This window comes from Streptomyces sp. RG80, from assembly GCF_040446465.1.
Classification (GTDB): domain Bacteria; phylum Actinomycetota; class Actinomycetes; order Streptomycetales; family Streptomycetaceae; genus Streptomyces.
Window position 1 is genome coordinate 222,782 of sequence record NZ_JBEAAJ010000002.1, and the last position, 54,612, is coordinate 277,393.

General features: G+C 71.2%; 60 protein-coding genes (2 of these 60 only partly in view). 28 read left to right on the top strand and 32 right to left on the bottom strand.

Features of this window, described 5'->3' with window-relative positions; genetic code table 11:
* The 4 genes in view from ABKA17_RS06960 to ABKA17_RS06975 are tightly spaced (at most 37 nt apart) and all read right to left on the bottom strand, a layout consistent with a single transcriptional unit that may run on beyond the window.
* On the bottom strand, nt 1–338 hold the start of the coding sequence (locus tag ABKA17_RS06960; protein WP_353690985.1) for a cytochrome P450. Its footprint begins 1,075 nt before the window's first position; 338 of the gene's 1,413 nt are visible here — the first part of the coding sequence; it begins with the start codon at nt 336–338; its stop codon lies beyond the left edge, outside the window.
* Between the two features lie 12 nt (nt 339–350).
* Complete coding sequence (locus ABKA17_RS06965; RefSeq protein WP_353690986.1) at nt 351–542, bottom strand: ferredoxin; 192 nt, start codon at nt 540–542, stop codon at nt 351–353.
* Between the two features lie 37 nt (nt 543–579).
* Nucleotides 580–1,440, bottom strand: a complete 861-nt coding sequence (locus ABKA17_RS06970) for a mycofactocin-coupled SDR family oxidoreductase (RefSeq protein ID WP_353690987.1) — start codon at nt 1,438–1,440, stop codon at nt 580–582.
* Between the two features lie 33 nt (nt 1,441–1,473).
* Nucleotides 1,474–2,292 carry an NAD(P)-dependent oxidoreductase gene (locus ABKA17_RS06975; RefSeq protein WP_353690988.1) on the bottom strand — a complete coding sequence of 273 codons (819 nt, stop codon included), beginning with the start codon at nt 2,290–2,292 and terminating at the stop codon, nt 1,474–1,476.
* Nucleotides 2,293–2,507: 215 nt separating this feature from the next.
* Between ABKA17_RS06975 and ABKA17_RS06980 the strand changes: the two genes are divergently transcribed.
* From ABKA17_RS06980 to ABKA17_RS06995, 4 genes are read left to right on the top strand one after another with little or no spacing between them, the layout of a single operon-like run.
* Nucleotides 2,508–3,956, top strand: coding sequence for an aldehyde dehydrogenase family protein (locus ABKA17_RS06980; protein WP_353690989.1), 1,449 nt, complete (start codon nt 2,508–2,510; stop codon nt 3,954–3,956).
* The gene (locus ABKA17_RS06985; protein ID WP_353690990.1) at nt 3,953–5,167 is read left to right on the top strand and encodes a CaiB/BaiF CoA transferase family protein; all 1,215 of its coding nucleotides are present in this window, start codon (nt 3,953–3,955) and stop codon (nt 5,165–5,167) included. Before ABKA17_RS06980 ends, ABKA17_RS06985 begins: the two co-directional genes overlap by 4 nt.
* Nucleotides 5,168–5,193: 26 nt before the next feature.
* Nucleotides 5,194–6,030, top strand: a complete 837-nt coding sequence (locus ABKA17_RS06990; RefSeq protein WP_353690991.1) for a TauD/TfdA dioxygenase family protein — start codon at nt 5,194–5,196, stop codon at nt 6,028–6,030.
* Nucleotides 6,027–6,788 (top strand): SDR family NAD(P)-dependent oxidoreductase, encoded by a 762-nt coding sequence (locus tag ABKA17_RS06995; RefSeq protein WP_353690992.1) that lies wholly within the window; start codon nt 6,027–6,029, stop codon nt 6,786–6,788. The genes ABKA17_RS06990 and ABKA17_RS06995 overlap by 4 nt, the downstream gene beginning before the upstream one ends.
* A gap of 36 nt (nt 6,789–6,824) precedes the next feature.
* On the opposite strand, the gene ABKA17_RS07000 is transcribed toward ABKA17_RS06995, so the two are convergent.
* Entirely contained in the window at nt 6,825–7,544 is a 720-nt protein-coding gene (locus ABKA17_RS07000) for an enoyl-CoA hydratase/isomerase family protein (protein WP_353690993.1), read from the bottom strand.
* 97 nt (nt 7,545–7,641) lie between these two features.
* Between ABKA17_RS07000 and ABKA17_RS07005 the strand changes: the two genes are divergently transcribed.
* The 8 genes from ABKA17_RS07005 to ABKA17_RS07040 all read left to right on the top strand — a co-directional run bounded on the left by ABKA17_RS07005 (nt 7,642) and on the right by ABKA17_RS07040 (nt 16,038).
* The gene (locus tag ABKA17_RS07005; RefSeq protein ID WP_353690994.1) at nt 7,642–9,204 is read left to right on the top strand and encodes an AMP-binding protein; all 1,563 of its coding nucleotides are present in this window, start codon (nt 7,642–7,644) and stop codon (nt 9,202–9,204) included.
* A 38-nt stretch (nt 9,205–9,242) separates the two neighbouring features.
* Entirely contained in the window at nt 9,243–10,421 is a 1,179-nt protein-coding gene (locus ABKA17_RS07010; protein ID WP_353690995.1) for an amidohydrolase family protein, read from the top strand.
* A gap of 16 nt (nt 10,422–10,437) precedes the next feature.
* The gene (locus ABKA17_RS07015) at nt 10,438–11,871 is read left to right on the top strand and encodes a FadD3 family acyl-CoA ligase (protein ID WP_353690996.1); all 1,434 of its coding nucleotides are present in this window, start codon (nt 10,438–10,440) and stop codon (nt 11,869–11,871) included.
* A 38-nt stretch (nt 11,872–11,909) separates the two neighbouring features.
* Nucleotides 11,910–12,176, top strand: a complete 267-nt coding sequence (locus ABKA17_RS07020; RefSeq protein WP_353690997.1) for a hypothetical protein — start codon at nt 11,910–11,912, stop codon at nt 12,174–12,176.
* A 126-nt stretch (nt 12,177–12,302) separates the two neighbouring features.
* Complete coding sequence (locus ABKA17_RS07025; RefSeq protein WP_353690998.1) at nt 12,303–13,493, top strand: CaiB/BaiF CoA transferase family protein; 1,191 nt, start codon at nt 12,303–12,305, stop codon at nt 13,491–13,493.
* A 16-nt stretch (nt 13,494–13,509) separates the two neighbouring features.
* Complete coding sequence (locus ABKA17_RS07030; protein WP_353690999.1) at nt 13,510–14,256, top strand: GntR family transcriptional regulator; 747 nt, start codon at nt 13,510–13,512, stop codon at nt 14,254–14,256.
* Between the two features lie 12 nt (nt 14,257–14,268).
* Nucleotides 14,269–15,054 (top strand): electron transfer flavoprotein subunit beta/FixA family protein, encoded by a 786-nt coding sequence (locus ABKA17_RS07035; RefSeq protein ID WP_353691000.1) that lies wholly within the window; start codon nt 14,269–14,271, stop codon nt 15,052–15,054.
* Between the two features lie 21 nt (nt 15,055–15,075).
* Nucleotides 15,076–16,038, top strand: coding sequence for an electron transfer flavoprotein subunit alpha/FixB family protein (locus ABKA17_RS07040; RefSeq protein WP_353691001.1), 963 nt, complete (start codon nt 15,076–15,078; stop codon nt 16,036–16,038).
* Nucleotides 16,039–16,071: 33 nt separating this feature from the next.
* Here the strand turns inward: ABKA17_RS07040 and ABKA17_RS07045 are convergent, their stop codons facing one another.
* A complete protein-coding gene (locus tag ABKA17_RS07045) occupies nt 16,072–17,238 on the bottom strand; it encodes an acyl-CoA dehydrogenase family protein (protein ID WP_353691002.1) in 1,167 nt (388 codons plus the stop codon).
* A 73-nt stretch (nt 17,239–17,311) separates the two neighbouring features.
* Between ABKA17_RS07045 and ABKA17_RS07050 the strand changes: the two genes are divergently transcribed.
* Both ABKA17_RS07050 and ABKA17_RS07055 read left to right on the top strand, forming a co-directional pair.
* Nucleotides 17,312–18,787 (top strand): class I adenylate-forming enzyme family protein, encoded by a 1,476-nt coding sequence (locus tag ABKA17_RS07050; RefSeq protein WP_353691003.1) that lies wholly within the window; start codon nt 17,312–17,314, stop codon nt 18,785–18,787.
* Complete coding sequence (locus ABKA17_RS07055) at nt 18,784–19,548, top strand: SDR family NAD(P)-dependent oxidoreductase (RefSeq protein WP_353691004.1); 765 nt, start codon at nt 18,784–18,786, stop codon at nt 19,546–19,548. Before ABKA17_RS07050 ends, ABKA17_RS07055 begins: the two co-directional genes overlap by 4 nt.
* On the opposite strand, the gene ABKA17_RS07060 is transcribed toward ABKA17_RS07055, so the two are convergent.
* The 6 genes from ABKA17_RS07060 to ABKA17_RS07085 all read right to left on the bottom strand — a co-directional run bounded on the left by ABKA17_RS07060 (nt 19,532) and on the right by ABKA17_RS07085 (nt 24,178).
* Entirely contained in the window at nt 19,532–19,939 is a 408-nt protein-coding gene (locus ABKA17_RS07060; protein ID WP_353691005.1) for an Imm7 family immunity protein, read from the bottom strand. The two genes, ABKA17_RS07055 and ABKA17_RS07060, sit on opposite strands and share 17 nt — an antisense overlap.
* 35 nt (nt 19,940–19,974) lie before the next feature.
* Nucleotides 19,975–21,234: a metal-dependent hydrolase family protein gene (locus ABKA17_RS07065; protein ID WP_353691006.1), complete on the bottom strand. Its 1,260-nt coding sequence runs from the start codon at nt 21,232–21,234 to the stop codon at nt 19,975–19,977.
* The gene (locus ABKA17_RS07070) at nt 21,234–21,587 is read right to left on the bottom strand and encodes a hypothetical protein (protein ID WP_353691007.1); all 354 of its coding nucleotides are present in this window, start codon (nt 21,585–21,587) and stop codon (nt 21,234–21,236) included. The genes ABKA17_RS07065 and ABKA17_RS07070 overlap by 1 nt, the downstream gene beginning before the upstream one ends.
* Nucleotides 21,588–21,599: 12 nt before the next feature.
* Complete coding sequence (locus tag ABKA17_RS07075; protein ID WP_353691008.1) at nt 21,600–22,871, bottom strand: aromatic ring-hydroxylating oxygenase subunit alpha; 1,272 nt, start codon at nt 22,869–22,871, stop codon at nt 21,600–21,602.
* Between the two features lie 87 nt (nt 22,872–22,958).
* Entirely contained in the window at nt 22,959–23,810 is an 852-nt protein-coding gene (locus tag ABKA17_RS07080) for an NAD(P)-dependent oxidoreductase (protein WP_353691009.1), read from the bottom strand.
* Nucleotides 23,807–24,178, bottom strand: a complete 372-nt coding sequence (locus ABKA17_RS07085) for a carboxymuconolactone decarboxylase family protein (protein ID WP_353691010.1) — start codon at nt 24,176–24,178, stop codon at nt 23,807–23,809. Before ABKA17_RS07085 ends, ABKA17_RS07080 begins: the two co-directional genes overlap by 4 nt.
* Nucleotides 24,179–24,304: 126 nt before the next feature.
* Here ABKA17_RS07085 and ABKA17_RS07090 point away from each other — a divergent pair, with 126 nt between their 5' ends.
* Genes ABKA17_RS07090 through ABKA17_RS07100 form a run of 3 tightly spaced genes read left to right on the top strand, consistent with a single transcriptional unit; the run spans nt 24,305 to nt 26,106 of the window.
* A complete protein-coding gene (locus ABKA17_RS07090; protein ID WP_353691011.1) occupies nt 24,305–25,585 on the top strand; it encodes a cytochrome P450 in 1,281 nt (426 codons plus the stop codon).
* Nucleotides 25,582–25,770: a ferredoxin gene (locus ABKA17_RS07095; protein ID WP_353691012.1), complete on the top strand. Its 189-nt coding sequence runs from the start codon at nt 25,582–25,584 to the stop codon at nt 25,768–25,770. The genes ABKA17_RS07090 and ABKA17_RS07095 overlap by 4 nt, the downstream gene beginning before the upstream one ends.
* Before the next feature lie 30 nt (nt 25,771–25,800).
* Nucleotides 25,801–26,106 (top strand): DUF1330 domain-containing protein, encoded by a 306-nt coding sequence (locus ABKA17_RS07100; RefSeq protein WP_353691013.1) that lies wholly within the window; start codon nt 25,801–25,803, stop codon nt 26,104–26,106.
* On the opposite strand, the gene ABKA17_RS07105 is transcribed toward ABKA17_RS07100, so the two are convergent.
* The 3 genes from ABKA17_RS07105 to ABKA17_RS07115 are packed head-to-tail and all read right to left on the bottom strand — an operon-like array spanning nt 26,090 to nt 28,013.
* Nucleotides 26,090–26,914 carry an SDR family oxidoreductase gene (locus ABKA17_RS07105; protein ID WP_353691014.1) on the bottom strand — a complete coding sequence of 275 codons (825 nt, stop codon included), beginning with the start codon at nt 26,912–26,914 and terminating at the stop codon, nt 26,090–26,092. The genes ABKA17_RS07100 and ABKA17_RS07105 overlap by 17 nt on opposite strands.
* Before the next feature lie 20 nt (nt 26,915–26,934).
* Nucleotides 26,935–27,363 (bottom strand): VOC family protein, encoded by a 429-nt coding sequence (locus ABKA17_RS07110; RefSeq protein ID WP_353691015.1) that lies wholly within the window; start codon nt 27,361–27,363, stop codon nt 26,935–26,937.
* A complete protein-coding gene (locus tag ABKA17_RS07115; protein WP_353691016.1) occupies nt 27,360–28,013 on the bottom strand; it encodes a TetR/AcrR family transcriptional regulator in 654 nt (217 codons plus the stop codon). Before ABKA17_RS07115 ends, ABKA17_RS07110 begins: the two co-directional genes overlap by 4 nt.
* 37 nt (nt 28,014–28,050) lie before the next feature.
* Here ABKA17_RS07115 and ABKA17_RS07120 point away from each other — a divergent pair, with 37 nt between their 5' ends.
* Entirely contained in the window at nt 28,051–29,337 is a 1,287-nt protein-coding gene (locus ABKA17_RS07120; protein WP_353691017.1) for an acyl-CoA dehydrogenase family protein, read from the top strand.
* Nucleotides 29,337–30,359, top strand: a complete 1,023-nt coding sequence (locus ABKA17_RS07125; protein ID WP_353691018.1) for a phosphotransferase family protein — start codon at nt 29,337–29,339, stop codon at nt 30,357–30,359. The genes ABKA17_RS07120 and ABKA17_RS07125 overlap by 1 nt, the downstream gene beginning before the upstream one ends.
* A gap of 292 nt (nt 30,360–30,651) precedes the next feature.
* Here the strand turns inward: ABKA17_RS07125 and ABKA17_RS07130 are convergent, their stop codons facing one another.
* Genes ABKA17_RS07130 through ABKA17_RS07190 form a run of 13 tightly spaced genes read right to left on the bottom strand, consistent with a single transcriptional unit; the run spans nt 30,652 to nt 44,034 of the window.
* Nucleotides 30,652–31,800, bottom strand: a complete 1,149-nt coding sequence (locus ABKA17_RS07130) for an acyl-CoA dehydrogenase family protein (RefSeq protein ID WP_353691019.1) — start codon at nt 31,798–31,800, stop codon at nt 30,652–30,654.
* Nucleotides 31,801–31,816: 16 nt separating this feature from the next.
* Nucleotides 31,817–32,950: a thiolase family protein gene (locus tag ABKA17_RS07135; protein WP_353691020.1), complete on the bottom strand. Its 1,134-nt coding sequence runs from the start codon at nt 32,948–32,950 to the stop codon at nt 31,817–31,819.
* Nucleotides 32,935–33,735, bottom strand: coding sequence for an enoyl-CoA hydratase/isomerase family protein (locus ABKA17_RS07140; RefSeq protein ID WP_353691021.1), 801 nt, complete (start codon nt 33,733–33,735; stop codon nt 32,935–32,937). Before ABKA17_RS07140 ends, ABKA17_RS07135 begins: the two co-directional genes overlap by 16 nt.
* Nucleotides 33,732–34,910 carry a CaiB/BaiF CoA transferase family protein gene (locus ABKA17_RS07145; RefSeq protein ID WP_353691022.1) on the bottom strand — a complete coding sequence of 393 codons (1,179 nt, stop codon included), beginning with the start codon at nt 34,908–34,910 and terminating at the stop codon, nt 33,732–33,734. The genes ABKA17_RS07140 and ABKA17_RS07145 overlap by 4 nt, the downstream gene beginning before the upstream one ends.
* Complete coding sequence (locus tag ABKA17_RS07150; RefSeq protein WP_353691023.1) at nt 34,910–35,668, bottom strand: SDR family NAD(P)-dependent oxidoreductase; 759 nt, start codon at nt 35,666–35,668, stop codon at nt 34,910–34,912. Before ABKA17_RS07150 ends, ABKA17_RS07145 begins: the two co-directional genes overlap by 1 nt.
* Nucleotides 35,665–36,963: an amidohydrolase family protein gene (locus ABKA17_RS07155; RefSeq protein WP_353691024.1), complete on the bottom strand. Its 1,299-nt coding sequence runs from the start codon at nt 36,961–36,963 to the stop codon at nt 35,665–35,667. Before ABKA17_RS07155 ends, ABKA17_RS07150 begins: the two co-directional genes overlap by 4 nt.
* An 11-nt stretch (nt 36,964–36,974) precedes the next feature.
* Nucleotides 36,975–37,292, bottom strand: a complete 318-nt coding sequence (locus tag ABKA17_RS07160) for a hypothetical protein (protein ID WP_353691025.1) — start codon at nt 37,290–37,292, stop codon at nt 36,975–36,977.
* Nucleotides 37,258–37,653, bottom strand: coding sequence for a hypothetical protein (locus ABKA17_RS07165; protein WP_353691026.1), 396 nt, complete (start codon nt 37,651–37,653; stop codon nt 37,258–37,260). The genes ABKA17_RS07160 and ABKA17_RS07165 overlap by 35 nt, the downstream gene beginning before the upstream one ends.
* Entirely contained in the window at nt 37,650–38,357 is a 708-nt protein-coding gene (locus ABKA17_RS07170; protein ID WP_353691027.1) for an ABC transporter ATP-binding protein, read from the bottom strand. The genes ABKA17_RS07165 and ABKA17_RS07170 overlap by 4 nt, the downstream gene beginning before the upstream one ends.
* Nucleotides 38,354–39,040 (bottom strand): ABC transporter ATP-binding protein, encoded by a 687-nt coding sequence (locus tag ABKA17_RS07175; protein ID WP_353691028.1) that lies wholly within the window; start codon nt 39,038–39,040, stop codon nt 38,354–38,356. Before ABKA17_RS07175 ends, ABKA17_RS07170 begins: the two co-directional genes overlap by 4 nt.
* A gap of 4 nt (nt 39,041–39,044) precedes the next feature.
* A complete protein-coding gene (locus ABKA17_RS07180) occupies nt 39,045–41,156 on the bottom strand; it encodes a branched-chain amino acid ABC transporter permease (RefSeq protein WP_353691029.1) in 2,112 nt (703 codons plus the stop codon).
* 9 nt (nt 41,157–41,165) lie between these two features.
* Nucleotides 41,166–42,551 carry an ABC transporter substrate-binding protein gene (locus ABKA17_RS07185; RefSeq protein ID WP_353691030.1) on the bottom strand — a complete coding sequence of 462 codons (1,386 nt, stop codon included), beginning with the start codon at nt 42,549–42,551 and terminating at the stop codon, nt 41,166–41,168.
* Nucleotides 42,552–42,579: 28 nt separating this feature from the next.
* On the bottom strand, nt 42,580–44,034 hold the full coding sequence (locus ABKA17_RS07190) for an aldehyde dehydrogenase family protein (RefSeq protein WP_353691031.1): 1,455 nt from the start codon (nt 44,032–44,034) through the stop codon (nt 42,580–42,582).
* A 169-nt stretch (nt 44,035–44,203) separates the two neighbouring features.
* On the opposite strand from ABKA17_RS07190, the gene ABKA17_RS07195 reads away from it, so the two are divergent.
* From ABKA17_RS07195 to ABKA17_RS07220, 6 genes are all read left to right on the top strand, one after another.
* Nucleotides 44,204–44,635 (top strand): pyridoxamine 5'-phosphate oxidase family protein, encoded by a 432-nt coding sequence (locus ABKA17_RS07195; RefSeq protein ID WP_353691032.1) that lies wholly within the window; start codon nt 44,204–44,206, stop codon nt 44,633–44,635.
* Nucleotides 44,636–44,719: 84 nt separating this feature from the next.
* Nucleotides 44,720–45,265 carry a carboxymuconolactone decarboxylase family protein gene (locus tag ABKA17_RS07200; RefSeq protein ID WP_353691033.1) on the top strand — a complete coding sequence of 182 codons (546 nt, stop codon included), beginning with the start codon at nt 44,720–44,722 and terminating at the stop codon, nt 45,263–45,265.
* A complete protein-coding gene (locus ABKA17_RS07205) occupies nt 45,255–45,671 on the top strand; it encodes a nuclear transport factor 2 family protein (protein WP_353691034.1) in 417 nt (138 codons plus the stop codon). The genes ABKA17_RS07200 and ABKA17_RS07205 overlap by 11 nt, the downstream gene beginning before the upstream one ends.
* Nucleotides 45,668–46,762 carry an acyl-CoA dehydrogenase family protein gene (locus ABKA17_RS07210; protein WP_353691035.1) on the top strand — a complete coding sequence of 365 codons (1,095 nt, stop codon included), beginning with the start codon at nt 45,668–45,670 and terminating at the stop codon, nt 46,760–46,762. Before ABKA17_RS07205 ends, ABKA17_RS07210 begins: the two co-directional genes overlap by 4 nt.
* A 3-nt stretch (nt 46,763–46,765) precedes the next feature.
* The gene (locus ABKA17_RS07215; protein ID WP_353691036.1) at nt 46,766–47,527 is read left to right on the top strand and encodes an acyl-CoA dehydrogenase family protein; all 762 of its coding nucleotides are present in this window, start codon (nt 46,766–46,768) and stop codon (nt 47,525–47,527) included.
* 17 nt (nt 47,528–47,544) lie between these two features.
* Nucleotides 47,545–47,850, top strand: coding sequence for a hypothetical protein (locus ABKA17_RS07220; protein WP_353691037.1), 306 nt, complete (start codon nt 47,545–47,547; stop codon nt 47,848–47,850).
* A 61-nt stretch (nt 47,851–47,911) separates the two neighbouring features.
* On the opposite strand, the gene ABKA17_RS07225 is transcribed toward ABKA17_RS07220, so the two are convergent.
* Genes ABKA17_RS07225 through ABKA17_RS07235 form a run of 3 tightly spaced genes read right to left on the bottom strand, consistent with a single transcriptional unit; the run spans nt 47,912 to nt 50,862 of the window.
* Complete coding sequence (locus ABKA17_RS07225; RefSeq protein WP_353691038.1) at nt 47,912–48,694, bottom strand: enoyl-CoA hydratase; 783 nt, start codon at nt 48,692–48,694, stop codon at nt 47,912–47,914.
* 10 nt (nt 48,695–48,704) lie between these two features.
* Nucleotides 48,705–49,880: an acyl-CoA dehydrogenase family protein gene (locus ABKA17_RS07230; RefSeq protein ID WP_353691039.1), complete on the bottom strand. Its 1,176-nt coding sequence runs from the start codon at nt 49,878–49,880 to the stop codon at nt 48,705–48,707.
* Nucleotides 49,864–50,862 carry an acyl-CoA dehydrogenase family protein gene (locus ABKA17_RS07235; RefSeq protein ID WP_353691040.1) on the bottom strand — a complete coding sequence of 333 codons (999 nt, stop codon included), beginning with the start codon at nt 50,860–50,862 and terminating at the stop codon, nt 49,864–49,866. The genes ABKA17_RS07230 and ABKA17_RS07235 overlap by 17 nt, the downstream gene beginning before the upstream one ends.
* 143 nt (nt 50,863–51,005) lie before the next feature.
* On the opposite strand from ABKA17_RS07235, the gene ABKA17_RS07240 reads away from it, so the two are divergent.
* Genes ABKA17_RS07240 through ABKA17_RS07250 form a run of 3 tightly spaced genes read left to right on the top strand, consistent with a single transcriptional unit; the run spans nt 51,006 to nt 53,579 of the window.
* On the top strand, nt 51,006–51,674 hold the full coding sequence (locus ABKA17_RS07240; RefSeq protein ID WP_353691041.1) for a TetR/AcrR family transcriptional regulator: 669 nt from the start codon (nt 51,006–51,008) through the stop codon (nt 51,672–51,674).
* 49 nt (nt 51,675–51,723) lie between these two features.
* A complete protein-coding gene (locus ABKA17_RS07245) occupies nt 51,724–52,548 on the top strand; it encodes an acyl-CoA thioesterase (protein ID WP_353691042.1) in 825 nt (274 codons plus the stop codon).
* On the top strand, nt 52,545–53,579 hold the full coding sequence (locus ABKA17_RS07250; RefSeq protein WP_353691043.1) for an NAD(P)H-dependent amine dehydrogenase family protein: 1,035 nt from the start codon (nt 52,545–52,547) through the stop codon (nt 53,577–53,579). Before ABKA17_RS07245 ends, ABKA17_RS07250 begins: the two co-directional genes overlap by 4 nt.
* Here ABKA17_RS07250 and ABKA17_RS07255 read toward each other — a convergent pair.
* Nucleotides 53,572–54,612, bottom strand: partial view of a thiolase family protein gene (locus tag ABKA17_RS07255; RefSeq protein ID WP_353691044.1) — the 3' portion only. It continues 108 nt past the right edge of the window; only the last 1,041 of its 1,149 coding nucleotides appear in the window; its start codon lies beyond the right edge, outside the window; the stop codon is at nt 53,572–53,574. The genes ABKA17_RS07250 and ABKA17_RS07255 overlap by 8 nt on opposite strands.

Here is a 54,612-nt window from a genome sequence, read left to right on the forward strand (position 1 = left end):
TGGACTTCGGCGGCGCGGGGTGGCGGCGGGATGGAGATGCCGTGGTAGCCGCGCCGTTCGCCCCTGACGTCGTGGTCGTTGGAGAGGAACTCCGCGGACCTGGCCAGCTCGAACACCTCGCTGTTGCCGCTGGCGACCCAGTGGCCGCCGTAGGTGTCCGTCCAGGCGATGGGGCACTTGGCGTGCAGTTCGTGGGTGATCTCCTCGAAACGGTGGCGGTACTCGGGGGTGTGCCGGTCGAAGTGCACCCGGTGCTTCTTGCGGTCGTCGACGCGCTCGTCACCACGCTCGTCGGCGCTGTCCTCGACGCAGGCGTCGACGCTGTCGGCCTCGCTCATGGGGCCTTCCCTTCAGAAGATCTGGATGGCCCGTTCCGGGCACGAGTGCGCGGCTTCCCGCACGTCCTCTTCCTGATCGGCCGGTACGTCCTCGCTGACGGCCGAGGAGTGGCCGTCGACCTCGTCCAGCTCGAACGCCTTCGGAGCGGTCATCCAGCAGAGCGTGTGGCCCTGGCAGCGCTCCGGATCGACTCGGACCTTCACGGCTTGCCTCCTTGTCGCTTCTGTCGTCCCCGGCGCTTCAGCGGCGCCAGTCGTACCACTTGAGGTAGCCGCCGGCGTCGACGCGGAGTTGGGTGCCGGTGATGTAGCGGGACTCGTCGGAGGCCAGGAACAGGACGGCGTTGCTGATGTCGACCGGCTCGACGTACGGGATCGGCATGGCCTGCTGTACGGCGAAGACGGGCTCGGCGTCCTGGCGGGTGGGCTGTTCGAGGTCGGGGCGGAACGACTTGTACATCGGCTCGCTCTGGAGCATCCGGGTGTCCACGTTGGTGGGGTGGATGACGTTGGCCCGCTGCATCAACGGGGCGAGGTTGCGGGCGAGTTCGTGGACGTACTCCGACAGGGCGCGCTTGGCGTAGGCGTAGCCGGCGCCGCCGGGGTTGGAGCCCGGGGTGTCGACGATGCCGTGCTCCATGAGGGCGGCGGTGGAGCCGGTGGCGATGACGGAGGCGCCCTCGCGCAGGTGCGGCAGGGAGACCTGGATGGCGTTGATGCTGCCGATGAGGTCGACGTCGATCGCGTCGCACCAGGCCTGGAGCTTGGGTTCGCCGCGCAACGGGGCGATGCCCGCCTGCGCCACCACGATGTCCAGGCCGCCGAGTTCGGCGAGCCCGGCCTCCAGCGCCTCCTTCAGCCGGCCGACGTCCCGTACGTCGGCCTGGCGGGCGACGATACGGCGGCCCTGCTCCTCGACCAGGCGGACCGTCTCCTTGAGGTCCTCGGGGGTGGCCATCGGATAGCCGACGGTCTCGTAGTCACGGCACAGGTCGACCGCGATGATGTCGGCGCCCTCCTCCGCGAGCCGTACCGCGTGGCTGCGGCCCTGACCGCGGGCGGCGCCGGTGATGAACGCGACCTTGCCCTCAACTCGTCCCATGGGTGGTGTCCTCACGTTGTCGTTCGGTGGGTTTCAGGGGGTGCCCGCGGCGGTGGTGGGGGCGCCCGCGGGGGTCGCCGCGTCGAGCATCCGGGCCAGCGCGCCGAGGTCCGCTCCGAGTTCGGCGGCGACCGCGCGGACCACGTCGAGGTCCTTGCCGAGGAACTCGGCCGTGGCCCGGGCGAATTCGGCGACCGAGCCGCGGCGTACGGCTCCGGCGAGCGCGCGGCTCGACGCGCTGCCGTGGGTGAGGGCGTCCAGCAAAGGCCGTTCGTCCAGGCCGAGTTGTGCGCCGAGCCGGGTCGCGTGGGCGAGCAGTCCGAGCTGGGCGGCGAAGACGGTGTTGTTGACGAGCTTCACGCGCTGTCCCGCGCCCAGCGGGCCGACGTGCAGCACCGGGTCGCCGTAACCGCGCAGGACGGGGCGGACGCGGGCGACGGTGTCGTCGGCGCCGCCCACGAAGAGGGTGAGGTGACCGGCGGCGACATCGGGCGGGCCGCCGCTGACCGGGGCGTCGACCACCTGGACGCCGCGAGCCGCGATCGCCTCGACGGTGTGCGGGCTGCCGGTGGTGTGCACGACGAGGACGGCGCCGTTCGGCAGGGCGTCCAACAGCGCGCTGTCGAGGCAGACCTGGCGTACCTGCTCGTCGGTGTGGACACAGACGAGCACGACGTCGGCACCCTCGCCGACCTCGGCGAGCCGCCCGACCACCCGTGCGGGCTCCTGGGCGAGCGCGGTACGGGCCTCGGCCGAGCGGGCCAGTACCCGTACCCCGTGCCCCGCCTCGGCGAGCCTGCGCACCATCGGTCGGCCCATGCGCCCGGCCCCTACGAGGCCGACGCGTGTCACGTTCCGTCCCGGGTCACAAGAATCTCCCTTCCGAATGCGAGAACCATACTTTCAACCTTCGCCTCCCGGAAGGTCCGCGTGGCGACTTTGTGTCTGCGCGTGACAAGCGCGACCGATCCGGACCGAGGTCGTGACGTGGAAGTTGCGCCGCTGTACTGTTCTCCCAATTCGAGAACGCCATTTCCGAACGTCATTTCCAACGGGAAGGGGACGGGATGCCACCCCCGGACAGGCGGTTGCTCATCGACGGGCGACTCGTCGGGGCCGACCGGACGTTCGCCACGCTCGACCCGGCCACCGGCGACGTTCTGGGCCACGCCCCCGACGCCACGACCGACCAGGCCGAGGCCGCCGTCGCGGCCGCCCGTCGCGCCTTCGACACCACGAGCTGGTCCACCGACCCGGAGTTCCGCGTCCACTGCCTCGACCGGCTCCACACCGCGCTCACCGAACACCTCGAAGAGCTGCGGGAGTTGACGATCGCCGAGGTCGGCGCGCCCCGGATGCTCACCCACGGCCAGCAGCTCGACGAGCCGGTGGACCTGGTCCGCTACTACGCCGACCTGCTCAAAACCCATCCGCTGACCGAGGACCTGGGCGAGGTCGAGTACCTGGGCCGGCGGCACCGCCGCTGGGTGGAGAAGGAGGCCGGCGGCGTCCTCGCCGCGATCGTCCCCTACAACTACCCGACCCAACTAGCCCTGGCGAAGCTGGCTCCGGCCCTCGCCGCGGGCTGCACGGTCGTCCTCAAGGGCGCCCCCGACACCCCGCTGGTCACCCTCGCCCTGGGCGAACTGATCGCCGAGCACACGGACATCCCGCCCGGCGTGGTCAACGTACTGACCTCCTCGGACGCGGCCATCGGCGAACTGCTCACCACCCACCGCGACATCGACATGGTCAGCTTCACCGGCTCCACCGCGACCGGCCGCCGCATCATGGCCGCCGCGAGCGGCACGGTGAAACGCGTCTTCCTCGAACTCGGCGGCAAGTCCGCCCTGATCGTCCTCGACGACGCCGACTTCGCGGCGGCGGCACGGTACGCGGCGTACATGATCTGCCTGCACGCGGGCCAGAGTTGTGCGATCACCTCCCGGATGCTGGTGCCGCGCGCCCACCACGACACGATCGCCGAGCAGGTCGCGGCCGCGCTGGAGCGGGTGCGATACGGCGACCCCGGCCACCCGAGGACGTACATGGGCCCGCTGATCAGCGAGCGGCAGCGCGACAAGGTCGACGGCATGGTCCGGCGCGCGGTCGAGGCGGGCGCGACCCTGCTGACCGGCGGCAAGCGGGTGGACCCGGGCTTCTTCTACACACCGACGCTGCTCGGCGGCGTGGACCCGGGAAGCGAGCTGGCCCAGGAGGAGGTCTTCGGGCCGGTCCTCGCCCTCATCCCCTACGACGACGAGGACCACGCGGTCCGGATCGCCAACGACTCGGTGTACGGCCTGTCCGGCGCGGTGCACAGCGCCGACGAGGAGCGGGCGATCGCCCTGGCCCGGCGGATCCGCACGGGCACGTTCAGCATCAACGGCGGCAACTACTTCTTCTCCGACACCCCCTTCGGCGGCTACAAGCAGTCGGGGATCGGCCGGGAGAAGGGCGTGGACGGTCTGGAGGAGTTCATGGAGCGCAAGACCTTCGGGGCGGTGGTCGTATGAGCACGGGGCCGCTGGCCGGGATACGGGTGCTCGAGGTCGCGATGTACGGTTTCGTGCCGTCCGCCGGTGCCGTGCTCGCCGACTGGGGCGCGGACGTCGTCAAGGTGGAGCACGCGGTCAACGGCGATCCGCAGCGCGGTCTGCGGCAGACCGGCACGTTCAGGGTCGAGGGCGATCCCAACCCCAACGTCGAGCACGCCAACCGGGGCAAGCGCAGCATCGGCCTCGACATGGCACGACCCGAGGGCCGGGAGGTGCTGTACGACCTGGCCCGGCGCTCGGACGTGTTCCTGACGAGCTTCCTGCCGTCGGCCCGGCGGAAGTTCGGGATCGACGTGGACGACATCCGTGAGGTGAACCCGCGGATCGTGTACGCCCGGGGCAGCGCGCTCGGTCCGCGCGGCAGGGAGGCGGAGAAGGGCGGCTACGACATGACCGCCTTCTGGGCCCGGGCGGGCACGGCCGCGAGCCTCACCCCGCCCGGCGTCGAGGGCATGATCCCGCCGCCGGGACCGGCCTACGGCGACACCATCTCCGGTACCAACCTCGCCGGGGGCATCGCGGCGGCCCTGCTCCAGCGCGAGCGGACGGGGCAGGCGCCGGTCGTGGACGTCTCCCTGCTGGGCAGCGGGGTCTGGGCGATGGGCCACGGGATCGCCCTCTCCCTGCATCTGGAGCGGCCCATGGTCGCGCCGCCCGCGGGCGGACACGGCTCCCCCACCAACCCGCTGTCCGGGCTGTACCGCACGTCCGACGACCGCTATCTGGCGTTCGTGATGATGCAGCCCGGCAAGTTCTGGGCGGATGTGTGCCGGCACGTCGAGCGGCCCGAACTGGCCGAGGACCCGCGCTTCTCGACCGCCGCCGACCTCGCCGCGCACACCGAGGAGGCGGTCAAGATCCTGCGCGAGGTGATCGCCGGCCGCACCCTCGCCGACTGGACCGAACGCTTCGCCACGCTGGCCGGGCCGTGGGCGCCGGTGCAGGACTCGTTGCAGGTGGGCGGTGACGCGCAGGTGCGGGCCAACGAGTACGTGGTGCGGGCCGGGGAGCTCGAACTCGCCGCGAGCCCGGTGCAGTTCGACGTCGAGGCGCGCCGTCCCGGCGGTCCGGCACCGGAGTTCGCCGCGCAGACCGAGGAGATCCTGCTGGAGCTGGGCCTGGACTGGGACCGCATCCTCGCGCTCAAGGCCGCGGGCGCGGTGACCTGAGTCCTCGCTTACGGAAAGGGACAGCCATGACAGTCACCGTCACCGAGATCACCCCGACCACCGGTGTCGAGATAGCGGGCCTGAGCGGCAGCCGCCTGGTCGACCGCGCGGTCGCCGAGGAGTGCCGGACCGCCCTGGAGCGGCGCGGCGTGGTGATCTACCGCGAGGCCCATCTCGACGACGACGATCTGGTCGCCTTCAGCCGGATGCTCGGCGAGATCGTCCCGCTGCCGATGGGCGGCCACCCGACCCACCAGGAGATCCAGCGGATCACCCGCGACCCGTCGAAGAGCCCGCTGGCCGCCTACCGGGAGGGGACGTTCCACTGGCACATCGACGGGACGACCGACGAGATCCCCAACAAGGCCACGCTTCTGACGGCACGCCAGATCTCGGACGACGGGGGCGGCGACACCGAGTTCGCCAACACCTTCGCCGCGTACGAGGCGCTCTCGGAGGCGGAGAAGAAGGAGCTGGACGGGCTGCGCGTGGTGCACAGCTTCGCCGCCTCGCAGCTCCTGGTGACCCCGGACCCGTCGCCGAAGGAGCGCGCGGCCTGGGACCGCAACCCGTCCCGCGAGCAGCCGCTCGTCTGGACCCGGTCCGGCGGCCGCAGGTCGCTCCTCATCGGCGCCACCGCCGGCGAGATCGTCGGCCGCCCCGCCGACGAGGGCCGGGCGCTCCTCGACGGGCTCCTGGAGCGGGCGACGCGGCCTGAGTCCGTGGTCCGCCACCGGTGGCGCCAGGGGGACCTCGTCATCTGGGACAACACCGGCATGCTGCACCGGGCGCTGCCCTACGGCGAGGCCTCCTCCCGCCTGATGCACCGCACCTCCCTCGCGGGCGAGGAGCTCGTCGCATGACCGGCGAACGGCGTACCGCCCTGGTCACGGGCGGCGGTTCGGGCATCGGGCGGGCCATCGCGCTGCGGCTCGCGGAGGACGGCTTCGCCACGGCCGTCCTCGACCTGAACACCGAGGCGGCCGAAGGGGTGGCCGAGGAGGCACGGCGCAAGGGGTACGAGGCGCTCGCCTTCGGCGGTGTCGACGTATCGGACCGTGCACAGGTGGACGACGCCGTACGACGGGTGCGGGACTCTCTCGGCGGGCCGGTGCTCGTGCTGGTCAACAACGCCGGGGTGTCCGCGACCCAGGGGTTCCTGAAGATCACCGACGAGACGTGGAACCGGATCATGGCCGTGAACCTCAACGGCCCGTTCTACTTCTGCCAGGCCGTGGTCCCCGACATGCGGGACGCGGGCTGGGGCCGGATAGTCAACATCTCCTCCTCCAGCGCCCAGTCGGGCCAGCAGTACATGACCCATTACGTCGCCTCGAAGGCCGGCCTCATCGGCCTCACCAAGTCGCTGGCCCTGGAGCTCGGCCCCGCGGGCATCACGGTCAACACGATCCCCCCGGGGTTCGTGGACACCCCCATGCTGCGGGACTCCGAGGAGCGCGGCCTGCTCGGCGGCTCGGTGGACCACCACGCCGAACGCACCCCGGTACGCCGCGCCGGCCGCCCGGAGGACATCGCGGCCGCGTGCGCCTTCCTGGTGTCCGAGGAGGCCGGCTACGTCACCGGGCAGGTGATCGGGGTGAACGGGGGGCGCAACACCTGAACGGCACGACCGGCGACCCGACGGGCACGCATCACGTCACTTCCCGCGGGCCAGCACCCGGTCCGCCGCCTCCCAGTGCGCGTCGGCCACCCACAGCCGGGCGAAGGCCTGGACCGCCTCCTCGGGTGAAGTGCCGCCGGACACCACGCGCTTGACCTCGCCGGCCGGGACGGTGGCGAGCGAGCGGGCCAGCGCGCGCCAGCCCTCCTCGAAGGACGCGCGCGGCAGCACCTGGTCGACGAGCCCGACGCGGTGCGCCTCCGCCGCGTCGAGCACCGCGCCCGTGCCCGCGAGCAGCAGCGCCCTGCCCCGTCCCACCAGCGCCGCGAGGCGTTCCGCGCCGCCCCACGCGGGCATGATCGCCAGGGTCACCTGGTTGAAGCCGATCCTGATGTCGTCCGCGGCCACCCTGATGTCGGCGGCGACGGCGACCTCCGCCCCGCCGCCCAGGGCATGACCGTTGAGCGCGGCGACGACAGGCCCCGGAAAGGCGGCGATCCGGTCGCAGATGCCCCGCATCCGCCGGGCCATCGCCGCCGCCGCGTCCTCGGTACGGATCGCGGCGAGTTCCTTGAGGTCTCCCCCGGAGACGAAGGCCCGCTCCCCAGCCCCTCTGATCACCAGGGCCCGCGCGCCCTCCGCCGCGTCGAGCGCCTTCGCCAGCTCGTCCATGGTGTCGAGCGAGATGGCGTTACGGGCGTGCGGGCGGTCGATCGTGAGGACGGCCAGACCGCCGTCCAGTTCGAGGTCGATCACGCGATTCCCCCCGAGGGATATTGGCATTCTCCAAATCCGAGAATAGCGTATGCGCCGCCTATCGGAGCCGCATCGCAGTACGGGAGGTAGCAGGCACATGCGAAGGATCCCCGCAGAGTTGGCCGAGCGCTACGAGGCAGAGGGCTGGTGGACCAGGGACACGATCGGCGACCTGCTGACGCGGGGCCTGGCGGCGGCGCCCGACGTCGGGTTCCGGGTGCACTCCGCGGTCCGCCCCTGGTCCGGGACCTTCGGGGACGTCGAGCGGGTCGCGCGCCGGCTCGCGGGCGGGCTGCGGGAGCGGGGCGTGGGCCCCGGGGACACGGTCGCCTTCCAGTTGCCCAACTGGATGGAGGCCGCCGCGGTGTTCTGGGCCTCGGCGATCCTCGGGGCGGCCGTAGTTCCGATCGTCCACTTCTACGGGCGCAAGGAGGTCGGCTACATCCTCGACGCGGTACGGCCGAGCGTCTTCGTCACCGCCGAGCGGTTCGGCCGGCTGGAGTTCCGGCCCGAGCTGTGCGCGCACGTTCCCGTCGTCGGCGTGATCGGGCAAGTCACGCGGCGGCAACCGCACATCCAGCCCTTCGACGACCTGCTGAGCGACACCCCGCTTTCCGGCGCCCTGCCCGCCGACCCTGCGGCCCCCGCCCTGATCGCCTTCACCTCCGGCACGACCCGCGATCCGAAGGGTGTGATCCACAGCCATCGGACGCTCGGCCACGAGACCCGCCAACTCGCCGCCAGCTACCCGCCCGACCGCGGCCACCAGCTCACCGCGGCCCCGATCGGCCACTTCATCGGCATGGTGAACGCCTTCCTGATCCCGGTACTGGAGGGCTCACCGGTCAACCTCACGGACGTCTGGGACCCTGGCCGGGCACTGGAGTTGATGACCCGTCACGATCTCCACATCGGCGGCGGCGCCCCCTACTACGTCACGAGCCTCCTCGATCACCCGGACTTCACCGAGGGGCATCTGCGGCACATGAGGCATGCGGGGCTGGGCGGTTCGTCGGTCCCGGCGGCCGTCACGACCCGTCTGGCCGGCCTGGGCATCCATGTCTTCCGGGCCTACGGCAGCACCGAGCATCCCTCGATCACGTCGTCCGGCTTCAACGCCCCGGAGTCCAAACGGCTGTTCACGGACGGGGACGCGCTCCCCGGTGTGGAGATACGCCTAGCCGAGGACGGCGAGATCCTCAGCCGGGGCCCCGACCTGTGCCTGGGCTACACCGACCCGGCCCTGACCGAGCGGGCCTTCGACGAGGACGGCTGGTACCGCACCGGCGACATCGGCGTCCTCGACGAGGACGGCTACCTCACCGTCACCGACCGCAAGGCGGACATCATCATCCGCGGCGGCGAGAACATCAGCGCCCAGGAGGTCGAGGAAGTCCTCCTCTCCCTTCCCGGCGTCGCGGAGGCCGCGGTGGTCGCCGCCCCCGACCCCCGGCTCGGCGAACACGCCGCCGCATTCCTGCGCATGCTGCCGGACCACCCCCTCCCCACCCTCGACGGGATGCGCGCCCACCTCGACGACTCCGGTCTGGCCAGACAGAAGTGGCCCGAGGAACTGCACGGCGTGACCGACTTCCCGAGGACCGCGAGCGGCAAGGTCCAGAAGTTCCGGCTGCGGCAGGACATTGCCGTACGCACATGATGAGAATATGATTCTCACAAATCGCCAAGGAGGGTCTCATGACGTCGCGTGCGCTGCCGTATCCGCTCTTCGACGCGGACAACCACCTGTACGAGACCGAGGAGGCGCTGACCAGGCACCTCCCCAAGGAGTACGCGGGGGCGATCCAGTACGTACAGGTCAACGGCCGTACGAAGATCGCGATCCTGGGGCAGATCAGCGAGTACATCCCGAACCCGACCTTCGAGGTCGTCGCCCGCCCCGGCGCCATGGAGGAGTACTTCCGGGTCGGCAACCCCGAGGGCAAGAGCCGGCGGGAGATCTTCGGCGACCCGATGCGCTCGATCCCGGCGTTCCGCGAGCCCGGACCGCGCCTTGAACTGCTGGACGAACTCGGTGTCCAGCGGACCCTGATGTTCCCGACGCTCGCCAGCCTCATCGAGGAGCGGATGCGGCATCACCCGGAGCTGATCCACGCAGTGATCCACTCGCTGAACGAATGGTTGTACGAAACCTGGTCGTTCAACTACAAGGACCGCATCTTCACCACACCGGTGATCACGCTGCCGATCGTCGAGAAGGCGATCGCGGAGCTGAACTGGGCGGTGGAGCGCGGCGCGAAGGCCGTTCTCATCCGTCCGGCCCCGGTACCCGGCTACGGCGGTTCGCGCTCCTTCGCGCTGGAGGAGTTCGACCCGTTCTGGAAGCGGGTCGTGGAGACCGGCGTGCTGGTCGCGATGCACTCCTCCGACAGCGGCTACGCCAAGTACACGAGCGACTGGGAGGGCGGGCAGGGCGAGATGCTGCCGTTCAAGCCCAACGCCTTCCGTACGGTGTCCGAGTGGCGGCCGATCCAGGACGCGGTGGCCGCGTGGGTGTGCCACGGCGCGCTGTTCCGCTTCCCCGAGCTGAAGATCGCCCTCATCGAGAACGGCTCCTCGTGGGTGGCGCCGCTGCTCGACCAACTCGCCGACGTGTACAAGAAGATGCCGAACGAGTTCCTCGGCGACCCGGTGCAGGCCGTGAAGGACAGCATCCACGTCAGCCCGTTCTACGAGGAGGACCTCGGCGGACTCGTCGACCTCATCGGCGTCGACCGCATCCTGTTCGGCTCGGACTACCCGCACCCGGAGGGCCTGTCCCAGCCGACCTCGTACGTCAACGCCATCCAGGGCCTTGCCGTGACCGACCAGGCCAAGATCATGGGCGGCAATCTGGCCCGGCTGATCCCCGCATGACATGGCTGATCCCGGCATGACATGGGAGTCCATCCCCCGGATGGTGCTCAGCGCCGCAGACCGCTTCGGTACCGCCGAGGCGGTCGTCGACGGCCCGCTGCGCCTCACCTTCAGCGAACTCGCCGAGCGGGTACGGAAGGCGGCGGGCGCGTTCGCGGCGCTGGGGATCCACAAGGGCGACCGGGTGGCGATCTGGGCGCCCAACTCCGCCGAGTGGCTGGTCGCGGGCTTCGGCCTGCTCGCCGCCGGCGGGGTGCTGGTGCCGGTCAACACCCGGTTCAAGACGGCCGAGGCGCACGACATCGTCGTACGGAGCGGAGCCAAGGCCCTCCTGGTCCAACAGGGCTTCCTGGGCCTGGAGTTCGCCGGGCCGCCCGGCGTTCCGGTGATCGACCTGAAGTCGGACTTCCTCGCGAGCGGATCACCGTACGAGTGCGAGGTCGGCAGGTCGGACCTCTCCGACATCATCTTCACCTCGGGGACGACCGGCCGGCCCAAGGGCGTGCTGATGACGCACGCGCAGAACCTGCGGCTGTTCACGGAGTGGTGCGACCTGGCGGATCTGCGGGAGGGCGACCGCTATCTCGTCGTCAACCCGTTCTTCCACATGTTCGGCTGGAAGGCCGGCTGTATCGCCTCCCTGATCCGGGGCGCGACCGTCCTCCCGGTGCCGGTCTTCGACGTGGACCACGTGCTCGACCTCGTCGAACGCGAACGGGTCACCATGCTGCCCGGCCCGCCCACGCTCTACCACTCCCTGCTGGAGGCCCAGGCGAAGGGCGGCCGCGACCTGTCCTCGCTGCGGGCGGCGGTCACCGGGTCCGCGGACATTCCCGTGGAACTCGTCCGCCGGATCAGGAGCGAACTGCCCTTCCGGACGATCATGACGGGTTACGGCCTGACCGAGGCGGGCACCGTCACCGCCTCCCGGTCCGGCGACTCCTTCGAGGACATCGCCACGACCGTCGGCCTCCCCTGCGACGGCCTGGAGGTCGCTGTCGCCGACGACGGCGAGGTGCTGGTGCGCGGCTACAGCGTCATGCTCGGCTACCTCGACGACCCCGCCGCGACCGCCGAGGCCGTCGACCCGGACGGCTGGCTGCACACCGGCGACCTCGGCACGCTCGACGAGCGGGGCCGGCTGCGGATCGTCGGCCGGAAGAAGGACATGTTCGTGGTCGGCGGCTTCAACGCCTACCCCGCCGAGATCGAGGGCTTCCTGCTCCAGCACCCGGACGTGGCCCAGGCCGCGGTGGTCGGCGTCCCCGACGCCCGCATGGGACAGGTGGGCAAGGCCTACGTCGTACGGCACGGCCGGGTGTCGGAGGCGGAGCTGATCGCCTGGAGCCGGGAACGGATGGCCGGATACAAGGTGCCCCGATCCGTGGAGTTCCGGGAGGAGTTGCCGGTCGGCGCCACGGGCAAGGTGTTGAAGGACCAATTGCGATGAGGCTCGTCGCGTCACCCGCGGGAGAACGGAGAACCACTGTGACGACCAACCACACCGCCGACCTGACGGCGGACCCGTCACCGGACCGGATAGAGCGTCTCGACGAGGAGATCATCACCCTCCTGGCCCGGCGCCGCGCCATGGCCCAGGAGCTGCCTCCCCCCGCGCGTGCCCGCGCCGTCGACCCCGAGTTCGCCGAGACCGTACGGGAGATGACGGACCGCTACCGCCAGGAACTCGGCGGGGCCGGCGAACTGGTCGCCCGCGCCGTGATGGTGCTGTGCCATCCGAGCCGTTCGTCCTGATCACGCGAGGTGGGGAGGGAGGACCGAGTGTCCTTCCTCCCGGACGGCGAGGGTCGGTGGCCGGTACGCACAAATGACCAGGATCACTTTGACGATGGCGCTGATTTGGCCGTACAAATAGGCCTTATGAGCGTCCCGCAGCTTCCTCTGTCCGGGATCACGGTCGTCAGCCTGGAGCAGGCGGTGGCCGCCCCCTATGCCACCCGGCAGTTGGCCGACCTCGGCGCCCGCGTGATCAAGGTGGAGCGGCCGGGCGGCGGCGACTTCGCCCGCCGGTACGACACGACCGTCCACGGTCACTCCAGCTATTTCGTCTGGTTGAACCGCTCCAAGGAATCCCTCACCCTGGACCTCAAGGACCCGCGCGGTCTGGAGATCCTGCACCGGCTCCTCGACGACGCCGACGTCTTCGTGCAGAACCTCGCCCCCGGAGCGGCCGACCGCCTCGGCCTCGACACCGAGACCCTCACCGAGCACCGGCCGCGGCTGATCCCGTGCACGATCTCCGGCTACGGCACCGACGGCCCCTGGGCCGACCGCAAGTCCTACGACCTGCTGGTGCAGTGCCAGACCGGCCTGGTGTCCCTGACCGGCACCCCCGAGGAGACCGCGCGGGTCGGGATCTCCGTCGCCGACATCGCCGCCGGGATGTACGCCTACAGCGGGGTCCTCACCGCCCTCTACACCCGCGCCACGACCGGCAGGGCCCACCCGGTGGAGGTCTCCCTCTTCGAGGCACTGGCCGAGTGGATGGGCCAGCCCGCCAACTACACCCGCTACGGCGGCAGCCAGCCCCCACGGCTGGGCAGCCAGCACGCCACCATCGCGCCCTACGGCACCTTCACGGCCGCCGACGGCAAGGACGTGCTGTTCTCGATCCAGAACGAACGCGAGTGGGCCGCCCTGTGCGCGGAGTTCCTCGGGGACCCCGGGCTGACCGACGACCCGCGCTTCGCCACCGGCTCCGACCGGGTCGCCCACCGCGACGAGGTGAACGCCCTCGTCGCCGAGCGCTGCGCCCGCTCCGACGCCGCGGAGATCCTCAAGGACCTGGAGGACATCGGCATCGCCTGCGCCGGGGTCAACGACATCGCCGCGTTCCTCGACCATCCCGTCCTCGCCGCCCGCGGCCGCTGGCGGGAGGTGGGCGTGCCCGGCGCGACCGTGCAGGCGCTGCTGCCGCCGGCCGACCTCGCGGGGCTGCCCGCCCGTATGGACCCCGTACCGGCTGTGGGCGAGCACACGGACGCGATCCTGGCCGCGCTCGGCCACAGCCACGACAGCATCGAGGCGCTGCGCGCCGACGGTGTCGTCTGATCACGGGGTGACGTCGATGCTTGAGCCACCCCAGCGTGAGAGCACGTATCTGAAGCTCGCCCGCGAGCTGCGCACCGCGATCCTGCGGCACGACTACCCCGAAGGGGTGCGGCTGCCGACGGAGGCCCAACTGGCCGAGGAGCGCGGCATCAGCCGGCAGACCGTACGCCGGGCCTTCCAGGACCTGGTGGCGGAGGGCCTGGTGCACCGGGTGCCGGGACGCGGCACCTTCGCCACCCCGCGCGACGAGCAGTACCTGCGCCAGTTCGGGTCTGTGGACGACCTGATGGGCCTGTCCATCGACACGCGTATGCACGTCGTCACCCCCCTGCATCGGCGGGTCGACGTCGACGCGGCGGGCCGCCTCGGTCTGCACACCGACCGGGTGCACAAGCTGGCCTTCCTCCGGCTGCACGAGGACACGGTGTTCTGTCACACCGCCGTCTTCCTGCCGCCCGCGGTCGGCCAGTTGCTGGAGTCGGTCCCGGAACTGACCGAGCCCGGCACCCCCAGCCCCGCCACCGTCATCGGTCTGCTCGACGGCCGGCTGTCCGAGCCGATCGCCGAGGCCGAGCAGAGCATCACGGTCGCGGAGGCCACCCGCGAACTCGCCGGACAGCTCGGCTGCGAACCGGGGCGCGCGCTGCTGCGCATCGACCGGGTCTACCAGTCGGCCGCCGGACAGCCCGTCGAGCTGGCGATCAGCCACTTCCTGCCCGAGCACTACTCGTACCGCGTACGGCTGCGGCGCAGCGGCCATTGAGGAGCAATTGACGTGAGTCTCAGGATTGTTGTGACCGTGAAGTACGTGCCGGACGCCACCGGCGACCGGCACTTCGCCGATGACCTGACCGTCGACCGGGACGACGTGGACGGTCTGCTCTCCGAGCTGGACGAGTACGCGGTCGAGCAGGCCTTGCAGATCGCCGACGAGGCCGACGACGCCGAGATCACCGTGCTGACGGTGGGCCCCGAGGACGCCAAGGACGCGCTGCGCAAGGCGCTGTCCATGGGTGCCGACAAGGCGATCCACGTCGAGGACGACGACCTGCACGGCACCGACGCGATCGGGACCTCGCTGGTGCTGGCCAAGGCGATCGAGAAGGCCGGCTACGACCTGGTCATCTCCGGCATGGCCTCCACCGACGGCACCATGGGAGTGGTTCCGGCCCTGGTCGCCGAGCGGCTGGGTGTGCCGCAGGTGACGCTGCTGTCCGAGGTCTCGGTCGAGGACGGCACGGTCAAGGGCCGCCGGGACGGCGACGCCGCGAGCGAGCAGCTGGAGGCCTCCCTGCCGGCGGTCGTGTCGGTCACCGACCAGTCGGGCGAGGCGCGTTACCCGTCCTTCAAGGGCATCATGGCGGCCAAGAAGAAGCCGGTGGCCTCCTGGGACCTGTCCGACCTCGCCATCGAGGCCGAGGAAGTGGGTCTGGACGGCGCCTACACCAAGGTCGACTCCGCGGCTGCGCGTCCGGCGCGTACCGCCGGCACGATCGTCAAGGACGAGGGCGAGGGCGGCAAGCAGCTCGCCGAGTACCTCGCAGGCCAGAAGTTCATCTGAGTTCTTAGGAGTTGCTGATCCATGGCTGAAGTTCTGGTCTACGTCGACCACGTGGACGGTGCCGTCCGCAAGCCCACCCTGGAGCTGCTGACGCTGGCTCGTCGGATAGGTGAGCCGGTGGCTGTGGCACTGGGTGCCGGTGCCGCCGACACGGCGGCCGCGCTGGCCGAGCACGGTGCGGTACGTGTGCTTACGCATGACGCGTCCGAGTACGCCGACTACCTGGTCGTGCCGAAGGTCGACGCCCTCCAGGCCGCGGTTGCCGAGGTCTCCCCGGCCGCGGTACTCGTGCCGTCCTCCGCGGAGGGCAAGGAGATCGCCGCCCGTCTCGCACTGCGCATCGGCTCGGGCATCATCACCGACGCCGTCGACCTCGAGGCCGGCGACGAGGGCCCGGTGGCCACCCAGTCGGTGTTCGCCGCCTCCTTCTCCACCAAGACCCGCGTCATCAAGGGCACCCCGGTCATCACCGTCAAGCCCAACTCCGCCGCCGTCGAGGCCGCCCCCGCCGCCGGCGCGGTCGAGGCCCTCACGGTGTCCTTCGGCGCATTGGCCACCGGCACCAAGGTCACCGCCCGCACCCCGCGCGAGTCGACCGGCCGCCCCGAGCTCACCGAGGCCGCGATCGTCGTCTCCGGCGGCCGCGGCGTCAACGGCGCGGAGAACTTCGCGCTCATCGAGTCCCTCGCCGACTCCCTCGGCGCGGCCGTCGGCGCCTCCCGCGCCGCCGTCGACGCCGGCTGGTACCCGCACACCAACCAGGTCGGCCAGACCGGCAAGAGCGTGTCCCCGCAGCTCTACATCGCCTCCGGCATCTCCGGCGCCATCCAGCACCGCGCCGGCATGCAGACCTCCAAGACGATCGTGGCGATCAACAAGGACGCCGAGGCCCCGATCTTCGACCTCGTCGACTACGGCGTGGTCGGCGACCTCTTCGACGTCGTCCCCGCCCTCACCGAGGAGATCAACACCCGCAAGGGCTGAGGCAGTTGTGCCGAGGGCTGTCCGGGACCGTACTCAGTACGACCTGGGCAGCCCCAGCACATGCTGGGACACGTAGTTGAGCACCATCTCCTGGCTGACCGGGGCGAGCCGCAGCAGCCGGGACTCACGGAAGTACCGCTCGACGTGGTACTCACGGGCGTACCCCATGCCGCCCAGGGTCTGCACGGCCCGGTCGGCGGCCTGGAAACCGGCGTCGGCGCACAGGAACTTGGCCATGTTGGCCTCGCGCCCGCAGTCCAGTCCGCGGTCGTAGCGCCAGGCCGCGTTTCGGGCCATGAGGCGGGCCGCGTCGAGCCGGGTGAGGGCCTCGGCGAGCGGGAAGGCGATGCCCTGGTTCCGGCCGATGGGGCGGCCGAAGACGACGCGGTCGCGGGCGTAGCGGGTCGCCGCGTCGAGAGCGGCCCGGCCCAGGCCCAGGGCCTCGTGGGCGAGCAGGATGCGCTCCGGATTGAGCCCGTCGAGCAGATAGCGGAAGCCCTCGCCCTCCTCGCCGATGCGCGCGCTCGCCGGCACCCGGAGTCCGTCGATGAAGATCTCGTTGGAGGCCACGGCGTTGCGGCCCATCTTGGGGATCGGCCGGATGTCCATGGCCGTGCGGTCGACGTCGACGAGGAAGACGGAGATGCCCTTGGTCGGCTTGTCGACCTCCTCGCGGGGGGTGGTGCGGGCGAGGAGGACCATCTTCTGGGAGTCGCCCGCCTTGGTGATCCAGATCTTGCGGCCGTCGATGACGTAGTGGTCGCCGTCGCGGCGGGCGAACGTCGTGATGCTGGTGGTGTCGGTGCCGGCGTCGGGTTCGGTGACGCCGAAGCAGACGTGCAGGTCGCCGGTGGCCGCGAGCGGCAGCACCTCGCGGCGCAGTTCCTCGCTGCCGTGTCTGGCCAGGACGTTGAGGCCGAAGATGGTGAGGTGCATGGTGCTGCACCCGTTCATGCCGGCCCCCGAGGCGGCGACCTCTTCCAGCAGCAGCGAGGCCTCCAGGACGCCGAGTCCTCCCCCGCCGTACTCCTCGGGGACGGCGATGCCCAGCCAGCCGGCCTTGGCGAAGGCGTCGTAGAAGGCCCAGGGGAACTCGGCGCGTTCGTCGCGGTCCGCCCAGTACTCGGGACCGAAGGCGGCGGCCAGTTCGCGGACGCCGGCCCGGATGTCCTCCTGCTGTTCGGTCAACTCGAAATCCACGGCGACTCCCTGGAGAATGAGGTTTCCCTGTACGTAGAATAGCGTTTGCATCTGCCGAGAGAGGAAGACCGCCTTGAACATCGCGACGCTGCTCGACATGGCCGTGGCCGGTGATCCCGGCCGGGTGGCCATCGGCCACCGTGGCTCCGGGACGACCTGTGCGCAGCTGCGGCGGACGGCCGCGGGTGTCGCGGCCGTCGTCCATGCCACCGGTGCACGGGAGTTGGTGTTCGCCGGGCTCAACGGACCGGCCTTTCCGGTGCTGCTGTTCGGCGCGGCACTGGCGGGTGTACCGCTGATGCCGGTCAACTACCGCTTGTCGGCGGGTGCTTTGACCGATCTGCTCGGTCATGCCGAGAGGCCGTTGGTGGTCGCCGACGAGGCGTTCGCCGGTGCCTTCGAGGACGTACGGACTCCTGAGGCCCTCATGAAGGAGGCGATGTCCGTCGAACCGGCGACCGGTCTGGAGGGCTCGCCCGACGATCCGGCGGTGCTGCTGTTCACCAGCGGGACGACGGCAGCGCCCAAGGTGGCCGTGCTGAGGCATCGACACCTTGCCAGTTATGTTCTGCAGACCGTCGAGTTCGCCTCGGCGGGGCCCGAGGACGCGGTGCTCACCAGCGTGCCGCCGTATCACGTGGCGGGGGTCGGGTCGGTGCTCAGCAGTCTGTACGCCGGGCGCCGGATGGTGCATCTGGGGGCCTTCGAGCCCGGGGCGTGGCTGGAGCTGGTGCGGTCCGAGCGGATCACGTCCGCGATGGTCGTGCCGACCATGCTGGCCCGAATCGTGGAGCATCTGGACGGCCGCCCGGCCGAGGTCCCCTCGCTGCGGTCGCTTGCGTACGGCGGGGCGCGGATGCCGCCCCCGGTTCTGGAGGCGGCCCTGCGTGCCTTTCCCGACACCGGGTTCACCAACGCGTACGGCCTCACCGAGACCAGCTCCACGATCGCGCTGCTCGGCCCGGAGGACCATCGGGCGGCGCTCTCGTCGGGCGACCCCGCGATGCGGGCCCGGCTGGGTTCGGCCGGGCGTATGGTCCCGGGGGTGGAGGCGCGGATCAGGGGCGCCGGATCGCCGGGCGCCGTCGGTGAGTTGTGGGTGCGCGGGCCGCAGGTGTCCGGGGAGTACCAAGGCGCCGAAGCCCTGCTGGACGCGGACGGCTGGTTCCACACCCGCGATCTCGCCCACTTCGACGACGACGGCTATCTGTTCATCGCGGGGCGGGCCGACGACACGATCATCCGGGGCGGGGAGAACATCGCCCCCGCCGAGGTGGAGGACGTCCTGCTGCAGCACAGCGCCGTGCGCGAAGCGGCCGTCGTGGGGGTGCCCGACGAGGAGTGGGGCGAGCGGATCGCCGCGTTCGTCGTCGTGCACGAGGGGGCGGGCGTGGACGCGGAGGCGCTGCGCTCCTGGGTGCGCACACGACTGCGGGGTTCCAGGACGCCCGACACGGTCGACTTCCTCGCCGAACTCCCTTACACACCCACCGGGAAGCTGCTGCGCCGACAACTGCTCGACACCACACGGAGAGGCCGACGCGGGTGACTTCCTTTGCTGAGCTGCATGATCTGACGGGCAAGGTGGCGGTGGTCACCGGCGGTTCGCGCGGGATCGGCCGGTCCATCGCGCAGACGCTGGCGGAGGCCGGTGCCGATGTGGTGGTGGCCTCACGGAAGATCGAGGCGTGCGAGACCGCGGCCCGGGAGATCCGGCAGTCGACCGGGCGGCGGGCCGTGGGAATCGCCTGCCATGTCGGCCGCTGGGCCGACTGCGAGCGGCTGGTCTCCGAGACACTCAACCGGTTCGGCCGGCTCGACGTGCTGGTCAACAACGCGGGGATGTCCCCCATGTACGAGAGCCTCGACACGGTCAGCGAGGAGCTCTACGACAAGACGCTCGCCGTGAACCTCAAGGGGCCGTTCCGCCTGGCCGTACTCGCCGCGAAGCACATGACGGACCACGGCGATGGCTCGATCATCAACATAGGCACCGCGGGCTCGTTGCTCGCGAGCGTCCACGAACTCCCGTACGCCTGCGCGAAGGCGGGTCTCAACGCACTGACCGTCGGCCTTGCGGAGGCCTACGCCCCCAAGGTCCGGGTGAACGCGATCCTCCCGGGCCCGGTCCTGACGGATGCTCACCAGGCCTGGTCGGCCGAGGACTTCGACGCCTCCTTCGTGCCGCTGGGACGGCTGGGGCAGCCGGACGACGTGGCACCGCTGGCCCTGCACTTCGCGAGCGCGGCGTCGAGCTTCACCACGGGGGCGATCGTGCGGGTGGACGGCGGGATCACGCGGAAGGTGTGAAGGGATCCTCCAGCACGGGGATACAGGGCGACAGCCGTGTCTCCGTGTCCTCGGACACCTGCCCGCGGACCAGCCGCAGGACCCGGACCTCGTTCTCCCGGCCCCGGTCCTCGTCGTCCCACACGTGCAGCAGACCGTAGGAGCCGGGCGCCCGCCGTCCGACCTCGCCGAAGAACGCGGGGATCTCCGGGTCGTGGTGGTTGCGGAAACCGCCGAGGTGGATGAACGGCTCTCCGTTCATCCACCTCAGGTCGAGCACGTACGGGCTGTCGATCTCCCGGATGCGTGCCGCGAGTCCGTCGACGATCTCGTGGAGCCGGGCCGCGTCGTCATCGGTCTCGGAGACCTCGGCGGTCTCGCGGACGCTGATCCAGCCGTGGTATTCGAACACGGAGGGCAGCCTACTGACCGTCCGCGCCGCGGAGTTCAGTGCCCCGTGTCGTCGTGCCGGTACACCTGGCCGCCCTTCATCACGAACCGGACGTCCTCGGTGACGCCGATGTCCGTCAGCGGGTTGCCGGGGACCGCGATCACGTCCGCCAGGAGCCCCGGTTCCAGGCGGCCCCGGTCGTCCGCGTCGATCAGGTCCGCCGCCACGGTCGTCGCGGCTCGGATCGCGCCCAACGGGGTCATGCCGCGGTCGACGAGGGCCAGCAGTTCCTTGGCGCCCCGGCCGTGCGGGACCGCGGGGGCGTCTGTGCCGCAGGCGACGCGCACCCCGCGCTCGATGGCCCGGGCGATCGTCGCCTTGGCCCGGGGGAACACGTCGGCGGCCTTGGCCTGGAGCTCCGGCGCCGCCTTGGAGACGTCCATGCCGTCGGCGATGTATGTGGTGGCCACCAGGAACGTGCCCCGCTCGACCATCAGGTCGAGGACCTCGTCGCTCGCCAGGAAGCCGTGCTCGACGCAGTCGATGCCCGCGTCCAGCGCGGCCCGGACCGCCGTGTCGCCCATGCAGTGCGCGGCCACCTTCAGCCCCGCCCGGTGTGCCTCGTCGACGATCGCCCGCAGTTCCTCGTCGGAGTACTGCTGGGCGCCGGCCGGGCCGGTGTGCGACATGACGCCGTTGGACGCGCAGACCTTGATGACCCGGGCGCCGTGCTTGATCTGGTAGCGGACCGCCTTGCGCACCTCGTCGACGCCGTTGGCGATGCCCTCCTCGACGGTCAGGGGCATGATGTGCGGCGCGAACGCCTGGAACATCGTCGGGTCCAGGTGGCCGCCGGTCGGGGTGATGGCGTGGCCCGCCGGGACGACCCGCGGCCCTTCGATCCAGCCCAGGTCGATCGCCTTCTTCAGGGCCACGTCCAGGAGCAGCCCGCCCGTCTGCACGAACAGGCCCAGGTTGCGTACGGTCGTGAAGCCAGAGTGGAGCGTCCGGCGGGCGTTGGCCACGGCACGGAGGGTGCGTACGGCCGGGTCGTCCTGGACCGGGTTCAGTGGGCTGCGGTGGTCCGGGCCGCCGAGCAGGAGGTTGACCTCCATGTCCATCAGGCCCGGCAGGAGTGTCACATCGCCGAGGTCGATCTCCACGGCGTCCTCGGGGACCTTCGCCGGGGCCAGCGCGGTGATGCGCTCGCCCTCGATCAACAGGTCGCCCGGCTCGACGAGTTCGCCCTTGTCGATGTCGAGCATGCGGGCGGCGCGGAGCCGGACGGGCGGCTGAGGGGCGCGGGGGCGGGGCATCAGACGGCCGGCTCGACTACGGCGTCGATGCTCGCGGCCCCGGTGTCGGGGACCTTGGGCTGACGCCACGCCTCGACCGAGAAGGCGACGGTCACCAGGGCGCAGAACAGCCACAGCAGGTGCTTGTCCGGCTCGGAGATGTCCTCCATGGAGACGTTCTGGAGGTACTCGGTGCCGTCCCTCAGCAGCGGGAACGCCGTGGCGTAGAAGGCGTCGAGCTCGTCCATGGTCGAGGCGATCCGCTTGGCGTAGCGGGCCTTCTCGGTCGGGATCGCCCAGTCGGCGAAGGGCTCCAGGGCGGCGAACTCGGGCGGGAAGACGCAGGGCGGGGTGGTGGGAGCAAGGGGGGTCATGGGTGGGCCTCCTCAGGACGCGGTGCGCTGCTCGTGGTCGTCTACGTACTGGCGGGCGGTCTGGTGCAGATGCCGCAGGAGAACCTCCTGGTCGTTGAGCGGGAACTCCTGCACCGCGCGCGACTCGAGCATCGTCTGCGTCGCCTCCAGCGTGTTGCCGTCCTGGAGGCCGTACTCCTTGAACGAGACGACGGCCAGCTCCTGCTGGAGCCGCTGGAAGGCGTTCTCCGGAGGGACGAAGTAGCAGGTCGCCTCGAAGATGTGGGTGTTGTGGGCGGTCGGCCAGTAGTGGTAGGTGAGCACCCAGTTGGGCCGCCAGATCAGCAGCATGAAGTTGGGGAAGAAGACGAACGAGTCCATGCCCCAGCGCTCGTCGCGGGTCGGGTTGATGGCGGGCGGCAGATCCTCGGTCGCCACGCCGATGTCCGGGAACTCCCACGGCCCGAACAGACCGCTGCGCAGGGCGCCTTCGATGGGCTTGACCATCTTGCGGTCGTGCGGCGGGGCGATGCCGCCCCAGGAGGACACCATGCTGTGCGGGCCGTCGATGTCGTAGTGCAGTGCCTCGTAGCCGTACTTCTGGATCTTGCGGGCCTCTTCGGCCATGTACTGGCCGGCGTGCAGGATCGGCGCGTGGTAGAACTCGGCGAAGGCGTCGATGAACAGCTTCCAGTTGGCGCCGATCTCGGCCCGGTACTTGTGGGCCTGGGTCATCTTGTGGAACGGGTAGCCCTCGATGCCGTTCGCGAACTCGCCGAGGAACTCCCGTAGCGGGGTGCTGTTCTCGGGGTCGAGGTTCACGAAGATGAACCCCTCCCAGACCTCCGTCTGTACGTGCTTCAGCCCGTACCGCGACTTGTCGAGGTCGAAGAACTCCTGCTCCTGCTGGACGAAGGCGAGCTTGCCCTCCAGGTCGTAGCGCCAGGCGTGGTACTTGCAGGTGAACTGGCGGCAGACCCCGCTGGTCTCCTCGCGCGGGAAGTCGTTCCACACGAGCTTGTTGCCGCGGTGCCGGCACACGTTGTGGAAGGCGCGTATCTCGTCGTCCGTGCCCCGCGCGACGATGACCGAGGTGCGGGCCGCGTCCAGCTCCTTGGTGAAGAAGCTGCCCCGCTTGGGGAGTTGCTCGACGCGGCCGACGTTCAGCCAGGTCCGCCGGAAGATGGCGTCCCGCTCGCGTTCGTAGTGCTCGGGCGAGATGGAGTCCTCGTAGCTGACCGGCTCGGTGCCGATCTTGAGGTGCTCGGTCCAGCTGCCCGCTTCGGGCTTCTTGAAGTGCGCCATGGGGTCTGGTCCTCCAGTCGGCTGTACGGAGGGACGATAATCTGAATCTCTCCGTATGAGAATGCTATTCTCGCCCGCGTCGGAGCGTCAAGAACCCGCCACGTACGGATAGATCCGCGTGAAGTCGGCACCCGGTTCGACCTGCGCGAACCGCTCCCACAGCGCCCCGACCGCGTCCCCGATCGGGCCCGCGCCCGCCCCCGCCCCCGCCTCGCGCAGATAGAGCTGTACGTCCTTGCTCATCAGGGAGCTGGTGAAGCCGGCGGCGTAGCGGCCGGTGAGGACGTGGCCGGGGAACTTGTCCTCGGTGGCGGCGCTGCGGCCGCTCGATCCGTTCAGCACGTCCAGCATGGTCGCCATGTCGAGGCCGGCCGCGAGCCCGAAGGCGATGGCCTCGCTGGTGGCGGCGAGGGTGGTGGCGGACAGGAAGTTGTTGGCGAGCTTGAGTGCCTGGGCCATGCCGGGGCGGGCGCCGACCCGGTGGCGGCGGTCGCTCAGACCGGCCAGCACCTTCGCGACCCGGTCGCAGTCGTCGTCCGAACCCGCGTACATCACGGTGAGGGTGCGGGCACGCGCGCCGGCGACGCCGCCCGACACCGGAGCGTCGACATAGCCGACCTTCTCCTCGGCCAGCAGTTCGGCGAGGGTCCGGGCGGCGGTGACGCCGATGGTGGAGGTGTCGACGACATGGCGGACGCGTCGGTCGTCGGCGGCGAGGACCGCGCGGGCGACCTGTTCGCAGGCGGTGCCGTCGGGGAGGCTGAGCACCAACACGTCGGCTCCGCGGGCGACTTCGGCCACGTCGGGGGCGTAGGCAGACCCTTCGGGCGCCCGCCGGGGGCCGAGGGCGTCGTGGGCCAGCACGTCATGCCCCGCGGCCACGAGGTTCGCGGCCAGGACGCCGCCCATGTTGCCCAGGCCCACGAAACCGACGGTCACCGCTCCCTCCTGACGGCCGTGACGACCCGGCGCGCCGAACTCCCCGCCGGTACACCGGCGTAGGCGGCGATCTGGAACAGCAGCTCGTCGACCTCCGCGTCGGTCACACCGGCGCGGGGCGCGCTCTCCGCATGGATACGGAACTCCTCCATCCGGCCGAGGGCGGCGGTCATCGCCAGGACGAGGAGGCTGCGGTCCCGTGAGCTCAGGCCGCCACGGGTCCAGACTCCCCACGCCGTCGCGGTGAGGTAGTCCTGGAACTCGACGGCCACGGGGCCCGGGTCGGCGGTGGCGCCGTCGACGTAGGCGTCACCGAGCACGGCACGGCGGATGGCGCGGGCGGCGCTCAGCGCCTCGGACTCTTCCATGGGTCTCCCTGGATCACCGTACGAGAATGGCACTCTCTGAAACATGCAGTCACGATTCCAGCAAATGGAGAATTGTGCTACCGTCCCTCGGCGTCAGGGCCCTGACCGACAGAGAGCCGAGCAGACGTGGACGACTTCGAGGCGATCGACTTCTTCCGGGACGCGGCGGTCGTCGCGGACCCCTACCCGTACTTCGACGCCCTGCGCGGGCGGTGTCCCGTGCGGCGTGAGAGCCACCACGACGTGATGATGGTGACCGGGTACGACGAGGCGTTGCAGGTCTACAACGACACCGACGCCTTCTCCGCGTGCAACTCCGTCTCCGGCCCCTTCCCGGGCTTCCCGGTCCCGCTGGAGGGCGACGACGTCAGCGGGCTCGTCGAACGGCACCGCGACGAGCTCCCGATGAGCGACCAGCTGCCCACCCTGGATCCGCCCACGCACACCGACCACCGTGCGCTGCTGATGCGGCTGATCACCCCGAAGCGCCTCAAGGAGAACGAGGCGTCCATGTGGCACCTCGCCGACGGGCTGCTGGACACCTATCTCGCCCCGGGCGAAGGGGAGTTCATCGGCGGGTTCGCCGGGCCCTTCACCCTGCTCGTCATCGCCGACCTGCTCGGCGTGCCCGAGGAGGACCGCCAGGAGTTCATGGCGAAGCTCCAGCGCCGGCCGCAGACCGAGGCCGGGATCGGCAGCACGGGCGACGACACGATGGGCCTCTCCCCGCTGCACTATCTGTACGGCCGCTTCACCACGTATGTGGAGGAGCGGCGCCGCGAACCGCGCGCGGACGTGCTGACCGGGCTGGCCACCGCGACCTTCCCGGACGGATCCACGCCCGAGGTCGCCGACGTGGTCCGGGTCGCCGCCAACCTCTTCGCGGCGGGCCAGGAGACCACCGTCCGCCTGCTCAGCGCGGCGCTGCGGCTGATCGCCGAACAGCCCGAGCTGCAACGGCTGTTGCGTGCCGAACGCGACCGCATCCCGAACTTCGTCGAGGAGACCCTGCGCGTCGAGAGCCCGGTCAAGGGCGACTTCCGACTGTCGAAGACACCCACGACGGTCGGCGGGGTAGCGATCCCGGCGGGCACCACGGTGATGGTGCTCAACGGCGCCGCGAACCGCGATCCGCGCCAGTTCGAGAACCCGGCCGCCTTCGACGTCACCAGGGCGAACGTGCGCCGGCACATGGCGTTCGGCCGCGGTGTCCACGCCTGCCCGGGCGCCCCGCTGGCCCGCGCCGAGGCCCGGGTGACCATCGAACGACTGCTGGACCGCACCTCGGACATCCGCATCTCCGAGCGCGCGCACGGCCCGGCCGACGCCCGCCGCTACCAGTACGTCCCGACCTTCATCCTGCGCGGGCTCACCCACCTCGGCCTGGAGTGGAGCGAGGCCCGATGAAGGTCACCGTGGACGACGACCGCTGCCGAGGGCACGGAGTGTGCTGCTCGCTCTGCCCCGAGGTGTTCGACATCGGCGACGACGGCTATGCCGTGGTCGAGACCCCGGACGTCCCCGCCGAGTTCGAGGACGTCGTGCGCTCCGCCGCCGGGATGTGTCCCGAACGCGCCATCACCGTCAGCTGACCGCACCGACTTCGAGCTTCGAGGAGAGCCATGCCGAAGGCGTACGTCATCGTGACCGAGGCCATCGAGGACCCGGCCGGCATGGCCGCGTACGGCCGCGCCGCCGGGCCCTCGCTGGCCGAGAGCGGGGCCGCCGTGCTGGCCGCCGACCCCTCACCCCAGGTCCTCGAGGGCGAGTGGCACGGCGACCAGACCGTCGTACTCGAATTCGAGTCGGTGGAAGCGGCCCGCGCCTGGTACGAGTCACCCGCCTACCAGCGGGCGAAGCCGCTGCGGCAGGCGGCGGCCGAGTCCCACGCCGTGCTCGTGACCGGCTTCGTCATGCCTGGCGCGTAGCCAGGGCGGCGCACACCCCGCCGTCCACGAGCACGTCCACGCCGGTCAGGAACGACGCCCCGTCGGAGAGCAGGAAGGCGACGACGGAGGCGAGTTCCTCGGGTCGCCCCTCGCGGCCAAGCGCCGATCCCGCCACGAGCGCCTTCATCGACGGATGGTGCTCCGCCTCCCGCAGGCCTTGCGGGGTGGCGACGATGCCGGGCGACACCGAGCAGACGCGGGCACCGACGGGTCCGACGCGCACGGCCTCCCGCCGGACCAGGCGGTGGACGCCGCGCTTGGCCCAGGAGTAGGCGACGCCCGGATCCTCGACGGCGGGACCGAGGGCGCCGCGCAGACGGTCCGGGAAGTCCGCGGCGAGCGGGTCCGCGAGTGCCGCGTCCGCCGCCGGGTCCGGCTCGGGGATGCCGATGTGCGCCGCCATCGAGGCGAAGCACACGGTCGCCGTCCCGGTGGTGGCGAGCGGGCGCAGCGCCTCGGCCAGCAGGGCCGTACCGACCAGGTCCACGGTGAGGATGCGGCGCCAGTCGGCCATGGTCGGTGAGATGCCGGCGGCGTGGGCGACGGCGCGGAGGGTGCCGAGTCCGCGGGCGTGGTCCGCGAGCCGCGCGAGCCCCTCACGGTCGGTGATGTCGAGGGCGTACGGCTCGACGGCCGCGCCCTGTCCCGAGAGCGCGTCGGCCGCCTCGGTCACCGTCTTGTCGTCCAGGTCGACAAGCAGCAGCCGGTCGACCGTGCCGGTGAGCCGGCGCGCGCACTCCAGGCCCATGCCACGGCCTGCCCCGGTCACGATCCCCACCGTCGTCATGACGCCACCCCTTCGCTCGTTCAGAACCGCTCCAGCACCGGCTGGAGTTCACGGCTGACGAGCTCGACGAGCGGTCCGGTGCCGCTGCGGTGGAAGGCCCAGTACGGGGTGCCGTCGGGCCGTCTGCCCACGGCCTCGGTCGTGTAGCCGTACCGGGTGAGTTGCGCGGAGTCGGCGGTCACGTCGTCGGACCAGTAGCCCAGGTGGTGGACGCCCGAGCCCGGCTCCCACAGCGTGCCCGGGATGCTCCGCACGAGCTCCAGACGGGGTGTGGTCGTCGAGTACACGTTCCTGAGGTCGAGCACGGTGTCCCCGGCCGGCAGGCTCACCGTCACCTCCGCGCCCGTCTCGGCGCACCACTCGTGGCCGAAGAGGGCCGACAGCTCGGCCGCCGCCGCGGCGAGGTCGTCGACGATCATCCCGACGTGGAACTGATCTGCGGCCTTCATCGGCCCACCTCCTGATCGACACTGCGGAGCAGAAATCGTGTGATGTGGTCGACGTCGGCCGCCGTGGGCCGCTCCCGTCGCCACAGGTGGTCCGCGAGCCGGCCCACGGTCGCGTGGGCGGCCAGGGACGCGTCCAGGTCCGGGTCGGTGCTGCCGAGTTCGGCGTACGGCTCCCGGAGCAGCGTCGCCAGCAGGCCGGCGGCGGTCGGCGGGCCGGCGAGGAAGCCCTCGGCCACCGTGCCCGCGTTCCACATCACGGCGAGGGTCGTCGCCGCGGTGTCCTCGTCCATGGCCTGGGAGAGGACACCTTCCACCCAGCGGCGGACCTTGCCCCGCGGGGTGGGTTCCCTGGCCATCCGGTGGGCGAGGTAGCCGCACAGGCGCTGGGCGCCGTCCTCCATGAGCGCGGCGACCAGGGCGTCCTTGGAGCGGAAGTGCCGGTAGAAGGCCTCGTTCGACAGTCCGGCCGCCGCCACGATGTCCGCCACGCGCGGCCGTGAGGTGGTGCCGCGGTCCCGCATCACCTCCAGGGCCGCGTCGAGGAGGGCGCGCACCTCGGTCGTGTAGTGGGCCCCCCGATCCGCCAGGGCACGCTGCGCGATGCGCTCGGCAACGTCGTTCCGTGACTGGGGAATTGTGTTCTCGCTCATGAGAACGCTATTCTGGCAGCCGCCGGAAGGAGACACAATGTCGTGGGACTTCGAAACCGAACCCGAATTTCAGGCACAGCTCGACTGGGCCGACCGCTTTGTGCGGGAGGAGGTCGAGCCCCTTGATCTCCTGTGGGACGGCCTGCAGTTCACCCCGCCCGACCCAAACCTCCGCCGGGTCCTCGACCCGCTGAAGAAGGAGGTGCGCGCCCACGGACTCTGGGCCACCCACCTCGGCCCCGACCTGGGCGGCGAGGGCCACGGACAGGTCAAGCTCTGTCTGCTCAACGAGATCCTGGGCCGCGCCTCCTGGGCCCCGATCGTCTTCGGCTGCCAGGCCCCGGACACCGGCAACGCCGAGATCCTCGCACACTACGGCACCGAGGCGCAGAAGGATCGGTATCTGCGGCCGCTGCTGGAGGGGGAGATCTTCTCCTGCTACTCGATGACCGAGCCCCAGGCCGGCGCCGACCCCAAGGAGTTCACCACGCGGGCGGTACGGGACGGCGACGAGTGGGTCATCGACGGCTGGAAGTACTTCTCGTCCAACGCCAGGACAGCCGCGTTCCTCATCGTCATGGCGGTGACGGACCCCGAGGGCGACCCGTACAAGAGCATGTCGATGTTCCTCGTCCCGGCCGACACCCCCGGGATCGTCATCGAGCGGAACGTCGCTCTCGCGGGTGAGCCGCAGGACCGGGGCTCGCACGCGCTCGTGCGCTACGAGGGCGTACGGGTTCCGGCGGACGCGCTCCTCGGCGGGGAGGGCCAGGCCTTCGTGATCGCCCAGACGCGGCTCGGCGGCGGCCGGATCCATCACGCGATGCGGACGATCGGGCTGGCGGGCAAGGCTTTCGACATGATGTGCGAGCGGGCGCTGAGCCGGCGGACGCAGGGTGAGCGGCTCGCCGACAAGCAGTTCGTGCAGGGGCACATAGCCGACTCCTGGGCGCAGCTCCAGCAGTTCCGCCTTGCCGTGCTGCACACCGCCTGGAAGATCGACAAGTACAACGACTACCGCAAGGTCCGCAAGGACATCGCCATGGTCAAGGTCCTGCTGCCGGGCGTCCTGCACGACATCGCACACCGTGCGATCCAGGTCCACGGCGCGCTCGGCGTCAGCGGCGACATGCCGCTGTTCCGGATGCTGCTGGGCGCGAGCGTCCTCGGCATCGCCGACGGACCGACCGAGGTCCACAAAGTGACGGTGGCCCGGCAGGTCCTGCGCGACCACAGGCCGAGCGACGACCTGTGGCCGAGCGCCTACCTGCCCCGGCGCGTCGAGGCGGCCCGCGCCAAGTACGCCGAGTTCCTGGAGGCCTGATGCTCGACATCGAGCGCCTCGCGACCTGGCTGGACGAGTCCGGGCTGCCCGGCAAGGGCGAGCCGATCGAGCACGCCTACGTCTCCGGCGGCGCCCAGAACGAGATCTACGAGGTCCGCCGCGGTGAACTCCACTGCGCCCTGCGCATTCCCCCGACCGCCGCGCCGGCCGCCCGGGACGAGGGCATCCTCCGCGAGTGGCGGATCATCGAGGCGCTGAACGGCACGGACGTCCCGCACACCGAGGCGATCGCGGTCTGTACGGACCCGTCGGTGCTGGGGCGCACCTTCTATCTCATGGAGTTCGTCGACGGCTGGTCGCCGATGAACACACGACAGGGCTGGCCGGACCCCTTCGACACCGACCTCGCGGCGCGGGCGGGGCTGGCGTACGCGATGACCGAGGGCGTGGCGCTCCTGTCACGGGTGGACTGGCGGACGAAGGGCCTGGCCGACCTCGGCCGCCCCGACGGTTTCCACGAACGCCAAGTCGACCGCTGGACGCGCTACTTGGAGCGGGTGAAGGGACGCGAACTGCCCGGCTTCGAGGCCGCGGCGACCTGGCTGCGCGCCCACCGGCCCCTCGACTACGTCCCCGGGTTGATGCACGGCGACTACCAGTTCGCCAACGTCATGTACCGCCACGGCGCCCCCGCCCGCCTCGCCGCCATCGTCGACTGGGAGATGGGCACGGTCGGCGACCCCAAACTCGACCTCGCCTGGATGCTCCGCGGCTGGCCCGACGACACGAACGCCCCCGAGGCCGCCACAGCCCTGTACGTCGACCTCACCGGCATGCCCTCCCGCGACGCCCTGATCCAGCACTACTCCGAGGTGTCCGGCCGCCAGGTCGACGACATGGACTACTACGACGTCCTCGCCCAGTGGAAGCTGGGCGTGGTCCTGGAACAGGGCTTCCAACGGGCGGGCGACAACGAGAAGTTGCAGGCGTTCGGCCCGATGGTGCTGGACCTCATGAAGAGCGCGGCGGAACTGGCGGAGACGACGCGCTACGGGGCGTGACGTTTCAGTCCCGGCGGGAAGCGTTTGGGGGAGGTGAAGACCGGGCCGGCGTCGCTCACGGTGACCGCGTAACCGACCCGCCGTGCTGTACCTGGAGGATTCTTCGTGGTCGACCCGGACGACCGGGCGGTCCTCCTGGGAGTCGTGGGCTTCCTCACCCCGGTCACAGCTGACTTCTTCCTGGCTGGTGGCTTGTTCTTCTCGCCGCGCTCGTCATCGCTCCCCCGGCGCTCGGCCTGGCCGATCTCATCGACCGTGCCTCTTACGACAGTTGCTCAACAGCTGATGCCCCTCACAGTCCGAGTGACTTGGCGATGATCACCTTCATCACCTCGCTGGTGCCGGCGTAGATGCGGGTGATGCGGGCGTCGGCGTACAGGCGGGAGATCGGGTGTTCCGCCATGTAGCCGTAGCCGCCGAAGAGTTGGAGGCAGCGGTCGACCGCCCGGGCCTGCATCTCCGTGCAGAAGAGCTTGACCCTTGCCGCGTCCGCGCCGGAGAGTTCGCCGGCGACGAGTTCGAGGACCGCGCGGTCCAGCATGGCCTGGGCGGCCTCGATCTCGGTGGAGACGGCGGCGAGTTCGAACTTGGTGTTCTGGAAGGAGGCGACCGGTCTGCCGAAGACCTGGCGCTCCCGGACGTAGTCCGCTGTCACGTCCAGCGCCGCCCGGGCCTGGGCGACCGAGCCGACCGCGACCGTCATCCGTTCCTGCGGGAGGTTGTGGCCGAGGTAGCCGAAGGCCGCGCCCTCCTCCCCGAGCCGGTTGGCCACCGGGACGCGGACGTCGTGGAAGGCCAGCTCGACGGTGTCCTGGACCTTGATGCCCATCTTGTCGAGGACCCGGCCGCGGGTGAAGCCGGGCATGCCGTCCTCGACCACCAGCAGCGTCAGTCCGGCCCGGCGGTCGTCGGGGTCGGTGGCGGTGCGGGCCACCACGATCACCAGGTCGGCGAGCAGGCCTCCGGTGATGAACGTCTTGGCGCCGTTCACCACGTACGCGTCGCCGTCGCGGACCGCCGTCGTGCGGATGCCGGCGAGGTCCGAGCCCGTGCCGGGTTCCGTCATCGCGACGGCCGTCAGCAGCCGCCCCGCCGCGAGGCCGGGGAACCAGCGGCGGCGCTGCTCCTCGTCGGCGTACGTGAGGAAGTACGGGAGCACGACGTCGAGTTGGGTGCGGACGGTGCCCAGGGTGACCAGCGCCCGCGCGGCCTCTTCCTGGAGCACCACGTTGTAGCGGTAGTCGTCCAGGCCCGCCCCGCCGTACTCCTCGGGGATCGCCACGCCCAGCATGCCCAGCGCACCCAGGCGTTCGAACAGGGAGCGCGGCAGGCGGCCCGCCTTCTCCCACGCCGGGTAGTTGGGGACCACCTCCTTGGCCACGAAGTCCCTTGCCAGCTTGCGGAATTCGTCGTGGTCGGCGGTGAAGACATCTCGGCGCACGAGGGGACCCTCCCGGTCAGGAAACGAGTTCCACGAGCGTGGCGTTGGCCGTGCCGCCGCCCTCGCACATGGTCTGAAGGCCGTAGCGCAGGCCCTGGGCGCGCATGTGGTGGATCATGCGGGTCATCAGAACCGCGCCGGACGCGCCGAGCGGATGGCCGAGCGCGATGGCGCCGCCGAGCGGGTTGACCAGGGCGGGGTCGGCGCCCGTCTCGGCCAGCCAGGCGAGCGGGACCGGCGCGAAGGCCTCGTTCACCTCGAAGACACCGACCTCGGCGAGGCCGACACCGGCTCTGCGGAGCACCTTCTCCGTCGCGGGGATCGGGCCGGTGAGCATCAGGACCGGGTCGGCGCCCACGACGGCGCCCGCGCGGTAGCGCACCAGCGGGGTAAGACCCAGTTGCCGCGCCTTCTCCGGTGTCGTCACCAGCAGGGCCGCCGCTCCGTCGGAGATCTGGGAGGAGTTGCCCGCGTGGATCACCCCGTCGTCGCGGAAGGCGGGCTTCAGCGCGGCCAGCTTCGAGACGGTACTGCCCCGTCGTACGCCCTCGTCCGCAGCGGTCGATTCCACGGGAACGATCTGTGTGTCGAAGGCGCCCGAGTCCAGTGCGGCCGCGGCCCGTTCGTGCGACTGCACCGCGTACTCGTCCAGCCGGGTACGCGACAGGCCCCACTTCTCCGCGATCTTCTCGGCGGAGATGCCCTGGTTGAAGGAGAAGTCCCGGTAGCGGGCGAGCACCTTGGGCCCGTACGGCATTCCCGTCGCCCGTGCCGAGCCGAGCGGCACCCGGCTCATCACCTCGACCCCGCCCGCGACCACCACGTCCTGCTGGCCGGAGATGACCGACTGCGCGGCGAAGTCGAGCGCCTGCTGGCTCGAACCGCACGCCCGGTTGACCGTCGTGCCGGGGATCGACTCGGGCCAGCCGGCCGCGAGGACCGCGTAACGGCCGATGTTGCTCGACTGGTCGCCCACCTGCGACACACAGCCCCAGACGACGTCGTCCACGACCACCGGATCGATGCCGGTGCGCGCCACCAGCGCTTCGAGGACCATGGCGGACAGGTCGGCGGCGTGCGTGTCGGACAGGCCTCCGCCCCGTTTGCCGACCGGGGTGCGGACGGCCTCGACGATCACTGCTTCGCGCATGACGGGTCCTCCGAAGGTCGGTACCAGCGGCCGGTGAAGCGCGGCTCGCGGTTCTCCGCGAACGCCGCGTACGCCTCCGGTACGTCGGTCGTGGCGAAGTTGGCCGCCTGCGCGCGGGCCTCCCCGGCGAGCGCCTCGCGCAGGGTGCGGTCGGCCCCCTCGTTGAGGAGGGCCTTGGTCTGGGCGAGGGCCACGGGCGGGCCGGCGGCCAGCCGGTCGGCGAGGCCGGTCACGAACTCGTCGATCCGGTCGGGCGGCACCACCCAGGTGACGAGGTTCAGCGATCGTGCCTCCTCCGCGTCGATCATGTCGGCCAGCAGGGCCAGTCGTTTCGCCTGTTGCAGTCCCACGAGTTTCGGCAGCAGCCAGGTGCCGCCGCAGTCCGGGGAGAGCCCTCGGCGCGTGAAGATCTGCGCGAAGCGGGCCTGCGGAGTGGCCACGACCAGGTCGCAGCCGAGGGCCAGGTTCCAGCCCGCCCCGACCGCCACGCCGTCGACCTTGGCGATCGTCGGGACCGGCAACTCGTGCAGCAGGGCGGCGACTTCGTTGAGGGCGCGGAGTTTGTCGAGGGGATGCCTGGTGTCCACGGACTTGAGGTCGGCGCCCGAGCAGAAGGCTCCGCCGGCTCCGGTGAGCACCAGAGCCCGTACCCGGTCCTCGGTCGCTCGGACGAGCGCGTGCCGCAGGGCGCCCCAGAGTTCGGGGTCGATCGCGTTCTTGCGGTGCGGCCGGTTCAGGGTGAGGGTCCGTACGCCTCCGGTGTCGGTCGACAGCAGTACGGTCACTCGACGGTCTCCCCTTCGGTCGCACCGAGTTCGGCGAGGATCCGTTCGGTGTGCTCGCCCAGGCCGGGAACAGCACCCATCGGGGGCTCGTAGCCGGCGATGACCGGGGGCGGCAGGAGCGCGGGCACCGGGCCGCCCGGGGTGTCGATCGTGCGCCAGCGGTCACGGGCCGCCAGGTGCGGATGGGTGAGGACTTCGCGGGGCGTGTTGTAGCGGGAGTTGCCGATGCCCGCCTCGTCCGCGCGGTGCTGGACGTACGCCAGTTCGTGCCGGGCGCACCAGGCGCCGATCGCCGCGTCGAGCAGCGCGCGGTGTTCCACCCGGCCGGGGTTGGTGCGCAGGCGGTCGTCGTCCGCCAGGTCGGGCCGGTGCAGGAGGTCACGGGCGAGCCGCTGCCATTCACGGTCGTTGGTCGTGCCGAGGACGACGGTCTGGGCGTCCGCGGTCCGGTAGGCGCCGTACGGGGCGACCGCGGGCGAGCCGAGTCCGATCGGTTGCTGCTCCACACCCGAGTGGCGGGTGTAGGTGAGCGGATAGCCCATGAGCTCGGTCATGGTGTCGAACAGGCTCACGGCGGCGGCACCGCCGCGGTCCCCTCGGCGCTCTCCGGCGTACAGCAGCGCCACGACGGTCAGCGCCGTGTAGAGCCCGGTGCCGGCGTCCGCGATGGGCGGGCCCGGTTTGGCCGGGGCTCCGGGGTGGCCGGTGATCGCGCAGACCCCCGACTCGGCCTGGACGAGGAGGTCGTAGGCGCGTTTGTGGGAGAGCGGGCCGCCCCGGCCGTAGCCGTCGATCTCCACCGCGATCAGCTCGGGGTGGCTGGTGGCCAGGTCGTCGGGGGCGAGGCCGAGTTTGGCGGTGGTGCCGGGCGTGAGGTTGGAGACGAGCACGTCGGCGCGGTCCAGGAGACGGTGCAGGACGGTCATCCCCGCCTCGGACTTGAGGTCCAGCGCGATCGACTCCTTGCCGCGGTTGGCCCAGACGAAGTGCGCCGCCTGGCCGTTCACCACCTGGTCGATGTGGCGGGCGGAGTCGCCTCCGTCCGGGTTCTCCACCTTGATGACCCGGGCGCCGAGATCGCACAGCACCCGGGTGCACAGTGGCGCGGAGACGGCCTGTTCCAGGGCGACCACCGTGACGCCCGCCAGCGGCCCCCGCGTTCGCGAGTCCGGCATCAGATCACCAGGCCCCCGTCCACCGGCAGCACCTGCCCGGTGACGAAGGAGGCCGCGTCGGAGGCCAGGAACACGAAGGCGCCGGCGACCTCGGCGGGCTCGGCCCAGCGGCCGAGCGGGATGCGGGCCAGCATGGTCGCGGCGAACTTCTCGTTCGTGCGGATGGTCTCGGTCATCGGGGTCGCGGCCAGCGGTGCCAGGGCGTTGACCTTGATCTGCCGACGGGCCAACTCCCGCGCCAGGGACTTGGTCATGCCGATGATCGCGGCCTTGGCGGCGGAGTAGTTCACCTGGCCGAGGGTGCCGGTCAGGCCCGCCGAGGAGGTGACGTTGACGATGCGTCCGGTGCCGTCCACGGGCAGGTAGGGCAGGGCGGCCTGGGAGCAGGTGAAGGTGCCCAGGACGTGGATGTCGAGGATCCGGCGGAAGCTCTCCTCGTCGAGGTCCGCGAACATGGCGGGGGCGGTGACGCCGGCGTTGTTGACCAGGATGTGCAGGCTCCCGGCGGCCATCTCCGCCGCCCTGGACACCGCCGCGTCGGCCGCGTCCCGGTCCCGTACGTCCAGCGCGGCGCTGTCCGCCGTACCCCCTGCCGCCGTGATCTTCCCGGCGACGGCGGCGGCCCCCGTACCGTCCACGTCGGTGACCAGGACGGCCGCGCCCGCCTCCGCGAGGGCGTGCGCGACCGCCGCTCCGATACCGCCTGCCGCGCCCGTCACCAGCGCCGAGCGGCCCGTGAGGTCGAACAGTCCGCTCACTTGGCGGCCGCCGCGGCCGCCGCCCGGGCCTTCGACCGGAAGGACGCCAACTTCTCGGCGGGCTCGACCAGTTGGTGGCTGCGCGAGCGCACGCTGACGTCGTGGCCCTCGGCGGCCTTGCGGAGCGCGCCGACCGTGGCCTGCTCGCGCGGGAGGTGGGCGAAGGGGTCGAAGGAGTACCAGCGCATCGCGTTCTCGTAGGTGATCTTCGCGGCGTCGGAGTCCGGGACGTCACAGGACTGAAGTACGTCGTGGAGCTGTTCCGGCGCGTCCGGCCACAGGGAGTCGCTGTGCGGGTAGTCGCCCTCCCAGCAGATGTTGTCGATGCCGATCTCGTGCCGCAGCCGGACACCGAGCTTGTCGGTGATGAAGCAGGTCAGGAAGTGCTCGCGGAAGACCTCGCTCGGCAGCTTGCCGCCGAAGTCCTGGAGGGTCCACGTGGAGTGCATCTCGTAGGTGCGGTCCAGGCGCTCCAGGAAGTACGGGATCCAGCCCGTGCCGCCCTCCGACAGGGCGATCTTCAGGTCGGGGAAGTCCTTGACGGGGCGCGACCACACCAGGTCGGCGGCGGCCGAGACGATGTTCATCGGCTGGAGGGTGATCATGACGTCGGGCGGGGAGTCGGCGGCCGGTATCGCGAGCCGGCCCGAGGACCCGATGTGCACGGACATCACGGTGTTCGTGTCGGACAGGGCCCGCCACAGCGGGTTCCAGTACTCGTCGTGGAAGCTCGGATAGCCGAGCACGGCCGGGTTCTCGGTGAAGGTCAGCGAGTGGCAGCCCTTCGCGGCGACCCTGCGGACCTCGGCCGCGCACAGTTCGGCGTCCCAGATCGCGGGTAGCGCCATGGGGATGAAGCGGCCGGGGTAGGCGCCGCACCACTCGTCGATGTGCCAGTCGTTGTAGGCGCGGACCAGCGCGAGGGAGAAGTCCGTGTCCTCGGTGGCGAAGAGCCGGGCCGAGAAGCCGGGGAAGGAGGGGAAGTTCATCTGGGCGAGGACGCCGCCCGCGTTCATGTCCTTCACGCGCTCGTGGACGTCGTAGCAGCCGGGGCGGATCTCGTCGAGGCCCTGCGGTTCGACGCCGTACTCCTCCTTGGGGCGCCCGGCGACCGCGTTGAGCGCGGAGTTGGTGATGGTGACGCCCCTGAACTGCCAGACGTCGGTGCCGTCGTCGCGGTGCACGAGTTGCGGGGCGTCTTTTCGGTACCGCTCCGGGAGGTGGTTCACGAACATGTCGGGCGGCTCGATGATGTGGTCGTCGACGCTGATGAGGATCATGTCGTCCTTGAGCATGCGCGTGCCTTTCAGTCGGAGGCGGGCAGGGGCTTGGCGGCCTTGACGGTCATGGGGGCCCCGTCGCAGGCGAGTTCGCCCGCACCGGCGCTGGTGCACAGCAGCTCGAGGGTGCCGTCGGCGTCGACGTAGCGCTTGCCGAGGAGGGTGTCCGGCTCGGCGCTCGTGGCGGGTGCGGGGGGTGCGCCGGTCACGGGGATCATCGGGGCGCCGCCGCAGGTGAGCTGCGGGCGCCGGTCGGCGGGGGCGCGGACGACGACCACCCTCGTGCTGCCCCGCGCGTCCGCCAGCTGGTCACCGGGGCGCAGCATCGGTGCTGGTGAGGTCATGGTTCAGGTCCCCTTCGCAGAGACGGTCGGCGAGTACGGCCAGGTCGTGGGACTGGCGGGCCATCCAGAACCGCAGGAAGCCGGTGAGCGAGTAGCGCAGGAACAGTGCCGCGCCGACGACCGTCGTGGCGATGCCGCCGAGGCCGAGGGCGAGGCCGTCGCGCTGGTCGAGCGGGTTCTGGGTGTTGTGGGTGACGAAGTACGCCGACAGCGCGAGCACCAGCCCTACGACCATCAGCGAGCCGCCGACGCGGAGCCACAGGGCGGTGCGGGCGGCGGCCGGGTCGGGGACTCTGAGCTCGGACAGTTCTCGGACGAAGCGGTCCGCTCGGGAGTCGGTACGTGGCTCGGTGGGTGTCATGCGGAACTCCCCAGGTAGAGGGCGGACAGTTCGTCGCGCAGGCCGTCGTCGGGGCTGCCCTGCCGTCGGACCCGGCCGCGGACCATGACGGCGGCGTGGTCGGCGATGCCGAGGACGGCCGCCGCGAACTGCTCGACTACCAGGACGGCCACGCCCTGCCGGGCGATCTCGGCGACCTGCTCGTAGAGGCGGGAGACGACCAACGGGGCGAGTCCCATGGACAGTTCGTCGAGGAGCAGCACGGCGGGGTCGGTGGCCAGGCCGCGGGCGAGGGCGAGCATCTGCTGTTCGCCGCCGGAGAGGGTGCCGGCCGTCTGTCCGGCGCGTCGCGCGAGCACGGGGAAGCGTGCGAAGGCTGTCTGCTCGATCTCCTCACGGGTGCGGCCGGTGAAGGTCATCATCAGGAGGTTGTCGCGCACCGAGAGGTTGGGGAAGACTCCGCGGCCCTCGGGGATGAGGCAGATGCCCGCGCGGGCGAGGTCGCGGGGGTCGGCGCCGGTCACCTCCCGTCCGCCGACGAGGAGTTGACCGGAGAGGACCGGGTGGAGCCCTGCGGCCACCCTCAACGTGGTGGTCTTTCCGGCCCCGTTGGGTCCGAGCAGTGCGACGACCTGGCCGGCGGCGACGGTCAGGTCCACGCCGTGCAGGACGGTGAGTCCGTCGTGGGCGGCGCGTATCGCGCGCAGTTCGAGCAGGTCGTTCACGCGTCCCCCAGGTAGGCCGCCAGCACGGTCTCGTCGGTGCGGATCACCTCGGGCGGTCCCACGGCGATGACCTTGCCGAGGTCGAGGACGTGGACCTCGTCGCACACGCTCATCACCAGTCCCATGTCGTGCTCGACGAGGACGACGGCCGTCCCGTCGTCGGCGAGCGAGCGCAGCAGCGCCGCGAACCGCTCGGTCTCCTCGCCGTCCTGTCCGGCGGCGGGTTCGTCGAGGAGCAGCAGGTGCGGGCGTACGGCGAGGGCGCGGCCGACCTCGACCAGGCGGGCCGCTCCGGTGGGCAGGGTGTCGGCGCTCGCGTCGGCGATGCCGGTGAGGCCGAGGCGTTCGAGGATGCCGTCGGCGACCCGCTCGGCCCTGTTGTGTTCGGGGCCGAGTTCCGCGGCGACGAGGAGGTTGTCCCGCACGCTGAGCCGGCCGAAGAGCTCCAGGCGCTGGAAGGTGCGGGCCAGTCCGTGCCGGGCGCGGCGGGCGGGGCCGAGGCGGGTGACGTCCCGGCCGTCGAGGACGACCTTGCCGGTGGCGGGTCTGCGCAGCCCGGACACGACGTCGAACAGGGTGCTCTTGCCCGCCCCGTTGGGGCCGATGAGGCCGGTGACCCGGCCGCGTTCGGCGTGCAGCCCGACCCCGTCCAGGGCCCGGTTGCCGCCGAAGGCGACGGTCACCGCGCTAACTTCCAGCAGTGGCACGGGCCAGCACCTCCCCGTCCTCGGGACGCCAGGGACGGCGTACGCCCCACCACTCGACCGGGACGTCCGGCTCGGTCCTCGGGGCCCGGCGGGCGGCCGCGTATCCGCGCAGGGCGTACGCCAGGACCAGTGAACCGAGCAGGAACGTCCAGCCGTTGACGACGTCGGTCAGTGTGAGGACCCAGCCGAGGGCGAGTCCGGCGAGCAGCGCGGGCAGGGCGACGCGGTCGCGGCCGAGGGACTCCCAGTCCTGCCGGAACCTGGTGATGATGCCCTGTGGGCTGTGGCCGAGGCCCATGCCGGCCAGGGCGGGCAGGACGCTGACGATGTTCTGGGTCCAGGCGGCCACGCCGATCAGCAGGTTGGGGCCGATGAAGGCGGTGCCGGCGAAGAGGCCGTTGCCGACCGCGCCGAGTCCGCCGATGACCGCGACGAGGAAGACGGGCAGGCCGGCGACGAGGTTGAACTGCTCGGCGGTGATGGAGCGTTGCTGCATGCCGTAGAGGGCGCCGCCGAGGCCGGCGATGCCCGCGGACAGTGCGAAGACGAGGACCTTCGTGATGAGGAGGTTGCCGCCGAGCGTCGCGAACGCCGCCTCGCTGTCCCTGAGGGCGATCAGGCGGCGCCCGAAGCCGCTGCGGCGCAGCCGGGCGACGCCGAGGGAGGCCAGGCCCAGGCAGACCGCGGCCAGGATCATCAACTCGGCCTCGGAGTCCAGTCGTAGGCCGAGGAGACGGGGGCCGGTCATCTCCACGGAGCCCTGGTCGAAGAGGGCGATCCGCACGCCCAGCACCTCGAAGGCGGGCAGGGTGAAGATCCACCGGTCGAGGACGACCGCGAACGCCGCCGTGCCCAGGGCGAGATAGACGCCGGAGAAGCGGAGGGCGGGGACCGCGATCAGGGCTCCGGCGGCCGCCGACACGGCGATCGCCGCCGCCAGCGCCCACAGCTCGCCGTGGGCGCCGAGGTGTCCCCAGACGACGGCGCCGATGCCGGCCATGCTCAGCTGGCACAGGGAGATCTGGCCGGCGTACCCAGCGAGGGGGACGTAGGAGAGGGCGACGATGCCGAGGGAGAAGATCGGGCCGTAGGTGACGAGGTCGGCGTCGCCCAGGGTGGTGGCGAGGACGACGGCGAACGTGACGGTCGCCAGCGCGAAGACGGCCGTGCCGCGCGGGGTGGGGGCGGGGACCGGGACCAGTCGGCGGTCGCGGCCGCGCAGCCGGGGGTGGCGGAAGACCAGCAGCGCCAGGAAGAGCAGCAGGGCGGGGGCCGCCAGGCGCAGGCCGGGGAGGTAGTCGTTCTGCGGGAGGTATCCGGTGAGGTAGCTCTCCAGGCAGCCGACGACGATCGCGCCGGCGAAGGTCAGCGGCAGGCTCCGCAGCCGGCCGAAGACGGCGGCGGTGTAGGCGCTGACGATCAGCAGGGAGAGCTGGGAGGCGTCGAGGGCGACGGTCGGGGCGATCAGTATGCCGCCGACCGCGGCGAGTTGGGTGCCCAGTATCCAGGCGACCCGGCTGGCCCGGACCGGGTCTGCGCCGGTCAGCTGGACCAGGGCGCGGTCGTCCACCGTGGCCCGCATCTCGGCGCCGGTGCGGGTGCGGTTGAGCAGGAACCACAGGCCCGCCGCGACCGCCACGGCGACGGTCATGGTGAGGGCCTGGTGCCAGGTGACGGTGGCAGGTCCCAGGTGGAAGGGGTCGCGGTCGGCGAAGAACACCCGCAGCGGGCGCGGGACGTCGGGGTCCCAGATCCAGCGGGCGGCGGCGATGGCGCCGCTGAGCAGCGCCACCGTCATCACCAGCCGTTCGGCCTCGCCGAGGCGCTGCACGGGCCGCATCAGGACCCGTTCCACGGCGAGGCCGAAGCCCGGGGCGAGCACCAGCAGCACCGCGGCCAGGGCCACCGGGACCGGCCAGCCCCAGCCGACGGTGAACTGCCAGTAGCAGAAGGCCGCCAGCATACCCGCCGCCCCGTGCGCGAAGTTGAACACGCCGGTGGTGACGTAGGTGAGGACCAGACCGCTGCCGATCACCGCGTAGATGGCGGCGGTGCTCAGGCCGACGATCCCGAAGGTGAGGAACTGTTCCATCAGCTCACGTCACTTCACGTCGCTCATGCTCTTGCCGACGTCCGCGAGGGTGAGGGGCTTGCCGTAGTCGCCCTTGAACTTGTAAGCGGGGGCGTCGCAGCGGTAGGCGCCCTGGTTCGGCTCGAAATCGGCCGGCTCCCAGCCCTTCGAGGTGGCCTTCTCGATGTTGAAGCAGGTCAGCGGGGCGTCCGACTTCGACAGGTCGACCGGCGCGAGCAGTCCGCCGCCCGTCCACGCGGTCTCCTTGCGGGCGGCCTCGTAGACGCAAAGGCGGGTCAGGGCGTCGCCGCAGCTTTTGGCGGACTTGGCGAACAGCGCCCAGGCCGCGAAGCCGCGCAGGGCCGGCAGGGTGACCTGGGCCTTCGGGGCGTACCTCTTGAACAGCTCGACGACCTGCTCGGTGGCCGGGTTGTCGGCGGCCTTCTCCAGCGGGTACACGCCGCTGAGGTCGGCCAGGTTGTTCTGGAAGTCGAGGGACTTGCCCGCGAGTTGGAGGAAGGCCGGGCCGTAGGAGTTGTTGTTGGCGTCGATCCAGTCGAGCTTGTAGTTCATACCGGTCAGGACCTGTTCCAGCTTGGTCAGGCTGACCATGTCGCCGTTGAAGATCAGGCCCTTGACGCCCTTGCTCTTGAGGGCCTGGGCGTACGGGGTCCAGTCGGAGACGCCCTGGGTGGGGTAGAGGTCCTTGTAGACGATCTTCGCGCCGGCGGCCTGGAGGGCTTCCTGTGCCTCGGCGTTGATGACCTTGGTGACGGGGGCGTCGCCGCCGATGGTGCCGACGGCCTTGGCCGAGCCCGGGTAGCCCTCCTTCAGGAGCCACTCGTAGTAGCCCTGGTAGCGGCTGTAGGAGGCGCCGCCGGTGGCGTTGAGCTGAAGGTCCGAGCCGTTGTTCTGGATCTGGCTGACCTGGCCGGGGAAGTCGGGCAGCGTGCACTCCAGCCGGTCCTTGACGCCGAGGGCGTCCAGGGCCGCGCCGCCGCCGACGAGGGCGAAGTCCTCCTTGCAGGCCTCCAGCATCCGCTGGCGGACCTCCATCAGCCTGGAGTCGCGGGTGGTGGCGACGAGCTTGCGGCCGTTGACGCCGCCGGCCTCGTTGCACCAGGAGGTGAAGACCTTCGCCGCGTCCGAGAACTCGGACTTCTTGGTGAAGCCGACGTCCGAGAAGACACCGACCTTGATCTCGTCGGCAGTGACGCCCTGGGCGGGCGCGCTCTTCGCCGTGCCCGGGCCGCAGACGCCCTTCAGGTCGCCGAAGTCGCCGGAGGCCGCCTGCTGCGCGGCCTTGGTGGGGGTGCCGTCGCCGTCGGACTCGGCGGCGTCGTCGTGGCCGCCGCATCCGGCGACGGCGAGCAGTACGGCCGCCGTCAGGGCGGCGGGGATTGCCTTGACTCTCACGGGGTTGCCTCCAAGGTGCCGTTCCCGGCTACTTCGCCGGCACGCCGAACGTCTTGAGCTCGAGGAACTCCTCCAGCCCCGCCACACCCATCTCCCGCCCGATGCCGGACTGCTTGAAGCCGCCGAACGGGGCGTCGGGGCCGAAGAACATGCCCCCGTTGATGCTGAAACTGCCGCTGCGGATCCGCCGGGCCACCGCCACGGCGTGGTCGTCGTCGGCGCCGATCACCGCGCCGGACAGGCCGTACACCGAGTCGTTGGCGATCCGGACCGCGTGGTCCTCGTCGTCGTAGGGGATGACCACCAGGACGGGTCCGAAGATCTCCTCGCGGGCGATCTCGGAGCCCGGGTCGACGTCGGCGAGGAGTGTGGGCTCGTAGAAGAAGCCCTCGCGTGCGGCGGGCCGGCCGCCGGTGACCAGGCGGGCGCCGGCGGCGACGGCGCGCTCGACCAGGCCGTGCACCTTGGTCCGCTGCCGTTCGCTGATCAGGGGGCCCATGTGGGTGGCCGGGTCGGCGGGGTCGCCGTAGGGCACCCGGCCGAGCATCGCGGCGACCAGCTGGACCGCCTCGTCGTGCCGGGCGCGTGGGACGAGGAGCCGTGAGGTGATGCCGCAGCCCTGGCCGGCGTGGGTGCAGACGGTGAAGGCGGCGAACGTCGCGGCCTGGGTGAGGTCGGCGTCGTCGAGCACGAGCATCGCCGACTTGCCGCCGAGTTCCAGGAAGACCTTCTTCAGGGTGGCCGAGGCGGCCGCCATGACGGCCCGGCCGACCGGCGTCGACCCGGTGAAGCTGATCATGTCGACGCCGGGGTGGGTGGTGAGCCGCTCGCCGGTCTCGGGCCGCGACGAGGTGAGGACGTTGACCACTCCGGCGGGGATGTCGGTCTCCTCGGCGATGATCCGGCCGAGGGTGAGCGTGGTCCACGGGGTGTCGGGGGCGCCCTTGAGGACGACCGTGCAGCCGGCGGCGAGGGCGGGGGCGAGCTTGGCGAGGGCCAGCTGGTTGGGGAAGTTGTACGGCAGGATCGCCGCGACCACTCCCGCCGCCTCCTTCTCCACCCACCGCAGATGCCGGCGGCCGCGGCTCTCCTGCGGGACGAGCTCCTCACGGAACTCGTAGCGCTCCAGCAGGTCGGCGTACCACTTGACCAGCTCGATCGGCTCGTCGAGCTGGGTGCCGTGGGTCAGTGAGCGAGGTGCGCCCACCTCGGCGATGGTCAGTTCGCGCAGGGGCTCGCGGTGCTTGAGCAGTGCCGCGTACAGCTGGCGCAGACAGCGCAGCCGCAGTGCGCGGTCGCGTGTCCAGTCGGTGGTGTCGAACGCCCGGCGGGCCGCGCCGACGGCCGCCTCGACCTGGTCGTCCGTCGCGTCGGAGGCCGTGCCCAGCACCTTTCCGGTGGACGGATCGACGGTCTCGAAGTCGCGGCCCGCATGGACGAGTTCACCGTCGATCAACAGCCGGTCCTCATGGAAAAGACTCACGGCTCCCCATCTCTTCCGGGTGACGCGGGGTCCTGCTTGCCACGGCCCCGCCTGCGGTGGAAAGTAGCTTCTCACTAGAGGAGAAGCAACCATTCGTGCACGAGAATTAGGCATTCATAGAAGAGCGGGAGGAATCATGCCCGGTCAGCGCAGGGGCACGAGGATCGCCATGACGGACGACGAGCGGGACGCCTTTCTGTACGCCCGGCCGGTGTGCCGGGTCGCTACGGCGGGGCCGGCTGGCCGTCCGCACGCGAGCGCGCTGTGGTTCGTCTGGGACGGGACGGCATTGTGGCTCAACTCCCTGACGAAAAGCCGACGATGGGCTGACATCGGCAACCGCCCCGACATCAGCGTGCTCGTGGACGACGGAGGCTTCGACTTCCTGCGCCTTCGGGGCGTGGAGCTGCTGGGAAGAGCCGAGATCGTGGGCGAGGTGCCGCGTCGGGGCGAGACCTCGGACGAACTCGCGGAGCCCGAGCGGCTGTTCGCGCGGAAGTACGCGCAAGGGCGCGGCTTCCAGTACGACGGCTGGCACGCCTGGCTCCGGCTTCGCCCTGAGACGATCGTGAGTTGGGACTTCGCCAAGCTGCGCGCGTGACGGTTGACGCCCTCGCCGACCCCATGGAAACCTTCAGTTCGTATGGAGAGAATGCCATTCTCGCCTAGCTCAAGGGAGTTACGGATGCGCCTTCCCCCGCTGCCGGACGAGGAGTGGGACGACCGGACGCGCGAAGCCCTGTCCGCGCTGCTCCCCCGGAGGCTGCGCAACGAGCACGGCGCGGGACCGGCGATGTCGAGGCTGGCCCGCCATCCCGACCTGACGGAGGCCTTCCTCTCCTTCAGCGTGTACGTCCTGTTCCGCTCGACCCTGCCGGCCCGGGTGCGCGAACTGGCGACCCTGCGGGTGGCCGCGCGCCGGGAGTGCGCCTACGAGTGGGCCCACCACCAGAAGCTGGCCCGCGAGGCGGGACTGACCGAGGCGGAGATCGAGGCGGCGGGCCGCGGCAAGGCGGACGATCCGCTGGACGGCCTGGTCCTCGCCGCGGTCGACGAGCTGGAGGACCGCTCCACCCTCTCCGAGCCCACCTGGGACGCGCTCGGCGAGCACCTCGACGAACGCCAGCGGATGGACCTGGTGTTCACGGTCGGGGCGTACGCGGTGATGGCGATGGCCTTCAACACGTTCGGCGTGCTGCCCGACACCGAAGGGAGCGGTCATGACCACTGACGACCTCGTGGAGATCCAGCAGCTCCTCGCCCGCTACGCGGTGACCATCACCCGGGGCGACATCGACGGACTGCTCGCGGTCTTCACCCCCGACGGCACGTACAGCGCCTTCGGCGACACCTATCCGCTGGCGGAGTTCCCCGCGCTGGTCGCGGCCGCCCCCAAGGGACTGTTCCTGACCGGGACCCCGGTCGTCGAGGAGTCGGACGGCGACACGGCCAAGGGCACACAGCCGCTGTGCTTCGTCGACCACGCCACGCACGACATGCGGATCGGCTACTACGACGACACCTACGCGCGCACGGCGGACGGCTGGCGGCTGCGGACCCGCGCGATGACGTTCATCCGCCGCAACGGCGTCCACGACTCCGGCCGGCCGCACGCCTTCGGGCGCCCCGCGGTATGAACCCGGTCGCGGAGTTCCGCTCCGCCCTCCAGGACTGGCTCGACGCGCACGACCTCTCCCCCGGCCCCGACCACTCCCTCGACGCGCAGGTGGCCCAGTTGGCGCGGGTCCGCCGGGCCCTCTTCGACGCGGGCTGGATGCGCCACGGCTGGCCCGCCGAGGTGAGGGGGCTCGGCGGGCCGGCCGTCCTGCGGGCCGTCCTCGGCGAGGAGGTCGCCACCCGCGGCCTGGCCGAGCCCGGCATCTACTCGATGGTCGAGGTCCTCGTCCCCACGATGATCTCCTACGCTCCCCCCGAACTGGCCGCCGAAATGGTCCCGTTGCTCCTCAGCGGCCGCGAGCAGTGGTGCCAGGGCTTCTCCGAACCGGGCTCCGGCAGCGACCTGGCGTCCCTGACCACCCGGGCGGTCCCGCAGGACGACGGGACCTGGCGGGTCAACGGCCAGAAGGTCTGGACGAGCCTCGCCCAGTACGCGGCCCGCTGCGTGCTCCTCACCCGCACGGCACCGGGCCACGACGGCATCACCGCCTTCTTCGTCGACATGGACACCCCCGGCATCACGGTCCGGCCGCTGCGCACGATGCACGGCGTCGACGAGTTCGCCGAGGTGTTCCTCGACGACGTCGTCGTCCCCGCCGACCGGATGCTCGGCCGCCCCGGGGACGGCTGGCGCCTCGCGATGGACCTGCTTCCGCACGAACGCTCGACGTGCTTCTGGCACCGCGTGGCCCACCTGTACACACGCCTGGACCGGCTGCTCGAGGAGACACCGGAGCCGGACGACACCGCGCTGGGCGCCGCCTACCTCGCCCTGCACACCGTCCGCTGCCGCTCCCACGCGACCCAGCGACGCCTCGCCGCGGGCGCCCGGCTCGGCCCGGAGACCTCGGTGGACAAGGTGCTGCTGGCCACGGCGGAACAGCGGCTCCTCGACACCGCGCGCGACCTGCTGCCAGGGGTGCTCGAACTGACCGACTCGCCCTGGCGGTCCGAGTACCTCTACTCACGGGCGGCCACGATCTACGGCGGTACGGCCGAGATCCAGCGCAACATCATCGCCCGCCGTCTGCTGGACCTCGGGAAGGAGTGAGGCGTGGACGGGCCGGAACTGGAGCTGCTCACCGAGACGTTCCGCAAGACGATGACGACGACGCCCTCGGGGGCCGCGCTGGAAGAGGCGCTGGTGGGACTGGGCTGGCGGGAACTGCACGCGGAGTACCCGGTGTTGGCGATCCGGACCGTCTTCGGGCTCCTCGGCGAGACGGGGGCGCACGCCTCGCTGCTCAACGACGTGACGGGCGGCGGCACACCCGCGTTGCCCTACGCGGGCGGCAGGTGGGTCGTGTGGTCACCGTCCGCCCCGGGGACGACCCTGGACCCCGAACTCCCCCTGCGCACGGTCCCGTCGGGTGAGCCGCTCCCCCTCGCCGCCGGGCAGCGCGCCCTCGGCTGGTGGCTGGTCGGCACCGGCCGGGCCATGCTCGCCCTGGCCCGCGCGCACGCCCTGGACCGCGTCCAGTTCGGCCGCCCCCTCGCCGCCTTCCAGGCGGTACGGCACCGGCTGGCGGAGACCCTGGTGGCCCTGGAGGGCGCGGAGGCCACCCTGACCGCGGCCACGGATCCCTTCGGCTCACTCCTGGCGAAGGCGGCGGCGGGCGAGGCCGCGCTCACCGCCGCCCGGCACTGCCAACAGGTCCTCGGCGGCATCGGCTTCACCGCCGAACACCCCCTGCACCGACATGTCCGCCGGGCCCTCGTGCTGGACGGACTGCTCGGCAGCGCACGGGAGTTGACGCGGGAGGCGGGGGCACGGCTGCGGGCGGAGGGGGCGGCGCCGAGGCTGGTGCACCTGTAGGTGAGAAGATCCAGGGCATGAGCGCACCGGAACTCTCGTCGCTGTGGGATGAGCACATGCTCGCGCCCTACCCCTCCGGCTTCCGCGGCGTGGACATCGCGGGGGTGGAGCTGATCCTGCTCGACGCGGATGTCGCCGGTCTCGTCCAGCGCGAACTCCACGGCGGACTCGACGACGAGGGCGTCGCGATCCTCTGGGGGTGCATCGCGGCCCTGGACAAGGCCCTGCCGCTGATCGGCGACGACTACTGCGCGACCTACTACGCGCACCTGCGGACGATGGCGGAACACGTGGCTGCGCGGTACCTGCCCGCGGCGACCTGAGCGCCCCGAAGGGGCGCGGGGAACTGCGCGACCAGCCACTACGGTGCCGCGGACAACCTCCTTACCTCAGCTTCTCCTTCATCTCGTCCAGCTTCGCCAGGATCGGATAGCCACTGACGCTCAACGCGTTCCCGTGCCCGGTCTGATGCACGTCGAAGACGGACTGGACGGCGGCGTAGAAGCCCTGCACGTCCAGGGTCTGGTTCACGGCTCGCTTGGCCTGGCGGAGGCCGAACGCGGGCATCCTGGCGATGCGCTCGGCGAGTTCGCGCGTCTCGGCGTCCAACTCCTCGCGTGGCACGACCCGGTTGACCATGCCGACCTTCTCCGCCTCCTCCGCGGTCAGCGGGCGCCCGGTGAAGAGGATCTCCTTCGCCTTGCGCGGCCCCAACTCCCAGGTGTGCCCGTGGTATTCGACGCCGCCTATACCCATCGTCACCACCGGATCCGAGAACAGCGCGTCTTCCGCGGCGACGATCAGATCGCAGGGCCAGCAGAGCATCAGCCCACCGGCGATGCAGCGCCCCTGCACCGCGGCGATCGACGGCTTCGGGACGTTGCGCCAGCGCAGCGTGTACTCGAGATACCGGCGGGTCTCCGCCCCGTAGATCCATTCCAGGGTGATCTCGTTCGGCGCGGGCCACCGGTCCTTCAGGTCGTGCCCGGCGGAGAAGTGCTTCCCCTCCGCGCGCAGCACGATGACCTTCACCTCCTCGTCCTGCGCGGCCCGCGTCCAGGCGGTGTCGAGTTCGTCGAGGAGGGCCATGTTCTGGGCGTTGGCGACCTCGGGGCGGTTCAGGGTGAGGGTCGCGATGCGGTCCTCGACCTCGTAGCGGATGTGCACGAACGGCTCCTCAGCGTCGGGGCAGGCCGAGCACGCGCTCGGCGATGATGGTGCGCTGGATCTCGGACGTACCGCCGGCGATGGTCGCGCCGAAGCTGCGGGCGTAGCGGTGGAACCAACTGGCGTAGTTGTCGTCGTAGGTCATGTGGTAGGCCGGTGCCGTGGTCGCCGGGTGGATCAGACCGTCGGGCCCGGCGGCCTCCAGGACCTTCTCCAGGGCCCGCTGCGAAGCCTCCGAGCCGAAGACCTTCAGCACGGACAGGGCCGGTACGTCCTGTTCGCCGCGGGCGGCGCGGGCCAGGGCGGCCGAGCCGAGCAGGCGGAGCGCCTGGAGGTCCATGACGAGGGTGGCGTACCAGTCCTTCTCCAGCGGGCCGCTGGGGCGGAAGTCCCGCACGATGTCGCCGAGCCGCTCGGCCTCGCTGACCCACATCAGGGTGCGCTCGTGACCGAGTGAGCCATTGGCCACCCGCCAGCCCTCGTTGAGGGGGCCGACGAGGTTCTCCGCCGGGACCCGCACGTCCTCGAAGAAGACCTCGTTGAAGTCCTTGTCCTCGGGGTTGGTGTAGGAGGCGAAGGGGCGGCGGGTGAGGCCGGGGCTGTCGGTGGGGATCAGCAGGACGCTGATGCCCTTGTGCTTGGGGGCGTCCGGGTCGGTGCGGACGAAGGTGAGCAGGACGTCGGCGTCATGGGCGCCGGAGGTCCACACCTTCTGCCCGTTGACCAGGAAGTGGTCGCCCCTGGGTTCGGCGCGGGTGCGCAGGGAGGCGAGGTCGGAGCCGGCGCCGGGTTCGCTCATGCCGAGGGCGGCGGTGAGCTCGGCGCGCAGGATGGGCACCGCCCAGCGCCGCTTCTGTTCCTCGGTGCCGAAGGTGAGCAGGGAGGCGGCGATGATGCCGACGCCCTGCGGGTTGAAGCTGTGGAAGATACGGCGCCGGGAGAGCTCCTCCATGTGGACGAAGCTCTGGATGACGGTGGCGTCGCGGCCCCCGTACTCCGGCGGGTTGCCCGGCAGCAGCCAGCCCTCGTCGAACTGGAGGCGCTGCCAGCGGCGGGCCCAGTCGGGGAGGTGGCCGGTGGAGCGGGACCGTTCGCCGGCCTCCGCCTCCTTGGGGAGGTGGGCCTCCAGGAACGCCGCGAACTCGGCGCGGAAGGCCTCGACGTCGGTGTCAAAGGTCAGTCGCATGGCACTCCTCGGCTATCAGCGCCCGGTGCTCGGCGGCGCCGCCGAGGAGCAGCTCGCCCGCCTTCGCCCGCTTGATCGCGAACTGGAGGTCGTTCTCCCAGGTGTGTCCCATCGCCCCGGACAGCTGCACGGCGTTGCGGAACACCAGGGCCTGGCACTCGCCCGCCGCCGCCTTGGCCATCGCGGCGGCGATCCGGCGCCGGGGGTCGTCCTCGGCGATGGTCAGGGCCGCGAAGTAGCCGAGCGCGCGGGCCCGTTCGACGGCCACGTGCATGTCGGCCGCCTTGTGCTGCACGGCCTGGAAGGAGCCGATGGGCGCGCCGAACTGGTGCCGGGTGCGGGCGTGGTCGAGCACCAGGTCCAGGGCGCGTCGGCAGGCGCCGACGATGGTCAGGGCCATGCCGGTGAGGGCGAGGTGGCGGGCGCGTTCGGGATCGGTGGCGCTGCGGTCGCGGGCGGGGACGCGTACCCGGTCGAACAGGACGTCGGCGATGTGCAGGACGGGGTCGAAGACGGTGGACCGTAGGGCGGTCACCTCGGTGGCCGGGACGACGAAGACGCCTCCCGGGGTCACCACGGCGAGCCGTTCGGCCCGGTCCCCGTCCAGCACATGGCGGGCCACGCCGCTGAGCACCCAGTCGCCGCCCTCGGCGCGGGCGTCGACCCCGCCGTAGGCGGCGGTGCCGGACCGGCCCGGCTCGGTGTGGTCGGGTGCCAGCGGGGCGTACTGGGTCATGGTCGCCAGGTAGGGCGTCGGGTCGGTGGCGCGGCCCAGCTCCTCCAGCACGATCGCCAGCTCGACGGCGTCCGCGGGATCGGTCAGCTCGGTCCAGCCCAGGTCGGCGTAGACCTGCCAGAGCGGTTCCGGGTCGGCGCCCTCGTCGGCGATACGGCGGATCAGGGCAGGTGGGCACTCCTTCAGTACGGCCTTGTGCACGGTGTCCTGCCACAGCCGCTGCTCGGCGTCGAACTCCAACAGCATGGGGGCCTCCCCTGCCCGTGTCCCGGCACATCGGCGCGAGAATAGCATTCTCACTGAAAGAAATTAAGAGTCTCACAGAGGCGATAAGGGGTGTTCAGTCAGGCCGTAGGGCTGTTGTCGCTACACTCCAGTAAAGTTCTCCCATGGCACAGAAGGCGGATCAGCCCGTGAGCACCCCCACCGAAGAACCTGCCTGGAAGCAGCGCGCGGTAGAGCGTTCCACCCAGGCGGCGAAGCGCCGGGCCGAGCAGCGGGTGGAGCGGTTCCTCGACGCGGCCCAGGCGATCATGGCCGAGAAGGGCACCACCGACTTCACCGTGCAGGAGGTCGTCGACCGCTCCAAGCAGTCGCTGCGCAGCTTCTACCAGCACTTCGACGGCAAGCACGAACTGCTGCTCGCCCTGTTCGAGGACGCCATGAGCAAGTCGGCGGAGCAGCTGCGCACCGCCGCGGTCGAGCAGTCGAACCCGCTGGACCGGCTCAAGGTCGCGGTGCAGACCCTGTTCGAGAACTCCTGCCCCGACCCGGCCGCCCAGCGCCCGCTCTTCACCGACTTCGCGCTGCGTCTGCTGGTCTCGCACCCCAACGAGATGCGGATCGCGAACGCGCCGCTCCTCGCGCTCCTCACCGAGCTGATGACGGACCTCGAGGAGGCGGGCCTGCTGCGTCCGGGCTTCAAGCCGCGCCGGGTGGCCGCCCTGACCATGCAGACCGTCATGTTCAACGCGCAGTCCAGCGGCCAGGCGGGCTCCCACCCGATCACCGCCGACGAGATCTGGGACTTCTGCGCGAAGGGGTTCACCCTGAGCTAGTCGGAGAACCCCATTCTCAACCCAAGAAATCTCCCTTACGCTCGCTGGCATGCCCCTTGCCACGAGCGAACTCTGGGACGACCTGCTCTCCTGCCTCGACCTGCGCCCGGTCACGGGTGACGGCTCGGTCTACGAGGCCCGGAACCAGCGACTGGGCTACCACCGGCTGTTCGGCGGCCAGTTGCTCGCCCAGTCCGTCCGGGCGGCGCTGCTCAGCCGCCCGGACAACGACGTCAAGTCGCTGCACACGCTGTTCCCGCGGGCGGGACGGCCCGAGGAGCCCGTCCGCTACGAGGTGGAGCACCACCACGAGGGCGGTACGTTCGCCACGCTGACGGTCGTGGCCCGGCAGGCCCACGGCGTGGTCGCCACCGCCGGCGTCTCCCTCCACGCCGCCGAGGACGGACCGGCCCACCAGACCACGGAGCCCGTCCCGGCCCTGCTCGGTCCCGAACACCGCGTCGGGCTGCATCCCCTCCCCTGGGAGACCCGTGCCACCACCGACCTGGACTCCCCCGACGCGGGGCCGCCCGAGTTCGACCTCTGGTGGCGCACCCCGACCGCGGACCCCGAACTGGCGCCCGCGCTCACGGCGTACACCACGGACCTGACCCTCATCGGGACCGCGCTGCGACCGCTGAAAGGGGTCGGGCAGCGTGACGCTCAACAGGCGTTCACCTCCGCCGTCACCTCGCACACGGTGTGGTTCCACCGTCCCTTCCGCGCCGACGACTGGCTCCTGCTGCGCCAGCACAGCCCGCTCCTGGCCCACGGCCGCTGCTTCGGCCGGGGGGACGTGTTCACCGAGGACGGCTCACTGGTCGCCTCCTACGCCCAGGAGGCCCTGCTGCGCTTCGCCCGGGAGGCGGTGTGAGGCCGTACCGGGTCGTGCAGTGGGCCACCGGCACCATCGGCACCCGCTCGCTGCGGGGCGTCATCGAGCATCCCTCGCTGGAACTGGCCGGAGTCCATGTGCACGCGCCCGGCAAGGACGGGCTGGACGCGGGTGAGCTGTGCGGGCTCGGCGCCTCGACGGGCGTGCGCGCGACGCGGGACGTCGAGCGCGTCGTGGGCCTCGGAGCGGACTGTGTGCTCTACATGCCGCTCACCTGCGACCTGGACGAGGTGTGCCGGCTGCTGGAGTCGGGCGCGAACATCGTCACCACGCGCGGGGAGTTCCATCATCCGGGGAGCATGCATCGCGTCGTACGCGAGCGGGTGGAGGCCGCCTGCGAGCGGGGCGGCACCTCGATCCACAGCACGGGCAGCAGCCCCGGGTTCATCACCGAGGCCGTACCCCTCGTACTGACGTCGATCGCGCGGCGCGTCGAGCGGGTGGCCGTCGACGAGTACGCCGATCTGTCCCGACGGCCCTCGCCCGAGCTGCTGTTCGGGGTGATGGGGTTCGGTGTCGCGCCCGCCGAGTTCGCCGAGGAACGGCTCTCCCGGGCCCGGACCAGCTTCGGACCGTCGCTGCGACTGGTCGCCGACGCGCTGTCGCTGCCGCTGGACTCCCTGGAGGCGAGCGGGGAGTTGGCGACCGCGCGGCACCGGGTCCGCATCGCCGCGGGCGAGTTGGCGCCGGGGACGGTGGCCGCGCAGCGTCTGACGGTGACCGGGACGCGCGCGGGCCGTCCGCTCATGCGCTTCCGGGCGACCTGGTACTGCACGACCGACCTCGAACCGGACTGGGACCTCCACGACACCGGCTGGCACGTCACGGTCGACGGCGACGCGCCGCTCGACGTGAGCGTCCGGCTGCCGGTGCCGCTGGAGCGGATGGCGGAGATCTCACCGTCGTACACCGCCAACCGGGCGGTCAACGCGGTGCCGTTCGTGTGCGCGGCGGAGCCCGGGATCCGGACGACCGTGGAGCTGCCGCAGATCACGGCGACCCTCAGCTGACTTCCACGACCATCGCCGAGCCCATCCCGCCGCCCGCGCACATCGACGCCACGCCGATCCCGCCGCCGCGCCGCCGCAGTTCGTGGACGAGGGTGACCAGCATGCGGGCGCCGGTCGCGGCGACGGGATGGCCGAGGGAGCAGCCGCTGCCGTTGACGTTGACCGTCTCCGGGTCGAGGTCGAGGAGGCGGACGGCGGCGACGGTCACCGAGGCGAAGGCCTCGTTGATCTCGAAGAGGTCGACGTCGGAGAGGGTGAGGCCCGTGCGGGAGAGGGCTTTCGGGATCGCCTCGACCGGGGCGAGGCCGGTCTCGGCGGGGTCGACGCCGACGGACGCCCAGGACCGCACGGTGGCCAGGGCGGGCAGGCCCTCGGCGAACGCCGTCGTCTCGCTCGCGACGACCAGGGCGGCCGCGCCGTCGTTGCCGCCGCAGGCGTTGCCCGCGGTGATGCTGAACCCCTCGATCTCCGGGTGCAGCGGCTTGAGCGCGGCGAGCTTCTGCAACGAGGTGTCCCTGCGCGGGTGTTCGTCGACCGCGAAGAGGCCGTGCGGGGTGTCGACGGGGACGATCTCGGCGTCGAAGCGGCCCTCGTCGATGGCGCGCACGGCGTTGCGGTGCGAGCGCAGCGCCCAGGCGTCCATGTCGGCGCGGGAGACGCCGGCCCGCTGGGCCACGTTCCAGCCGATGCAGAGCGACATGTCGGCGTTGGGCGCGTCCGGCCGGTCGGGGTGGGTGGGCGGCATCCAGGGTTCGGCCCACTCGCCGTCGATCCGGAAGCGTGACTTCGGCGCCGTGGAGGCCGAGTTGACGCCTCCCGCGATGACCAGGTGGTCCATGCCGGCCCGGATGCTCGCGGCCGCGCCCGCCACGGCCTCCAGGCCCGCCGCGCAGTGCCGGTTGCAGGCCGCGCCGGGGACCGAGGTGAGCCCGGCGGTCAGGGCTGCGTGGCGGGCGATGACACCGCCGCCGTAGAGGCCCTCGCCGAGGACCACGTCGTCGACGCGGTCCGGGTCGAGCCCCTTCGCCGCGGC

Bases quoted from the DNA above. Each gene is read 5' to 3' on its own strand.
- ABKA17_RS06970 (WP_353690987.1), bottom strand. From the start codon at position 1,440: ATGGGACGAGTTGAGGGCAAGGTCGCGTTCATCACCGGCGCCGCCCGC.
- ABKA17_RS06980 (WP_353690989.1), top strand. From the start codon at position 2,508: ATGCCACCCCCGGACAGGCGGTTGCTCATCGACGGGCGACTCGTCGGG.
- ABKA17_RS06985 (WP_353690990.1), top strand. From the start codon at position 3,953: ATGAGCACGGGGCCGCTGGCCGGGATACGGGTGCTCGAGGTCGCGATG.
- ABKA17_RS06990 (WP_353690991.1), top strand. From the start codon at position 5,194: ATGACAGTCACCGTCACCGAGATCACCCCGACCACCGGTGTCGAGATA.
- ABKA17_RS06995 (WP_353690992.1), top strand. From the start codon at position 6,027: ATGACCGGCGAACGGCGTACCGCCCTGGTCACGGGCGGCGGTTCGGGC.
- ABKA17_RS07005 (WP_353690994.1), top strand. From the start codon at position 7,642: ATGCGAAGGATCCCCGCAGAGTTGGCCGAGCGCTACGAGGCAGAGGGC.
- ABKA17_RS07010 (WP_353690995.1), top strand. From the start codon at position 9,243: ATGACGTCGCGTGCGCTGCCGTATCCGCTCTTCGACGCGGACAACCAC.
- ABKA17_RS07015 (WP_353690996.1), top strand. From the start codon at position 10,438: ATGACATGGGAGTCCATCCCCCGGATGGTGCTCAGCGCCGCAGACCGC.
- ABKA17_RS07025 (WP_353690998.1), top strand. From the start codon at position 12,303: ATGAGCGTCCCGCAGCTTCCTCTGTCCGGGATCACGGTCGTCAGCCTG.
- ABKA17_RS07030 (WP_353690999.1), top strand. From the start codon at position 13,510: ATGCTTGAGCCACCCCAGCGTGAGAGCACGTATCTGAAGCTCGCCCGC.
- ABKA17_RS07040 (WP_353691001.1), top strand. From the start codon at position 15,076: ATGGCTGAAGTTCTGGTCTACGTCGACCACGTGGACGGTGCCGTCCGC.
- ABKA17_RS07065 (WP_353691006.1), bottom strand. From the start codon at position 21,234: ATGCCCCGCCCCCGCGCCCCTCAGCCGCCCGTCCGGCTCCGCGCCGCC.
- ABKA17_RS07070 (WP_353691007.1), bottom strand. From the start codon at position 21,587: ATGACCCCCCTTGCTCCCACCACCCCGCCCTGCGTCTTCCCGCCCGAG.
- ABKA17_RS07075 (WP_353691008.1), bottom strand. From the start codon at position 22,871: ATGGCGCACTTCAAGAAGCCCGAAGCGGGCAGCTGGACCGAGCACCTC.
- ABKA17_RS07085 (WP_353691010.1), bottom strand. From the start codon at position 24,178: ATGGAAGAGTCCGAGGCGCTGAGCGCCGCCCGCGCCATCCGCCGTGCC.
- ABKA17_RS07095 (WP_353691012.1), top strand. From the start codon at position 25,582: ATGAAGGTCACCGTGGACGACGACCGCTGCCGAGGGCACGGAGTGTGC.
- ABKA17_RS07100 (WP_353691013.1), top strand. From the start codon at position 25,801: ATGCCGAAGGCGTACGTCATCGTGACCGAGGCCATCGAGGACCCGGCC.
- ABKA17_RS07105 (WP_353691014.1), bottom strand. From the start codon at position 26,914: ATGACGACGGTGGGGATCGTGACCGGGGCAGGCCGTGGCATGGGCCTG.
- ABKA17_RS07110 (WP_353691015.1), bottom strand. From the start codon at position 27,363: ATGAAGGCCGCAGATCAGTTCCACGTCGGGATGATCGTCGACGACCTC.
- ABKA17_RS07115 (WP_353691016.1), bottom strand. From the start codon at position 28,013: ATGAGCGAGAACACAATTCCCCAGTCACGGAACGACGTTGCCGAGCGC.
- ABKA17_RS07120 (WP_353691017.1), top strand. From the start codon at position 28,051: ATGTCGTGGGACTTCGAAACCGAACCCGAATTTCAGGCACAGCTCGAC.
- ABKA17_RS07125 (WP_353691018.1), top strand. From the start codon at position 29,337: ATGCTCGACATCGAGCGCCTCGCGACCTGGCTGGACGAGTCCGGGCTG.
- ABKA17_RS07135 (WP_353691020.1), bottom strand. From the start codon at position 32,950: ATGCGCGAAGCAGTGATCGTCGAGGCCGTCCGCACCCCGGTCGGCAAA.
- ABKA17_RS07145 (WP_353691022.1), bottom strand. From the start codon at position 34,910: ATGCCGGACTCGCGAACGCGGGGGCCGCTGGCGGGCGTCACGGTGGTC.
- ABKA17_RS07155 (WP_353691024.1), bottom strand. From the start codon at position 36,963: ATGCTCAAGGACGACATGATCCTCATCAGCGTCGACGACCACATCATC.
- ABKA17_RS07160 (WP_353691025.1), bottom strand. From the start codon at position 37,292: ATGACCTCACCAGCACCGATGCTGCGCCCCGGTGACCAGCTGGCGGAC.
- ABKA17_RS07165 (WP_353691026.1), bottom strand. From the start codon at position 37,653: ATGACACCCACCGAGCCACGTACCGACTCCCGAGCGGACCGCTTCGTC.
- ABKA17_RS07180 (WP_353691029.1), bottom strand. From the start codon at position 41,156: ATGGAACAGTTCCTCACCTTCGGGATCGTCGGCCTGAGCACCGCCGCC.
- ABKA17_RS07195 (WP_353691032.1), top strand. From the start codon at position 44,204: ATGACGGACGACGAGCGGGACGCCTTTCTGTACGCCCGGCCGGTGTGC.
- ABKA17_RS07200 (WP_353691033.1), top strand. From the start codon at position 44,720: ATGCGCCTTCCCCCGCTGCCGGACGAGGAGTGGGACGACCGGACGCGC.
- ABKA17_RS07205 (WP_353691034.1), top strand. From the start codon at position 45,255: ATGACCACTGACGACCTCGTGGAGATCCAGCAGCTCCTCGCCCGCTAC.
- ABKA17_RS07210 (WP_353691035.1), top strand. From the start codon at position 45,668: ATGAACCCGGTCGCGGAGTTCCGCTCCGCCCTCCAGGACTGGCTCGAC.
- ABKA17_RS07220 (WP_353691037.1), top strand. From the start codon at position 47,545: ATGAGCGCACCGGAACTCTCGTCGCTGTGGGATGAGCACATGCTCGCG.
- ABKA17_RS07230 (WP_353691039.1), bottom strand. From the start codon at position 49,880: ATGCGACTGACCTTTGACACCGACGTCGAGGCCTTCCGCGCCGAGTTC.
- ABKA17_RS07235 (WP_353691040.1), bottom strand. From the start codon at position 50,862: ATGCTGTTGGAGTTCGACGCCGAGCAGCGGCTGTGGCAGGACACCGTG.
- ABKA17_RS07240 (WP_353691041.1), top strand. From the start codon at position 51,006: ATGGCACAGAAGGCGGATCAGCCCGTGAGCACCCCCACCGAAGAACCT.
- ABKA17_RS07245 (WP_353691042.1), top strand. From the start codon at position 51,724: ATGCCCCTTGCCACGAGCGAACTCTGGGACGACCTGCTCTCCTGCCTC.